The following is a 57671-nucleotide window of genomic DNA, read 5'->3' on the forward strand; positions in this document are numbered from 1 at the left end:
GCCAAGGCGCGGGCGCTGGCCGGGCTGACCACGCCGGCCTTCGTCGAACTGGCGAAGCGCATCGTCGCCGACGCGCAGGCGCTGGCCGATGCCTTCGTGCAGCGCGGCTGGCGCGTGCTGACCGGCGGCACCGACAACCACATGCTGCTGGTCGACGTTGCCGAGCGCGGCCTCACCGGTCGCGTCGCGGAGGCGTCGCTGGAAGCCTGCGGCATCGTCATCAACAAGAACCGCATCCCCAACGACCGCCACGGCCCGCTGGTGAGCAGCGGCGTGCGCTTCGGCACCAACACGCTGGCGCTGCGCGGCCTGCCGCCGTCGGCGATGGCGCGCTGCGCCGAACTGGTCGAGGACGTGCTGCTGCACGTCGAGGTGCAGGGCAACACCCAGTGGGCGCTCGATCCGCAGCGGCTGCGCCGCGTGCGCGAGGAAGTGCAGGCGATCTGCCGCGAGTACCCGCTGCCGGGCATCGCGCCGGGTGCCGCCGATGTGTCCGTTCCTTCTCCCGTGTCCCCGCGCGCGACGGTGCATGCCGATCGCGCCGAGCCTGCCGTGACCGACTGATTGCCCCATGAGCGACCTGCCTTCCATTCAAGCGCCCCGTCCCGCCGAAACCGCGCGCAAGCGGCTGCTGCAGAAGTTGCTGCGCGGCCAGGGCCTGGTCGCCGACGGCATCCCGCGCGCCGACCGTTCGGCGCCGCTGCCGTTGTCGTTCGCGCAGCAGCGGCTGTGGTTCCTGGATCGCCTGGATCCGGGCAGCAACCTCTACAACATCCCGCTGATGCTGGAGCTGGAAGGCGACGTCGACGCGCAGGCGATCCACGACAGCCTGCTGCAACTGGTGGAACGGCACGACGCCCTGCGTACCACGATCGACGCGGCCGGCGGCGAGCCGGCGCAGCGCGTGCATGACGACGCGCGCCTGCCGTGGGCGCTGCACGACCTGCGCGATCGCCCCGACGCCGTGCAGGCCGCGCGTGCGTTGGCCGAGGACATCGCGCTGTCGCCGTTCGACCTGCAAGCCGGTCCGCTGCTGCGCGCCGCGCTGGTGCGCTACACCGACCGGCACGCGATCCTCGTGCTGTCGCTGCACCACATCGTTGCCGACGGCTGGTCGCTGGGCGTGCTGATGCGCGAGTTCGCGATGCACTACGGCGCGCGCACCGGCGGCATCCCCGCGGTGCCGCCGGCGCAGGTGCCGCTGCAGTATCCCGATTACGCCGCGTGGCAGCGCAATCGACTGGACGAGGCGGCGATCGCGCCGCTGCTGGCGTACTGGACGCAGCAGCTGTCGCCGCTGCCCGATCCGCTGGCGATGCCGTCCGACCCCGCGCCGGCCGGTACGCTGGAGCATGCCGGCGGCCGCGTCGCGCTCGCGCTCGATGGCCCGCGCCTGCAGGCGTTGCGCGATCTCGCGCACCGCGAACGCTGCACGCTGTTCGTGGCGCTGCTGGCCGCGTGGGCGGTGGCGCTGCATCGTTTCTCGGGGCAGACCGATCTCGTGATCGGCGCGCCCGTCGCCGGCCGCAACCGCGCCGACATGTCCGGCTGCGTCGGCCTGTTCGTCAACACGCTGGCGCTGCGCTGCGCGGTGGACGGCGATCGCTCGTTCGTGCAGTTGCTCGCCGACCTGCGCCAGTCCACGCAGGACGGCCTCGCGCATGCGGAGCTGCCGTTCGAGCGCCTCGTGCAGACGCTGGCGCCGGATCGCTCCGGCGGCCAAACGCCGCTGTTCCAGGTCGCGTTCGACTACATCAACACCGACCTGCAGGACATCACCCTGCCGGGCCTCAAGCTGCGGCCGCTGGACCTGGAGCGCCCGCCGGCGAAGTTCGACCTCACCCTGGTGATCGGCGAATATCCCGGCGGCGTCAGCGCCGGCATCGAATACGACGCCGGCCGTTTCGGTGCTGCGCGCATGCAGACGCTGGCACGCGCGTTCGAGCGCCTCGTCGACGGTCTCGTCGCGCATCCCGATGCACCGCTCGGCGACGCGCCGCTGATGTCGCCGGCCGAACGCCGTCGCGCACTCGTCGAATGGAACGACACCGCGCGGCCGCCGCTGGGGCAGGACACGCTGGTGTCGATCGTGCAGGCCCACGCCGCGCGCACGCCGGAGGCGCCCGCGCTGGAAGCGCCCGGCCTGTGCCTGAGCTACGGCGAACTGAACAAGCGCGCCAACCGCCTCGCCCACCGCCTGCGTGCGCTGGGCGTGGGTCTGGATGCGACCATCGGCGTGTGCATGCCGCGCAGTGGTGAAGCCATCGTCGCGCTGCTCGCGGCACTGAAGGCCGGTGCGGCGTACATGCCGCTGGATCCCGCGTTCCCTGAAAGCCGTCTCGCGTTCATGTGCGAGGACGCGGCGCCCGCGGCGGTGCTCACCATCGGCCGACTCCGCGACATCCTGCCGCCGCTGGACGTGCCCGTGCTGTGCCTCGACGACGCCGATGCCTTCGACGGCGACGAGGACGGCGACCTGCCGCTCGCGCCGCTGCCGGACAACGTCGCCTACATCGTCTTCACCTCCGGTTCCACCGGCCGCCCAAAGGGCGTGATGGTGACCCACCGCGGCTGTGTGCGCCTCGTGCGCGCGCCCGAGTACATGACGCTGGATGCGCGCAGTCGCGTGTTGCAGCAGTCCACCACCACGTTCGATGCGGCGACCTTCGAGATCTGGTCGGCGCTGGTCGCGGGCGGTTGCCTCGTCGTCGCGCCGCCGCAGAGCCTCGCGCCGCACGAACTGCAGGCGCTGGTGATCGAACAGCGCATCAACGTGCTGTTCCTGACCACGGCGCTGTTCAACCACGTCGTCGATGCCGCGCCCGACCTGCTCGAGCACGTGCCGCACGTGTTGTTCGGCGGCGAGGCCGCATCGGCGCCGCACGTGGCCCAGGCGCTGCGTCGCGTCGTGCCCGGCGGCCTCGTGCAGGCCTACGGCCCCAGCGAAGTCACCAGCTTCACCACCTGCCACGTGGTGCGCGACACCGTCGGCGGCGTGGCGATCGGCAAGCCGGTCGCGCACACGCAGTGCTACGTCCTCGACGCACGCATGCAGCCGGTACCGCCGGGCGTGCCCGGCGAGCTGTACATCGGCGGCGCGGGCCTTGCGCGCGGCTACCTGCGCCGCAGCGCGCTGACCGCCGAACGCTTCCTGCCCGATCCCTTCGGTGCGCCCGGTGCGCGCATGTACCGCAGCGGCGACGTCGTCTGCCAGCGCGCGGACGGCACGCTCGACTTCGTCGGCCGTGTCGACCACCAGGTCAAGATCCGCGGCTTCCGCATCGAGCTGGGCGAGATCGAGGCGGCGCTGCGCGCGCTGCCGGAGGTCGTCGACGCGCGCGTGATCTGCCGCGAGGACGTGCCGGGCGAACGACGCCTGGCCGCCTACGTGGTGCCGCGCGACGCTGCCGTCACGACCGCTGCGCTGCGCGAGACGCTGCGCGCCGACATGCCGGAATTCATGGTGCCCGGTCTGTGGGCACTGCTGCCGGCGCTGCCGATGACGGTGTCGGGCAAGGTCGACCTGCGCGCGTTGCCGGCGATCGATGGCGACGCCGCGGGCGAACACGCCTACGAGGCGCCGCGCGACGACACCGAACGCATGCTCGCCGACATCTGGCGCCAGGTGCTGGGCGTCGAGCGGGTCAGCATCCGCGACAACTTCTTCGACATCGGTGGCCACTCGCTGGCCGCGATGCAGGTCGCGACCCGCGTCACCCAGGTGTTCGCGATCGACCTGCCGCTGCGCACGCTGTTCGATGCGGTGTCGCTGGCCGACCTCGCGCTGTCGATCGGTCGCCTGCGCGCCGTCGGCGCGCCGGTGGATGCGGCCTCGATCCGTCCCGCGCCGGAACGCGAGCATCACCCGCTGTCGCACGCGCAGAAGCGGCTGTGGTTCCTCGCGCAGATGGAACCGGACAACCCGTTCTACAACATTCCCTGGGCGATCGAGCTGGACGGCCGGCTCGACCTGCCTGCGTTCGAGCGCGCGCTCGCCGCCTCGGTGCAGCGCCACGATGCGCTGCGCACGGTGTTCGTCCATCACGACGGCCAGGCGCGCCAGCGCGTGCTGGCCACGCTCGACGTGCCGGTGCGCACCGTCGATCTGTCCGGCTTCTCGCCCGAGGAAGCGCGCGCGCACGGCGAGGCGCTGGCCGCCGCCGAGGCGCGCACCGGCTTCGATCTGGTCGACGGCCCGCTGCTGCGTTGCACGGTGGCGCACCTGCCGGGCGACCGCGACCTGATGCTGCTCACGGTCCACCACATCGTCGCCGACGGCTGGTCGATGGGCGTGATGATGGAGGAAATGAACCGTGTCTACGTCGCCGGCAACGCCGACGTGCTCGGTCCGCCGACGCTGCGCTACATCGACTACACGCAGTGGCAGAACGAATTGCTGGCCGGTGAACCGCACCGCGTGCAGCAGGATTACTGGCTCAACCAGCTCGGCGGCACGCTGCCGCAGCTGGACCTGCCGTCGCGCCGCGTGCGCCCGGCCGTGCAGAGCTACCGCGGCCGCACCCTGCGCCGCCGTTTCGACGCCGCCGAGACCGCGGCGCTGCACCAGCTCGCGCGTCGCCACCAGTCGACGCTGTTCATCACGTTGATGGCGGCATTCAAGTCGCTGCTGTGCCGACTCACCGGCGAGACCGACCTCATCGTCGGCACGCCGATCGCCGGTCGCCGCGATCCCGCGCTGGAGAAGCTGGTCGGCTTCTTCGTCAACACGCTCGCGCTGCGCACCTCGCTGGACGGCGATCCGACCTTCGGCGAAGTGCTGGGCCGCGTGCGCGACACCGCGCTGACGGCGTGGGCGCACCAGGATTATCCGTTCGACCAGTTGGTCGAGAAGCTCAACCCGCCGCGCGACCTCGGTCGCCAACCGATCTTCACCGTGCTGCTGACCGTGCAGAACGAAATCGAGGCGTTGGCGCGCGACGCCCGTTTCGCCGGGATGGCGGCGAAGGCGTGGACCCACGTCACCAACTTCGCCAAGTTCGACCTGTCGGTGTTCGTCACCGAGGATCGCGACGGCCTGTCGGTGCACCTGGAATACGCGACCGACCTGTTCGACGAGGACGAGATCGACGCGCTGTTCGCGCAGCTGCGCCACGTGGTGTCCGCGGTCGCCGCCGACACCCGGCTGCGGCTGAGCGAAGTGCCGCTGCTGAGCGCGGAACAGTCCGCGGCGATGGTGGCGCTGAGCCCGGCGCGGACGTGGCCCGCGATCACGGGCACGCTGCACGGCGAGTTCGAGGCCATCGCCGAGCGTCACGCCGACCGCGTCGCGGTGTGGGACGAGCGCGGCGAATGGACCTATGCCGAGCTGCGCGACCGCTCGCGCCGCGTCGCGAACGCGCTGCGCGCCCGCGGCGTGGGCCCGGAAGTGCCGGTCGCCCTGTGCATGGATCGCAGTGCCGACCTGGTCGCCGCCGTGCTCGGCGTGCTGCAGGCCGGTGGCGTGTACGTGCCGCTGGATCCGGCGTATCCCGACGATCGCCTGGTCTATTCCGTCGAGGACGCGCGGCCGCTGGTCGTGCTTGCCGACGGCGAGCAGACGCAGCGCCTGCAGGCGCTGGTCGACACGCCGGTGCAGGCGCTGGCCGACCTGCTGGCCGATGCGGCCGCGGACGCCGCGTGGATGCCGGTGGCGGGCATGGACCCGGCGCAGGCCGCGTACGTGATCTACACCTCCGGTTCGACCGGCAAGCCCAAGGGCGTCGTGGTGACGCACGGCAACGTGCTGCGCCTGATGCAGGTGACGCGCGAAGGCTTCGACTTCGGCCCGGACGATGCGTGGACGCTGTTCCACTCCTACGCGTTCGACTTCTCGGTGTGGGAAATCTGGGGCGCGCTGCTCTACGGCGGCAAGCTCGTGGTCGTGCCGTACATGGTCTCGCGCAGCCCGCAGGCGTTCCGGCGCCTGCTGATCGACCAGCGCGTGACCGTGCTGAACCAGACACCGTCGGCGTTCCAGCAGCTGGTCGCCGCCGACGCGGAGGAAACCGACGACGCGCTGCACGGCGTGCTGCGCTACGTCGTCTTCGGCGGCGAAGCGCTGAACGTCGGCGCGCTGGCGCCGTGGTGGAACCGCCACGGCCGCACGCGTCCGCAGCTGGTCAACATGTACGGCATCACCGAGACCACGGTGCACGTGACGTACGAAGCGCTGGGCGGCGAGCAGGCCTCGCTGGGCAGCATCGGCCGCGCGCTGGGCGACCTGCGCGTGTACGTGCTCGACGACGCGCTGCAGCCGGTGCCGATGGGCGTGGCCGGTGAACTGTGCGTGTCAGGCGCGGGCCTCGCCCGCGGCTACCTCGGCAAACCGGGTCTGACCGCGAGCCGCTTCGTGCCCGATCCGCATGGCGACGTGCCCGGCGCGCGCATGTACCGCTCCGGCGACCTCGCGCGCTGGAAGCCGGACGGCAGCCTCGAATACCTCGGCCGCATGGACCACCAGGTCAAGGTCCGCGGCTTCCGCATCGAACTCGGCGAAATCGAGGCCGCGCTGCTCACGCACGAGCAGGTGCGCGAGGCCGCGGTGGTGGTGCAGCCGGACGAGTCGGGCGGCCGCCTCGTGGCCTACGTCGCCAGCGCGCAGGAAGCGGTGCAGGACGACGCGCCGAGCGAAGCCGACACCCAGCTCGAACAGTGGCAGGCGGTGTTCGAACACGCCTACGGCCAGGAATCCGAAGCCGCCGAGGCGGCCGAAGGACAGGATGACGGCAGCGATGACGGCGACTTCAACATCGTCGGCTGGACCCGGCGCGTCGACGGCACGCCGATCCCGGCCGAGGAAATGCGGCAGTGGCTGGAAGGCACCGTGCGTCGCCTGCAGGCGATCGGCGCGGGCCGCGTGCTCGAACTCGGCAGTGGCACCGGCATGCTGCTGCTGCGCCTGGCGCCCGGCTGCGAACGCTACGTCGGCCTCGATTTCTCGCAGGAATCGCTGCGCTACGTCGGCACGCAGCTGCGCCGCCGCGGTTTGAACGACGTGCGCCTGCTGCAGCGTGCGGCGCACCAGATCGACGACCTCGAACAGGACTACGAGCTCGTCGTCCTGAACTCGGTGGCGCAGTACTTCCCCAGCCCCGCGTATTTCCGCGACGTGGTGAAGGCGGCGCTGCGCCGCCTGCAGCCGGGCGGGCGCCTGTTCCTCGGCGACCTGCGCAACCTCGCGGTGGAGCCGGCGTTCGCCGCCGGCCTGTCGCTGCAGCGCGCCGGTGCCGGCAGTACCGCGGTCGAACTGCGCCACGCGGCGCAGAGCGAGGAAGCGCTGGACGCCGAGTTGCTGCTCGATCCGGCCGCGATCGTGTGGCAGGTCCGGCGCTGGGCGCAGGACATCGGCCTCGCGGTCGACCTCGTGCAGGTGATGCCGCGCGAAGGCGAGGCGCACAACGAACTCAGCGGCTACCGCTACGACGTCGTGGTGCAGAAGGCCGCGTCGGACGCGGCCGATGCCGCCGTTGAAGCGGCACCTCTCGCGTGGGCGTCGTGGCAGGACGGCTGGACCCTCGATCGCCTGCGTGATGCGCTGCAGGCGCTGGCGCAGGACGACGCGTCGCAGGCCGTGCTCGCACTGGACGGCGTGCCGAACGCGCGCATCAGTGCGGATGCGCACGTTGCGGAATGGCTGCGGGAACTCACCGGCTGGCGTACCGCCGGCGAACTGCGCGCGCGACTCGGGCAGCTCGATCCGCACACCGCCATCGACCCGCATGCGTTGCAGATGCTGGCCGAGGGTGTCGGCCTCGCGTTCGAGATGAGCTGGGCGCAGGGTGCCGCCGACGGTCGCTTGCGCGTGCTGTTCGCGAAGCCGGGTGCCATCGACGCTGCGATGCGCCGTGTGCTGCACGCACCCGCGCCGGAAGGCCGTGAGCGCCCGTGGTCGAGCCAGCCGCCGCAGGCGCAGCGTCGCCGCGAGCTGCCGCAGACCCTGCGCGAACACCTGCAGAAGGCACTGCCGTCGCACATGGTGCCGTCGGCCTACGTGTGGGTGCCGAAACTGCCGCTGACCGGCAACGGCAAGCTCGACCGCAAGGCGCTGCCGCCGGTGCCGGCGTACCGCGTCGAACAGACCGTCGCGTACGAAGCGCCGCAGGACGAGGCGCAGCAGCGCATGGCCGGCATCTGGGCCGAAGTGCTGGGCCTCGCCCGCGTCGGTGCGAAGGACAACTTCTTCGAACTCGGTGGGCACTCGCTGCTCGCCACCCAGGTCGCGTCGCGCGTGCAGAAGACGTTCGGCGTCGAGATGCCGCTGCGCCAGTTGTTCGAGCATCCGACCGTCGCCGGGCTGTGCGAACGCCTGCAGACGCTGCAGGCCACGCAGGGCAGGGCGCAGGCCATCGCGCGCCTGCCCGAGCGCTCGCACTACGCGCTGTCGCACGCGCAGCAGCGCATGTGGCTTCTGGCGCAACTCGAACCGGAAAGCAGCGAATACCACATGGTGGTCACGCTGGCGCTGGAAGGCGCGCTGTGCGTCGACGTGCTGCAGGCCAGCCTCGATGCGCTGCTGCAGCGGCACGAAGCGCTGCGCACCGTGTTCGAGATCGTCGACGGCGAACCGATGCAGCGCATCCTGCCGGCCAGTTCCTGGCCGATCGCGCACGACGACCTGAGCGGTGTCGACGCCGCGGCGCGCGACGCCGCGCTGCTCGCGGCCGCGCGTGCCGAAGCACAGCGTCCGTTCGACCTCGCGACCGATCTGCCCTGCCGCGGCCGCCTGCTGCGGCTCGACGACCGGCACGCGATGCTGGTGCTGGTGCTGCACCACATCGTCTCCGACGGCTGGTCGATGGACCTGCTGTCCACCGAACTGGCGCAGGTCTACCGCGCGCTGGCCGAAGGCCGCGATCCGGCGCTGCCGGCGCCGGTCGTGCGCTACATCGACGTGGCCGCGTGGCAGAACGCGCGCCTCTGCGACGGCCTGCGCGAGCAGCAGCGCTACTGGCTGCAGGCGCTGGCCGAGCTGCCGCCGCCGCTGGACCTGCCGGCCGACCGTGCGCGTCCCGCGCGCCGCAGCGGTCGCGGCGCCACCGTGACCCGCCGCGTCGGCGACGCGCAGGCCGAGGCGCTGCGCGCGCTGGCGAAGGCGCACGACGCCACGCTCTACGCGACGCTGCTGGCCGCGTTCCAGGTGCTGCTGTCGCGCCTGTCGGGCGCGAACGACATCGTGCTGGGCACGCCGATCGCCAACCGCCACCACCTCGACGTCGAAGGCGTGGTCGGTTTCTTCGTCAACACGCTGGTGCTGCGTGCGAAGCCGCAGGCGGACCAGCGCTTCGATGCGTGGCTGCGCCAGGTGCAGGCCGACGTGCTGCGCGCCATCGCCCACCAGGACTATCCGTTCGACCAGTTGGTCGAGCAGTTGCAGCCCGAGCGCGACCTCTCGCGCACGCCGCTGTTCCAGGTGATGTTCGCCGTACGCAACCAGGGCGTCGAGCCGCCGGTCGTCGATCTCGGCGACGTGCGCGCGCGCGGCGTGCCGCTGCTCGACAACGAGCAGGCGCGCTTCGACCTCAGCGCCACCGTCCGCGACGGCGGCGACGCGATGCACGTCGAGTTCGAATACAGCCTCGACCTGTTCGACGCCGCGACCATCGAGGCGTGGCTGGACCTGTACCTGCGCGTGCTCGACCAGGCCGGTGCCGCGCCGCAGCGCGCGCTGGCGGAACTGGTCGCGCCGGTCGATCTCGCCGCATGGCGCGCGTCGGGCGAAGGCCCGGCCGCCGTGCCGCTGGCGCAGCGCACGCTCGACGCGGCGTGGGTGGCGCAGGCATTGCGCACGCCGCAGGCTCCAGCGCTGAGCGACGGCACGATCACGCTGACCTACGCCGACGCCCTGCGTCGCAGCAGCGCGATCGCGCACGGCCTGCGTGCCTCCGGCGCCAAGGCCGGACAGGTCGTCGCCGTCGCCGGTGCGCGTTCGATCGACACCGTGCTGGCCTATCTCGGCGTGCTGCAGTCCGGCGCGTCGTTCGTCTATCTCGATCCGGCGCTGCCGCTGGCGCGCATGCAGCAGATGCTGCACGACACCGCGGCGGTGCAGGTGCTGCTGACCGGCGCGGCGACGCTGCCGGACGACGCGCCGGCGGCGCGATCGCTGGCGGAGGTCGAGGCCGCGGGCGCGGCGCAGGCCGCGACCGGCGATGCGCCGACGCATGCGCTCGCCGAAGGTGTGGCGCACGTGATCTACACCTCCGGTTCCACCGGCCGTCCGAAGGGCGTGCTGGTCGGCCATCGCAACGTGCTGCGCCTCGCCGTGCAGACGCGCGAACTCGAAGTCCGACCGGCGCAGCGCGTGCTGCAGGCGGCGACGCTGTCGTTCGACGCCTCCACCTTCGAGATCTGGAACGCGCTGCTGCGCGGCGCCGAACTCGTGGTCGCGACGGACGATGCGGTCGGCGATCCCGAGCGCCTGGCGGCGTTCATCGCCGAACAGCGCATCGACGTGGCCTGGCTGACGTCGTCGCTGTTCAACGCGATCGTCGATCTCGATCCGTCGAAGCTCTCCGGCCTGTCGCGCCTGCTGGCCGGCGGCGAGGCGCTGTCGGTCGCGCACATCGCCCGCGCGCTCGACGTGCTGGGCCCGGGCCGGCTGGTCAACGGCTACGGCCCGACCGAGAACACCACGTTCTCGACCACGCATCTCATCGACGCGATCATGCCGGGCCAGTCCTCGGTGCCGATCGGTCGGCCTTTGCAGGACAGCAGCGCGCGCGTGCTCGATGCCTTCGGCCAGCCCGTGCCGCCGGGCGTGCCCGGCGAGCTGTACGTCGGCGGCGACGGTGTCGCCTTCGGCTACCTCGGCCAGCCGGCGATGACCGCCGAACGCTTCCTGCCCGATCCGTGGTCCACGCGTCCCGGTGCGCGGCTTTACCGCACCGGCGACCGTGTGCGCCAGCGCGCCGACGGCACCATCGAATACCTCGGCCGCAACGACACGCAGCTGAAGATCCGCGGTTTCCGCATCGAGCCGGGCGAGATCGAGGCCGCGCTCGCGGCGCATCCGCTGGTCGGCGCGGCTGCGGTGATCGCGCCGCGCGGCCCCGACGGCATGCCGCGGCTGGTCGCCTACGCCAGTGCGCCCGACGGCGTCCGCGACGGGCTGTCGCCGCTGCTGCGCGCGCACCTGCGCGAACGTCTGCCGGAGTACATGCTGCCGGCGCAGATCGTCGTGCTCGACGCGCTGCCGCTCACCCGCAACGGCAAGCTCGACGTCGCCGCGCTGCCGGCGCCGGTCGACGAGGCCGCGGGTGCCGACGCGCGGCCGTCCACGCCGCTGCAGCAGGTCGTCGCCGCGGTGTGGTCTGACGTGCTCGGCGTCGCCATCGGCACGCTCGGTCTGCACGACGACTTCTTCGAACGTGGCGGCCATTCGCTGCTCGCCGCGCAGGTGGTGTCGCGCCTGCGCGCCGAACTGGCGGTGGAACTGCCGCTGCGCACGCTGTTCGAGGCGCCGACGATCGCCGAACTGTCCGCCGCGCTCGAACCCGCGCTCGCGCAGGGCGACGCGGCCGCCGTCGCGCCGCCGGTCGTCGCGCAGCATCGCGACGGGCCGGCGCCGCTGTCGCTGTTCCAGCAGCGGTTCTGGTTCCTCGATCGCGCGGGCCAGCCGTATCGCGCCTCGCTGGCGCTGCAGTTGAACGGCGATCTCGACGTCGCCGCATTCGAGCAGGCGCTGGCCGAGGTGGTACGCCGCCACGAAGTGCTGCGCAGCTGCTTCCCGGACGACGACGGCCGGCCGATGCAGCATGTGTTGCCGCTGGACGAAGCGTTGCCGCTGCCGCTCGCGCTGACCGACCTGTCGACGCTGCCGCAGGCGGAGGCCGAGGCCGCATTGCAACGCCTCGTCACCGAGGAAGCGCAGCGGCCGATCGATCTCGCCCGCGGCCCGGTGCTGCGCGCGGTGCTGGTGCGCAGCGCCGCCGATCGCCACACGCTGCTGCTGACGCTGCACCACATCGTCTACGACGCGTGGTCGCTGGGCATCCTGATGCGCGAACTCGACGCCGGCTATCGCGCCGCGCGCCAGGGCCAGCCTTCGCCGTTGGCGCCGCTGCCGGTGCAATACGCCGATTTCGCCGCGTGGCAGCATCAGCGCCTGCAGGGCGCGTCGTTGCAGGGCCTGCTGGCCTGGTGGCGCGACAAGCTGCACGATGTGCCGCAGGCGTTGAATCTGCCGGCCGACCGCCCGCGCCCGACCACGCTGGCGCAGGAAGGCCACACGCTGGAATGCCCGCTGCCCGACGCCCTGACCGACGGGCTGAATGCACTGGCGCGCCGTACCGGCAGCACGCTGTTCATGACGATGCTGGCCGCGTTCGACGCGCTGCTGCATCGCGTCTGCCGCCAGGACGACCTGTGCGTCGGCACGCTGGCCGCGGACCGCAGCCGCATCGAGGTCGAACCGCTGATCGGCATGTTCGTCAACGTGCTGGCGCTGCGCTCGCGGTTCACCGCGGGGCAGAGCTTCGAATCCCTGCTGCGCCAGACCCGGCGCGAGGTGCTGGAGGCGTTCGCGCACCAGGACCTGCCGTTCGAGACGCTGCTGGAGCAGCCGTTCGTGCAGCGAGTGTCCGGCCAGTCGCCGCTGTTCCAGGCGATGTTCGTGCTGGAGAACGAAGGCCTGCTCGGTCTGGGCGAAACCGCATCCGACGGTCTCGACTTCATCCCGGCCGCCGGCGACGTGCACCACGCGCGCTGCGACCTCACGCTCAACGTACGCGAGCGCGACGGCAAGCTGTGCAGCTATTTCGAATACGACACCCGCCTGTTCGACCAGAGCAGCATCGAGCGCCTGATGGCGCAGTGGCTGACGCTGCTGCACGGCATCGTCGCCGCGCCGCAGGCCGCGCTCGACGCGCTGCCGCTGCCGGGCGAGGCCGAACTCGCGCTGCTGCGTGAATTCAGCCCGGCGTACGTCGTCGAGCCGATCACCGGCACGCTGCACGGCCGCTTCGCGCAGGCCGCGCAGGCGTATCCGCAGGCCGTGGCGGTGTGGGACCAGGGTCGCACGCTGACCTACGCCGAACTCGACGCGCAGTCCGACCATCTCGCGCGCCTGCTGCGCACGCACGGCGTCGGTCCGGAAGTGCCGGTCGCGCTGTGCCTGGAACGCAGCCTCGACATGGTCGTGGCGGTGCTCGGCGTGCTGAAGGCCGGCGGCGCCTACGTGCCGCTGGACCCGGCGTATCCGGCCGAACGCCTCGCGTACACCGTCGAGGACGCGCGCCCCGCCGTCGTGATCGCGCACGCCGCGCTCAGTGAGCGCATGCAGGCGTTGACCGACGTGCCGGTGCTGGAGCTCGAAGCGTTGCTTGCGCAGCCGGCGCCCGCCGATGCACCGGCGCTGCCGGTCGACATGCCGTCCGCGCATGCGGCCTACGTGATCTACACCTCCGGCTCCACCGGCAAGCCCAAGGGCGTGACGGTGACGCACGCCAACGTGTTGCGCCTGTTCGACGCGACCCGCAGCGGCTTCGACTTCGACCATCGCGACGTGTGGACGCTGTTCCACTCGTATGCGTTCGACTTCTCCGTGTGGGAAATCTGGGGCCCGCTTCTGTTCGGCGGTCGCCTCGTGGTGGTCCCGTACCTGCTGTCGCGTTCGCCGGACGCCTTCCGCCGGCTGCTGATCGAACAGCGCGTGACCGTGCTGAACCAGACGCCGTCGGCGTTCCAGCAACTGGTCGCGGCCGATGCGCAGGCGAACGACGGCGTCGACGCGCTGGCGCTGCGCTACGTCGTGTTCGGCGGCGAAGCGCTGAACGTCGGCTCGCTGGCGCCGTGGTTCCGCCGCCACGGTCACCGCAAGCCGCTGCTGGTCAACATGTACGGCATCACCGAGACCACGGTGCATGTCACCTACGAAGCGCTGCACGAGGAAGGCGCGTCGCTCGGCACCATCGGCCGCGCGATCGACGACCTGCGCTGCTACGTGCTCGACGCGCACCAGCGTCCGCTGCCGGTCGGCGTGCCGGGCGAACTGTGCGTCGCCGGTGCCGGCCTCGCGCGCGGCTACCTGCGGCGTCCGGGCCTGACCGCGGAACGCTTCGTGCCCGATCCGTTCGCGACGCAGCCCGGCCAGCGCATGTACCGCTCCGGCGACCTTGCGCGCTGGCGCCCGGATGGCAGCCTCGAATACCTCGGTCGCATCGACCATCAGGTGAAGGTGCGCGGTTTCCGCATCGAACTGGGCGAGATCGAGGCGGCGCTGCTCGAACACGCGCAAGTGCACGAAGCCGCGGTGGTGGTGCAGCCGGATGCGTCCGGTGGCCGCCTCGTCGCTTACGTCGCCAGCCCCGATGAGGCGCCGGCGCAGGACAGCGCGCCGGACCTGCAGCAGCAACTGCAGCAGTGGCGCTCGGTGTTCGAACACACCTACGCCGACGAGGAGACGCCGTCGACCGACGCGCCGGACATCGAAGACGCCGGCGACTTCAACATCGTCGGCTGGACCTGTCGTCTCGACGGCTCGCCGATCCCCGCCGACGAGATGCGCGAGTGGGTCGACGGCACCGTCGCCCGCCTGCGCGCGCTGCGTCCGCGCCGCGTGCTGGAACTCGGCAGCGGTACCGGCATGCTGCTGCTGCGGCTGGCGCCGGAATGCGAGCACTACCTCGGCACCGACTTCTCACCGACGTCGCTGGCCTACGTGCGCCGCCAGCTCGATGCGCGCGGCGAGGCATTGCCGGGCGTGGAATTGCTGCAGCGCGCCGCGCACGAGATCGACGATCTCGCGCAGGACTTCGACCTGGTGATCCTCAACTCGGTCGCGCAGTATTTCCCGAGCGCGGACTACTTCCGCCACGTGGTCGCGGTGGCGCTGCGCCGGCTCGCGCCGCGCGGCACGCTGTTCCTCGGTGACCTGCGCAGCCTGCCGCTGCTGCCGGCGTTCGCCGCGGGGCTGGCGATGCAGCGTGCGACGCCGGCAATGCCGGCCTCGGCGCTGCGCCATGCCGCGCACAGCGAGGCCGCGCACGACGGCGAACTGCTGCTCGATCCGGCTGCGCTGACCCGTCAGGTGCATGCGTGGGCGGGCGAACTCGGGCTCGAACTCGCCGCGGTGTCCGCGCTGCCGCGCGATGGTCGCGCGCACAACGAACTGAGCGGTTACCGCTTCGACCTCGTGCTGACGCGCGCGGGCGGCGACACGCTCGCGCCGGCGACGATCGCGTGGCACGACTGGCAGGCCGAAGGCTGGACGCCGGCGCGCCTGCGCGAACGCCTGCAGGCGCTGGCGGCGGGCGAGGGCGTGCTCGCCCTGCGCGACGTGCCGAACGCGCGCACGGCCGCCGATGCGCTCACCGCGCAGTGGCTGCGCCAGCCGCCGTCGGCGGCGTGGCGCACGGCCGGCGAACTGCGGCCGCTGCTCGACGCGGCGCTGCCGGCGGTCGTCGACCCGCACGCGCTGCACACGCTGGCGGAGGAATTCGGCCTGCAATTCGAGATGAGCTGGATCGACGGCGCCGCCGATGGCCGCTTCCGTGCGGTGTTCGCGACCGCGAACCAGCCGATGGCGTCGCTGCGCGCGGCGCTGCATGCGCTGCCTGACGACGCGCCCGCGCAGCCGTGGGCCAGCCATCCGCAGCAGGCCCTGCTGCGGCGTCGCCTGCCGGTGCTGCTGCGCGAACATCTCCAGCAGCATCTGCCCGAGCACATGGTGCCGTCGGCCTACGTGTGGATGCCGCGCCTGCCGCTGACCGGCAACGGCAAGCTCGATCGCCAGGCGCTGCCGCCGCCGCCGACCGAACGCATCGAACTGGCCGATCGCTACGAAGCGCCGCAGACCGAAACGCAGCAGCGCATGGCCGCGATCTGGGCCGAGGTGCTGGGCGTCTCGCGCGTCGGCATCCACGACAACTTCTTCGAACTCGGCGGCCACTCGCTGCTGGCGACGCAGGTCGCGGCCCGCGCGCACAAGGCGTTCGGCGTCGACGTGCCGCTGCGTGCGCTGTTCGAGCATCCGACCATCGCCGCGCTGTGCCAGCACCTGGAATCGTTCCAGGTCGACGACGCTGCTGTGTCGCCGCTGCGTCCGCAGCCGCGCACCGGCGACGAACTGCCGATGTCGTTCGCGCAGCAGCGCCTGTGGTTCCTCGATCGCCTCGACCCGGGCAGCAGCGTCTACAACATCCCGCTGGCCATGCACGTGCGCGGCCATCTGGACGTCGACGCGCTGCAGCGCACGCTCGATGCCATCGTCCGTCGCCACGAAGTGCTGCGCACCTGCTTCGGCGAACGCGACGACCAGCCGGTGCAGCGCGTGCTGCCGGCGGCGCCGGCCGAACTGCGCGTCACGACGCTGCCGCCGGACCAGGCCCGCGCCGCGGCCGAAGCGTTCGCGCAGGAACCGTTCGATCTCTCGCGCGGTCCGCTGCTGCGCACGTTGCTGGTGCGCACCGGCGACGGCGAGGCACTGCTGGCGTTCTCGATGCACCACATCGTCGGCGACGGCTGGTCGATCGGCGTGCTGGTGAAGGAAATGGCCGCGCTGTATCCGGGCTTCCTCGCCGGCCACGAAACCCCGCTGCCGCCGTTGCCGGTGCAATACGCCGACTTCGCGGTGTGGCAGCGCAAGTGGCTGGAAGGCCCGGAACTGCAGCGGCAGCTCGGCTACTGGCGCGATGCCTTGCACGCACCGCTGCCGGTGCTCGATCTGCCGACCGACTTCGCGCGCCCGCCGCGTCCGAGCCATCGCGGCGGCCACGTGCCGATCGTGTTCGGCGCCGACACCATCGCCTCACTGCGCGCACTCGCGCAGCGCGAAGGCTGCACGCCTTACATGGTGCTGTTCGCCGCGTTCTCGGTGCTGCTGGCGCGCCACGCCGGTCAGGACGACCTGGTCATCGGTACGCCGGTGGCGAACCGTCGCCAGGCCGAGGTCGAGCCGCTGGTCGGCTTCTTCGTCAACACGCTGCCGGTGCGCATCGACCTGTCGGGTCGGCCGAGCTTCCGCGACCTGCTGCGCCGCGCCCGCGATGTCAGCCTCGGCGCGCAGGCGCACCAGGACCTGCCGTTCGAGCGCCTGGTCGAGGAACTGCAGCCGGTGCGCGACCCCGGTCGCTCGCCGCTGTTCCAGGCCGGTTTCGACTACATCAATACCGCGCAGCAGGCGCTGGAACTTCCCGGCATCACGCTGTCGGCAGTCGAGACCGAGCACACGACGTCGAAGTTCGACCTCTCGCTGCTGATCGGCGAGCACGCCGACGGACTGTTCTCCGAGCTGGAATACAGCGCCGACCTGTTCCGCCGCGACACCGTCGAACGCATGGGGCAGCGCTTCGTGCGCCTGCTCGACGCCGCGCTGCGCGCGCCGGTGACGGCGATCGACGCACTGCCGCTGTCTTCGGACGACGAGATCGCACTGACGCTCTGCGACTGGAACGATGCCGCCGACGCGCAGCCGGTGCCGAACGTGGTCGAGCGCTTCGAGGCCATCGCCGCGCGCGATCCTGCGCATCCGGCGCTGCGTTTCGGTCGCGACGTCATCGACTACGGCACGCTGAACGCCCGCGCGAATCGCCTCGCGCATGCGCTGATCGCGCTCGGCGTCGGCACCGAGGACCGCGTCGCGCTGTGCCTGGAACGCGGCTTCGACGTCCCGACGGCGATGCTGGCCGTGCTCAAGGCCGGCGCCGCCTACCTGCCGCTGGATCCGGGCTATCCGGCCGAGCGCATCGCGTACATGCTCGATGACGCGCGTCCGCGCGTGGTGCTGGCGCGTCGCGCGCAGGCTGCGCTGCTGGCGCAGGTGCCCGATGGCACGGTCGTGCTGTGGTTGGACGACGCGTCCATCGAAGCGCATGCCGACACGCAGGCCGACGCCAACCCGCAGCGCCGCATCACGCCGCAGGATCTGGCGTACGTCATCTACACGTCGGGGTCGACCGGCAAGCCCAAGGGCACGCTGCTCACGCATGCGGGCCTGGCGAACCTGTCGCAGGCGCAGCAGCGGCTGTTCGGCATCACGCCGCAGGATCGCGTGCTGCAGTTCGCGTCGATCAACTTCGACGCGTCGACCTGGGAAACCGCGATGGCGCTGGCCAACGGCGCGACGCTGTGCCTGGCCACGACCGACGACCTGCGCCCCGGCGCGCCGCTGACCCGCACGTTGCGCGACCACGGCGTCACCGTGGCCACGCTGCCGCCGGTCGCGGTGAACCTGCTGTCGCCCGACGACCTGCCGACGCTGCGCACGCTGGTCGTGGCCGGCGAAGCCTGCCCGCCGGGCATGGCGCAGCGCTGGTCGCAAGGCGGTCGCACGTTCTTCAACGCCTATGGCCCCACCGAGACCACGGTCTGCGCGTCGGCGTACCGCTGCCGCGGCGACGAGCCCGCCTCGCCGCCGATCGGTCGCGCCATCGCCGGCATGCGCCTGTACGTCGTCGATGCAGCACTGCGTCCGCAGCCGCTCGGCGTGCCGGGCGAACTGTGCGTGGCCGGCATCGGCCTGGCGCGCGGTTATGCCGGACGCGCGGGTCTGACCGCCGATCGCTTCGTGCCCGAACCGTTCTCCGGCACGGCCGGCGCGCGCATGTACCGTACCGGCGACCTCGTGCGCTGGACCGCGGACGGGCAGCTGGAATTCCTCGGCCGCATCGACCACCAGGTCAAGATCCGCGGCGCCCGCGTCGAACTGGGCGAAGTGGAAGCCGCGCTGCACGCGCAGCCGGGCGTCCGCGAGGCGCTGGTGCTGGCGCATGGCCGCACCACCGACGAACGCAGCCTCATCGGCTACGTCGTCGCGGCCGCGGACGGCGTCGCGCCGCTGCCGAACGACCTGCGCCAGGCGCTGCGCGCCTCGCTGCCGGAGTTCATGGTGCCGGCGCAGGTCATCGTGCTGGAGGCCTGGCCGCTCACCGCCAACGGCAAGATCGATCGCGCGCGCCTGCCGGTGCCGGGCGACGTCGATACCGGTACGTCGTTCGTCGCCCCGCGCGACGAGCCCGAACGCCTGCTCGCGGCGATCTGGCAGCAGGTGCTGCGTCGCGAACAGGTCGGCGTCGACGACAACTTCTTCGACCTCGGCGGCCACTCGCTGGCGGCGATGCACATGGCGGCGCGCGTGACCCAGGCCTTCGGCGTGGAACTGCCGCTGCGCGAGGTCTTCGAGGCGCCGACGCTGGCCGCGCTCGCGCGCGCCATCGGCACCGCGCGCGGCGATGCCGTGCGTTTCGACGCCGGCAGCCTGCCGCGCGTACCCGACGGCGAGGAGCGCCCGCTGTCGCACGCGCAGCGCCGGCTGTGGTTCCTCACCCGCATGGAGCCGGGCAATCCGTTCTACAACCTGCCGGCGGCGATGCTGCTGGACGGTCGCATCGACACGGATCGCCTGCACGCCGCGCTGCAGACGCTGATCGATCGCCATGCCGCGCTGCGCACGGTGTTCCGCGAAGTCGATGGCCACCCGCGCCAGCGCGTGCTGCCGCAGGCGACGGCCGACCTGCCCGTGGTCGACCTCACGTCGCTGCCGGTCGATCAGGCCGTGGCGCAGGCGCGCGAACTCGCGCGTCGCGAGGCCGAGGCGCCGTTCGACCTCGCGCGCGGGCCGCTGCTGCGCGGCCTGGTCGCGAAGCTGCCGGACGGTCGCGATGCGCTGATGGTGACGATGCACCACATCGTCGCCGATGGCTGGTCGATGAATGCGCTGGTGGGCGAGCTGAGTGCGCTGCTCGCCGGCACGCCGCTGCCGACCGCGGTGCCGCTGAAGTACATCGAGGTCGCGCAGTGGCAGAACGCGCTGCTCGAAGGCGAGGCGCTGCAGCGCCAGCGCGACTACTGGTGCACGCAGCTGGGCGGCGAACTGGTGCCGCTGGAACTGCCCGCCGATCGTGCGCGTCCGCCGGTGCTGAGCTATCGCGGCGACACCCGCGGCCGGCGTCTGCCGCCGGCGCTGGCGACCGCGCTGCGCAGTCTGGCGCGTGCGCACAACGCGACGCTGTTCATGGCGCTGCTGGCCGCGTACAAGGCGCTGCTTGCGCGCCTCGGCGGGCAGGCGGACATCGTGGTCGGCACGCCGATTGCTGGTCGCCGCGATCCGGCGCTGGAAGCGGTGGTCGGCTTCTTCGTCAACACGCTGGTGCTGCGCACGCAGGTGGACCGGGCGTCGGGCTTCGCCGACCTGCTGGGCCGCGTGCGCGAGACGGCGCTCGGTGCGTGGTCGCATGCCGACTATCCGTTTGACATGCTGGTCGAAGACCTGAACCCGCCGCGCGAGATGGGCCGGCATCCGGTGTTCAACGTCTTCTTCACCCTGCAGAACGAGATGGAGCGCGCGGCCGACGGCAGCGGCTTTGCCGGTTACGGCACGCAGGCGCTGTCGGAGGCGCCGCCGTTCGCGAAGTTCGACCTGTCGATGTTCGTCAGCGAAGTCGACGACACCCTGCTGGTGCAACTGGAGTACAGCACCGACCTGTTCGATGCCTCGCGCATCGACCGCATGCTCGCGCAGTTCGAGCGCCTGCTGGAAGCAGCGGTCGCCGATCCGGCACGGTCGCTCGATCGCGTCGGCCTGCTCGGCGCCGACGAATACCGGCGGTGGGTCGGCGAGTTCAACGCGCGCGCCGATCGCGAACCGCCGCTGGGCGGCGTGCACCGGCTGGTCGAGGCGATGGCAGCCCGCGATCCGGACCGCATCGCGGTGATCGACGGCGATGTCGTCGTGACCCGCAGCGATCTCGATGCCCGTGCCGATCGCCTGGCCGCGCAGCTGCGCAGCCGCGGCGTGCGTCGCGAGACCTGCGTCGCGCTGCTGATGGACCGTTCCATCGCCGCGGTCGTGGCGATGCTCGCGGTACTGAAGGCCGGTGCGACCTACGTGCCGCTGGATCCGGACTACCCGGCCGCGCGCCTGGAGCTGATCCTCGGCGATACCGCCGCGCCGTGCCTGCTCACGGTGCATGCGCACGCGGCGCAGGCCTATGCGTTGGCCGAGCAGGTGCCGTCGGTGCGCCAGGTGCTGGAGCTGCACGGCGACGGGCGCTGCGCCGAGACCGTGGAGGCATCCGCCTTCGCGCACGGCCACGACGCGCTGCCGTGCCAGGCGGCCTACGTGATGTACACCTCGGGCTCCACCGGCACGCCGAAGGGCGTGGTGGTGACGCATCGCGGCATCGCGCGCCTCGTGCACGACCCGCACTTCGTCGAACTCGACGACACCGACACGGTGCTGCAACTGGCGCCGCTGGGCTTCGACGCATCGACGCTCGAGATCTGGGGCGCGCTCTGCAACGGCGCGCAACTGGTGCTCGCGCCGGGCGGCACGCTGTCGCTGGAAGCCATCGGCGAGCAGTTGCGCAAACACCGGGTGTCGGTGCTGTGGCTCACCGCGGCGCTGTTCCAGCAAATGGTCGAGCACCGCGTCGGCGACCTCGCCGGCGTGCGCGAACTGCTGGCCGGTGGCGATGCGCTGCCGCTGCGCCAGGTGCGTCGTTTCCTCGAAGCCTGCCCGGGCAATCGCCTGATCAACGGCTACGGCCCGACCGAGAACACCACGTTCTCCACGACGCATCCGCTGACGATGGTCGACGTGCAGGCCGGCGCGGTGCCGATCGGTCGGCCGATCGACGGCTCCAGCGCCTACGTGCTGGACGACGCCGGCCAGCCACAGCCGGTCGGCGTGCCCGGCCAGCTGTACGTCGGCGGCGCCGGTCTCGCGCGCGGCTACCTCGGACGTCCGGGCCTCACTGCCGAACGTTTCGTGCCGCATCCGTATCCGCGCCAGCCGGGCGAGCGCCTGTACGCGACCGGCGACATCGTGCGCCTGCGCGAGGACGGCACGCTCGAGTTCATCGGTCGCGCCGACGGGCAGGTCAAGGTCCGCGGCCATCGCATCGAACTCGGCGAGATCGAAGCGGTGCTCGCGCGGCATCCGGCGGTGCGCGAAACCGCGGTGCTCGCGCGCCGCAGCGGCGAGCAGGGCGAACGCCAGCTCGTGGCCTACGTCGCGGCCGAGCCGCCGCTGTCGGCCGACGCCGTGCGCGAGTTCCTGCGTGCGTCGCTGCCCGATTACCTCGTGCCGACGCGCGTGGTGTCGCTCGAACGGCTGCCGATGACCCGCAACGGCAAGGTCGATCGCAATGCGCTGCCGGCGCCGGACGACGCCGCACCCGCGCGCGATCGGCCGCTCGCCGGCGCGCGCAACGACGCCGAGCGCGCGCTGGTGCAGGCGTGGCAGTCGGCGCTGGGCAAGGCCGAGGTCGGGATCGACGACAACTTCTTTGATCTCGGCGGCGACTCCATCCTCAGCCTGCAGATCGTCGCGCGCCTGCACGACCAGGGCTGGCACGCCAGCCCGCGCCTGCTGTTCCTGCACCAGACCATCGCCGAACTCGCGCCGCACCTGGAGCGTCGCGGCGGTGCCGATCCGGCGCAGCCGGTCAGCGGCGACGTCGCGCTCACGCCGATCCAGCACTGGTTCTTCGGTCACGGCTTCGCCGTGCCCGGCCACTGGAACCACGCGGTGCTGCTGGCGCACGCCGGTGCGTTCGATGCCGACGTCCTGCGCGAGGCGCTGCAGGCGCTGCTCGAACACCACGACGCGCTGCGCCTGGGCTATCGCGCCGAGGGTGGACGCTGGGCGCAGTACAACGCGCCGCCGGGGGCGCCGGTCGCCTTCGAGGTCGTGGACCTGTCGGCGCACGCCGATGCCGCGGCCGCGCTCGCGCAGGGCATCGAACGCATCCAGTCGGCCGACGCTCTCGACGGTCCGCTGATGCGCGTCGGCCTGTTCCGCCTGCCGGACGGCAGCGAGCGCCTGCTGGTGGTGGTGCATCACCTCGCGATCGACGCGGTGTCGTGGCCGATCCTGCTGCAGGATCTCGCGACGGCCTATGCGCAGTTGCAGTCCGGTGCGCCGATGACGCTGCCGTCGCGCACGACGTCGTATCAGGCGTGGGCTGCGCGACTCGTCGAACTGGCCGAGGCCGGGCACTGGGATGCTGAGCGCGAGCACTGGCGTCGCATCGCGATCGCCGCAGCGCAGCCGAAGCCGTTCACCGCGACCGAACTCGACCCGGCGACGTCGGGCGATGCGGTCGAGTGGCACGGCACGCTGTCGGCCGACGTCACCGCCACCCTGCAGGACGCGTCGCGCCAGCAGCGCGGCACGCAGGTGCAGGCGCTGCTGCTCACCGGCCTGATGCGGGCGCTGCGGCGCTGGCGCGGCGCCGATGCGCTGGTGGTCGACATCGAAGGCCACGGTCGCGAAACCGACCTGCCGGGCTTCGAAGGCCTCGACCTTTCGCGCACGGTCGGCTGGTTCACCGCACTGTATCCGGTGGCGCTGGCGTTGCCCGCACACGGCGACACCGGCGACGACCTCGCGCAGGTGAAGACCGCGCTGCGCGACGTGCCGAATCGCGGCCTCGGCTGGGGCGCGCTGCGCCACCTCGCCGCCGATCCGGTCATCGCCAGTGCGCCGACGCCGCTGCTGTGCTTCAACCATCTCGGCCAGCACAACAGTGCGACGGGCGAGGGCGAAGCCGCGCTCGGCCCGGCGCCGGAACCGGTGGGCACGCTGATGGCGGCGCCCAACCGGCGCACGCACGCGCTGACGCTGACCACGCGGATCGAGGACGGCGTGCTGCAACTGCATCTGTCCTACGCGCAGGGTCGCTTCGACGCGGGCGACATCGCCGCGTTCGGCGCGCTGCTGGGTGAGGAACTGCAGCGCGTCGCCGAGCACGCCGCCAACCCGGACAACGCCCGCCTCGACGCGGCCGACATGGACCTCCTGCACCTGTCGCAGGACGAGCTGGACAACCTTTTCGACTGACCATGAACGATCTCCTCACTCCTGCGAACGTCGCCGACGTTTATCCGCTGTCGCCGATGCAGAAGGGCATGCTCTTCCATTCGGTCTACGAACCCGGTTCTTCGGTCTACGTCGAACAGCTGTCGCTGCGGCTCGCCGGTGCGATCGACCACGACGCCATGGCCCAGGCCTGGCAGCACGTGGTCCGCGCGAACGAGCTGCTGCGCACCGTGTTCCGCTGGCGCAAGCTCGCGGAGCCGGCGCAGGTGGTGCTGAAGCAGCGACCGTTCGCGATGGACATCGTCGAACTGGACGCCGCGCCCGGCACGCCGCAGGAAGACGCGGCGCTGGAGGAATTCCTGCGCCGCGACCGGCACACGCCGATGCCGCTGGACACCGGTCCGCTGATGCGGGTGACGCTGCTGCGCGCCGGCGGCGAGGACCGCTGCCTGGTGTGGGCGTTCCACCACATCCTGCTCGACGGCTGGAGCATGCCGCTGCTGCTCGGCGACCTGATGTCCGCCTACGACGCACTGCGTCGCGGCGAGCGTCCGCGCACGCCGCCGCGTGCGCCGTTCCGCGACTACATCGCGTGGCTGCGCAAGCAGGACCCGCAGGCCGCGCAGGACTACTGGCGCGGCCGGCTGCAGGGCCTGCACACGCGTCTGCCGCTGCCGCTGGCGCGTCGCGACGACCTGCGCGAGTTCGCCGACGTCGGTGAAGTGGCGTTGACGCTGGATGCGGATCTCTGCGCCGACATCACCCGCAGCGCGCGCCAGTGGCGCGCCGCGCCGAACGCCGTGTTCCAGGCCGCGTTCGCGGTGCTGCTGTCGCGGCTCGCCGGCACCGGCGACGTGGTCTGGGGCACCACGGTGTCCGGTCGTCCGCACGACCTCGCCGGCGTCGAGCAGATGATCGGCCAGTTCACCAACACCCTGCCGCTGCGCGTGCAGTGCGAGGCCGACACCCCGGCCGAGGCGCTGGTGGCGCAGTTGCAGCAGCGGATCGCCGAGATGTCGCAGCACGCGTGGCTGGAATTGCCGCGCCTGCGCGAGTTCACCGCGCTGCCGGGCAACGAGCCGTTCTTCCAGATCCTGTTCGTGTTCGAGAACTTCCCGGTCAACAGCGCCGCCAGCGACGGCGGCATGCAGCTGGCCGGCGTGCGCTTCGCGGAGATGACCAACTTCCCGCTGACCGTGATCGCCGCGCCCGCGGGCGACGGCTACGTGGTCCGCGCCGAGTACGCGCGAGAAGCCTACGACGAAGCCGCCGCGCAGCAGCTGATGGCGCTGTACGGCCGCGTGCTGCGCGGGCTGGTCCGCGGTGCCGCCGCCTGCGTCGGCGACCTGCCGCTGCTGGAAGACGCGCAGGCCGCCGACATCGCGCGCCGCGACGGCGCCCCGCGCACGACGCTGCCGGTCAGCGACGATCTCGCCAGCCGCATCGCACGGCAGGCCGAGCGCGATCCGCAGCGCGTCGCCGTGACCTGCGGCGACGATGCGATCACCTACGGCGAGTTGCTTGCGCGCGCGCGCCGCCTCGCGCAGCACCTGCGCACGCTGGGCGTCGGCCCCGAAGTGCCGGTGGCGCTGTGCCTGGAGCGTTCGGTCGACGCCATCGTGGCAGTGCTCGCGGTGCTGGAAGCCGGCGGCGCTTATCTGCCGATCGAGCCGCACCTGCCGGACGATCGCGTGCAGTGGATGCTCAGCGACAGCGGCGTGCAGATCGGCATCGGCCACGGCGCGGCCACGCAGCGCCTGCGCGACGCACTGCCGCACGTGGTCTGCCTCAACGCCGACGCACAGGCGATCGCCGCGCAGCCGGCCGCGCCGGTCGTCGTCGCGCGCCACCCGCAGCAACTGGCCTACATCATCTACACCTCGGGCAGCACCGGCCGACCGAAGGGCAGCCTGATCACCCAGGCGAACGCGCTGCGCCTGTTCGATGCGTGCGATGAACAGTTCCGCTTCGACGCGAACGACACCTGGACGATGGTCCATTCGTACGCGTTCGACTTCTCGGTGTGGGAAATCTTCGGCGCGCTGCTGCACGGCGCGCGCCTGGTCGTGGTGCCATCCGTGGTCGCACGCTCGCCGCGGGACCTGCTGACGCTGCTGCACGACACCGGCACGACGGTGCTGTCGCAGACGCCGTCGGCGTTCACCGCGCTGCTGCAGGCCGCCGGCGCCGCCGATGACTGGCGCTGGAGCGGGCCGCTGCGCTACGTGGTGTTCGGCGGCGAAGGCCTCGACACGCGCGCGCTGGCACCGTGGTTCCGCCACCGGCAGCACGGTGCGGGCCGGCTGATCAACATGTACGGCATCACCGAGACCACGGTGCACGTGACGCTCCGCGACGTGCCGGTCGAGGACGCCGGTGATCGTGCCGAACCCGCGGTCGGTCTGCCGCTGTCCGACCTGTCCTGCGTGATCGCCGACGCGCGCGGGCAACTGCTGCCCGACGGCGTGGCCGGCGAGATCCTCGTCGGCGGCGACGGCCTGGCGCGCGGCTATCTCGGTCGCCCGGGGCTCACCGCCGAACGCTTCATCCCCGACCCGTACAGCGGCCGTCCCGGCGCGCGCCTGTACCGCAGCGGTGACCTCGGTCGTCGCAACGCGCGCGGTGAGCTGGAACACCTCGGCCGCATCGACCAGCAGGTGAAGATCCGCGGCTTCCGCATCGAACTGGGCGAAATCTCGACCGTCGCCGCGTCCGCACCGGGCGTGCAGCGCGCGGTCGCGCTGGCGCGTCCGGGCCCCGACGGCGCCAAGCGCCTGGTCGCGTGGGTGCAGCCGGCCGAGGGCCACGTGGTCGACATCGCCGAGGTGCGTCGCCATTTGCAGGATCGCCTGCCGGACTACATGGTGCCGGCCGCGATCGTGGAGGTCGCCGGCTTCTCGCTGACCGCCAACGGCAAGCTCGACACCAGCGCGCTGCCCGATCCCGACGCCGCCGCGCTGGTGCAGCGTCCGTACGAAGCGCCGCTGCCCGGCATCGAGACGCAGATGGCCGCGGTGTGGTCGGAGCTGCTGTCGGTGCCGCGCATCGGTCGCGACGACAATTTCTTCGAGCTCGGCGGCCATTCGCTGCTGGCGCTGTCGCTGTCCGAGCGTCTGCGCAAGGTCGGCATCGCGGTCGACGTGCGCACGCTGTTCGAGCAGCCGACGCTGCGCGAACTCGCCGCCGCCGTGGCGCCCGACGCGCCGGCGGCGCCCGAGGTGCCGCCGAACCGCATCCCCGCCGATTGCACGCGGATCACGCCGGACATGCTGCCGCTGGTGACGCTGTCGCAGGAGGCGATCGATCGCATCGTCGCCACCGTGCCGGGCGGCGCGGCCAACGTGCAGGATCTCTATCCGCTGGCGCCGCTGCAGCAGGGCATGTTCTTCCACCATGTCGGCAGTGCCGAGGGCGACCCGTACCTGCTCGGTGCGCTGCTGTCGCTGGAACAGCGCGAGATGGTCGACGACTACCTGCGTGCCCTGCAGGCGGTGCTGTCGCGGCACGACATCCTGCGCACCTCGGTGCAGTGGGAAGGGCTGGAATCGCCGGTGCAAGTGGTCTGGCGCCACGCCGACCTGCCGGTGCAGGAATACGCGCTCGACCCGGCCGACGGCGACATCGGCGAGCAGCTGTGGGCGCGCGTCGACCCGTTGCACCACCGCATCGACCTGCGCACCGCGCCGCTGATGCGCGTGGCGCTGGCGCACGATGCCGTGCAGGGTCGCTGGCTGCTGGCGATGCAGTATCACCACCTCGCGATCGACCACACCGCGATGGAAGTGCTGCAGCGCGAAGTGCACGCGTACATGGTCGGTCGCGAAGCCGAACTGCCGCCGCCGCAGCCGTTCCGCCAGTTCGTCGCGCAGACGTTGTCGGGCGACGAGACCGCCGAGCACAAGGCCTTCTTCACCAAGCAGCTCGGCGACATCGACGCCCCGACCGCGCCGTTCGACCTGCTCGACGTGCAGGCCGGCGGCATGGACGTGCGCGAAGCGCGGCTGCCGGTCGATCCGGCGCTGACCCGTCGCCTGCGCGAACGCGCGCGCCTGCTCGGCGTGAGCGCGGCCAGCCTGCATCACCTCGCGTGGGCGCTGGTGCTGGCGCGCACGACCGGCCGCCGCGACGTGGTGTTCGCGACCGTGCTGTTCGGTCGCCTGCAGGGCGGCCAGGACGCGCTGCGCTCGCTCGGCATGTTCATCAACACGTTGCCGATCCGCTTCTCGCTGGACGACACCGGCGTACGCGAGGCCGTGCGCCAGGCGCAGGCCACGCTGTCGGAGCTGCTGCGCCACGAGCACGCTTCGCTGGCGCTCGCGCAGCGCTGCAGCGGCGTGGAGCCGCCGGCGCCGCTGTTCACGACGCTGCTGAACTACCGCCACGGCGATCTGCCGCCGGAGACCGAGGACGACGCGTCGGCGCCGGTACGCCTGCTGCGCGCGCACGAGCGCACCAACTACCCGCTGCTGCTGTCGGTCGACGACGGCAGCGAGGGCTTCTCGTTGACCGCGCAGGCGCAGCGGCCGATGGATCCCGCGCGCATCTGCGCCTACATGCACCAGGCGCTGCAGGATCTGGTACAGGCGCTGGAGCAGGAACCGGCGCGCCCGTGGCGCACGCTCGACGCGATGCCGGCCACCGAACGCGCGCAACTGCTGGCTGCGGCCAGCGGCCCGCGCGTCGCCGGCACCGGGCTGGTGCATGCGCGTGTCGACGCGCAGGTCGCGCGCACGCCGGACGCCATCGCGGTGAGCATGGGCGATCGCCACCTGACCTATCGCGAACTCGACACCCGCGCCACGCGTCTCGCCAAGCGCCTGCGTGCGCTGGGCGTCGGCCCGGATGCGCGCGTGGCGATCTGCTGCGAACGTTCGCCGGAACTGGTCGTCGGCGTGCTCGGCATCCTCAAGGCCGGTGCCGCCTACGTGCCGCTGGACGTGGCGCATCCCGCGCAGCGCATCGCGCGCATGCTCGAGGATTCCGCGCCGCTGGCCGTGCTGACCGGCGGGGCAGGGCATGACGCCGTCGCCGCGCTGTCGCCGTCGATGCCGCTGCTCTCGCTCGATGCCGAAGGCGACGAGACCGATGATGGCATCGCGCTGTCCGTGCCGGACCTGCGCGACGATCACCTCGCCTACGTGATCTACACCTCCGGTTCCACCGGCCAGCCCAAGGGCACGGCGATGCCGCATCGCGCGCTCGCCAACCTGCTGGCGTGGCACGAAGGTCGCGAGACCGGCACGCCGCCGGTGACGCTGCAGTTCGCGTCGATCGGCTTCGACGTCGCGTTCCAGGAAATCTTCACCACGCTCGCCGTCGGCGGCCGTCTGGTGATGATCGAGGACACCGCGCGCTTCGATCCCGAACGCCTGCGCGCCGTGCTGTGCGAACAGCAGGTCACGCGCCTGTTCCTGCCGAACGCCGCGCTGCGCATGCTGGCCGAAGCCAGCCAGAACGGCGGCGACGGCGCGTGGCCGGACACCATCCGCGAGATCATCACCGCGGGCGACCAGCTCAAGATCACCCCGGCGGTGCTCCATCTGCTGCGCCGCTTCGACGGCTGCGTGCTCGACAACCATTACGGCCCGACCGAGACCCACGTCGTCACCGCGTACCGCCTCGAAGGCGATCCGGCGACGTGGCCGGCGCTGCCGGCGATCGGCCGCCCGCTGCCGGGCGTGCGCGCCTACGTGCTCGACGGCGAAGGCCGGCCCGCGCCGACCGGCGTGCCCGGCGAACTCGTGATCGGCGGCATCGCGGTCGCACGCGGCTACCTGCACCAGGACGCGCGGACCCGCGAACGCTTCCTCGCCGATCCGTTCGACGCCACGCCCGGCGCGCGCATGTACCGCACCGGCGACCTCGTGCGCTGGCGTGCGGACGGCGAACTGGAATACCTCGGTCGCAACGATTTCCAGATCAAGATCCGCGGCCATCGCGTGGAGCCGGGCGAGATCGAGACCCGCCTCGCCGCGCATCCTGCGATCCGCGAAGCCGCGGTGCTGGCGTTCGAGGACGGCGCCGATCGCCGCCTCGTCTGCTACTTCACCCATGCCGGCGACGCACCGCCCGACGCGGGCACGCTGCGCGACCACGTGGCCGCGACGCTGCCCGAATACATGGTGCCCGCCGCGTTCGTGCCGATGGCGGCGCTGCCGCTGTCGCGCAACGGCAAGCTCGACCGTGCCGCGTTGCCGGCACCCGATGCACAGGCGCTGGCGCAGCGCGCATTCCGTGCGCCCGCGACCGAGGCCGAGAGCCTGCTCGCCGGCATCTGGTCGGAGTTGCTGGTCGTCCCGCGCGTCGGTCGCGACGACAACTTCTTCGAACTCGGCGGCCATTCGCTGCTCGCGATCCGGTTGGTCAACCGCTGGAGCATGCTGACCGGCGGGCAGATGGCGATGCGCGACGTGTTCGAGGCGCGCAATCTGCTCGAACTGGCCGCACGTGCCACCGGCACTACGCACGTGCTGGCGCCGATCGAGCCGCTGCCGCCGTCCGACTGCCATCCGCTGTCGCATGCGCAGCGTCGCATCTGGTTCCAGGTGCAGCTGGAAGGCGCGGAAGAGGCCTACAACATGCCGTCGGCGGTGCGCGTGCGCGGGCCGCTCGACACGGCATCGCTGGCGCGCAACCTCGAACGGCTGGTCGCGCGCCACGCGGCGCTGCGCACCACGTTCATCCCGCTCGATGGCGAGCCGATGCAGTGGGTCGCCGACCACGTCGACGTGCCGCTGCCGCTGCACGATCTGACGACGCTGCCCGCGGATGCGCGTGAACAGTTGGCGCGCGAACAGTTGGCTGCACTCGCGATCGAGCCCTTCAACCTCGAAACCGGCCCGCTGCTGCGCGGCGGCATCTGGCGGCTCGGCGAAGACGACCACGTCGTCGCGCTGGTCGTGCATCACATCGTCAGCGACGGCTGGTCGCTGGAACTGCTGGTTGATGAACTGTGCGAAGGCGAGGGCGATGCGCCCGCGCCGCTGCAGTACGTCGATTACGCCGCCTGGCAGCGCCAGCGCATGGACAGCGGCGAGTTCGAGCCGCAGCGTCGCTACTGGCACGCCGCCGTCGCCGAGCCGCCGGTGCCGCTGTCGCTGCCGCTGGATCGCCCGCGCGGCGCACTGCACGGCTTCCGCGGCTCGCGCACGCGACTCGCGCTGCCGGCCGACACGCACGCCGCGATGCTCGCGTTCGCCGCGCGCCACGGCGCCAGTCCGTTCATGGTGATGCTGGCGGCGTGGAACCTGCTGCTGCATCGCTGGTGCGGGCAGGACGACATCATCGTCGGCGTGCCGGTGGCCGGTCGCCAGCACCCGCAGCTGGAGCGCATGCTCGGCGTGTTCGTCAACACGCTGCCGCTGCGTACGCGGTTGGCGAATGCCGCCGGCTTCGACGCGCTGCTGCAGGGCGTGCGCCAGACCGTGATCCACGGCCTCGCGAACCAGGACTATCCGTTCGAGTCGCTGGTCGGCGAGATCTCGATCGAACGCGACCTCAGTCGCCAGCCGCTGTTCGACACCAGCTTCGCCTGGCAGACCGCGGCGCAGAAGGCGACGACCTCGCGCGACGACGTGCCGGTGCAGGTCGAGAACTTCGATTTCCCGTTCGAACGCAGCAAGTTCGATCTCGCGATCACCGTCGCGCACGACGAGGCCGCGACCCAGGTCGAACTGGAATTCAACACCGACCTGTTCGACATTGACACCGCCGTGCGCATGCTCGACAGCCTGCGCACGCTGCTGTCGGCGGCGCTGGCCGCACCGTCGACGCCGCTGCGCGCGCTGCCGGTGATGGCGGCCGCCAGCGAGCACGAGGTGCTGCATGCGCTGGGCGGTGCGCGCAGCCGCTTCGATGACGTGGGCGATCTGGCCCGCGCGCTCGACGCGGCCGCGGTGCGGCATGCCGCGCGCCCGGCGGTGAGCTTCGGCGGCAGCACGCTCACGTACGCCGAGCTGCATGCACAGGCCAACCGCCTCGCGCAGCACCTGCGTGCGCTGGGTGTCGGTCCCGAACAGCCGGTGGCGATCTGCCTGCCGCGTTCGGCGGAGATGATCGTCGCGATCCTCGGTGTGCTGAAGGCCGGTGGCGCGTACCTGCCGATCGAGCCGGATTATCCGGACGACCGCGCGGCGTTCATGGTGGCCGATGCCGGCGCGCGCGTCGCGATCGGCCGCGGTCCGACCGCGGAGCGCATGCGCGCCTGGGCGTCCGAGGTGGTCTGCCTCGAACGCGATGCCGCGACGCTGGCCGCGCAGCCCGATGCCATGCCCGAGCCGCTGCATGGCCCGGACTCGCTGGCCTACGTGATCTTCACCTCGGGTTCGACCGGCCGTCCGAAGGGCACGCTGCTGACGCACCGCAACGCGATGCGCCTGTTCGCGGCCTGCAACCAGCGTTTCGCATTCGACGAACGCGACGTGTGGACGCTGTTCCACTCGGTCTGCTTCGACTTCTCGGTGTGGGAGATCTTCGGTGCGCTGCTGCACGGTGCCCGCCTCGTGGTGGTGCCGCAGGCGATCGCGCGCTCGCCGATGGAGTTCACCGGTCTGATGCGCCAGCACGGCGTGACGGTGCTGTCGCAGACGCCGTCGGCGTTCGGACGCCTGCTCGACAGCTCCGCGCTGGCCGATGACTGGGCGTGGACGTCGGCGATCCGCTACGTCGTGTTCGGCGGCGAGGCGCTGGAGCACGCCGCGCTGCGGCCGTGGTTCGCGCATCGCGTGAATCCGCAGTCGAAGCTGATCAACATGTATGGCATCACCGAGACCACGGTGCACGTCACCTGGCGCGAGGTGCAGCCGGAAGACGTGACCGCGCCGCCCGCGCGCCGCGTCGGCGGTCCGCTGGCCGATCTCGCGCTGTATGTGCTCGACGCGGATGCGCAGCCGGTGCCGGTGGGCGTGTGCGGCGAGATCTACGTCGGCGGCGCCGGCCTCGCGCGTGGCTACGCCGGACGCCCGGGCCTCACTGCGCAGCGGTTCGTGCCCGATCCCTTCAGTGGCGAACCGGGTGCGCGGCTGTACCGCAGCGGCGATCTCGCGCGCTGGCGTGCCGACGGCGACCTCGAATACATGGGGCGCGCCGACCAGCAGGTGAAGATTCGCGGCCACCGCATCGAACCGGGCGAGATCGAAGCGGCGATGCTGGCGCACGAGACCGTCACCGGCGCCGCGGTGCTGGTGACGAAGGATCGTGCGCAGCGCGACGGCCTGCTGATGTACTACACCGGTCCGGAGCCGATCTCGACCACCGCGCTGCGCGCCTTCCTCGGTCGCACGCTGCCGGAGTACATGTTGCCGCTGGGCTTCGTGCATCTGCACGAGTTCCCGCTGACCAACAACGGCAAGCTCGATCGCGCGAAGCTGCCCTACCTGCAGGCGGTGCGGCCGGAGCTGGACACGCCGTATGTCGCGCCGCGCAACGAGGTGGAAACGCAGCTCGCCGCGATCTGGCGCGAAGTGCTGGGCGTCGATCGCATCGGCATCCACGACAACTTCTTCGATCTCGGTGGCGAATCGTTCAGTGCCTACCGCGTCATGGCGCGCGTTGCGTCGGACATGGGCCAGGATCTGCCGGTGTCGGCGATCTTCCAGGCGCAGACCGTCTCGGAGATGGGCGAGCGCGTGCACGCGGCGATCGATGCGTCCGACGAGCGCATGCTGGTGCAGTTGCAGGCCGGCGCGCCGGGTCGCAGACCGTTCTTCTGCGTGCATCCGGCCGGCGGCGACGTGCTCGGCTTCCAGGACCTCGCGCGTGCGCTGGGCACCGAACAGCCGTTCTACGGGCTGCAATCGCACGGCCGTTTCCTCGATCCGCAGGCGAATGCCAGCATCGAGGCGATGGCCGCGGCCTACGTGCGCGAGGTGCGCACGATGCAGCCGGAAGGTCCGTACCTCCTCGGCGGGCATTCGATGGGCGCCGCGGTGGCGTTCGAGATGGCGCGCCAACTGGATGCCGCGGGCCAGCGCATCGGCGTGCTCGCGCTGATGGATGGCGAGGCGCAGAGCGCGAACGGCCTGCTCGACACGCTGATGCTGGTCTGCGACACGTTCGAGCTGGGCATCGGCCGCGCCGAGCTGGAAGCGGTGCCGGATCACGCGAAGATGGACCACGTCATGCGCAAGAGCAAGAAGCGCTTCGCGCGCGTGCTCGAGATCGCGTACGACCTCGACATCCTGCCGCGCGGTTTCCGCACCCGCGACGCCGAGCAGTTCATGGCGCGCATCGCCAGCAACATCGACTTGGCGCTGCGCTATCGCCTCCAGCCGCTGGCGCAGCCGGCGGTGCTGTTCATCGCCGAGGAAGCCTCGGAGAACACGCCGCCGGTGAACGTCGACCTGTGGCGCGCGTACACGCCGGGCGGTCTGACCGTCATCCCGGTGCCGGGCAACCACCTGACGCTGGTGAAGCGACCGCACGCGACCACGCTGGCGGCGCGCCTCGCCGAACTGTTCTGCGCCGTCGATGCGCAGGAAGGCACCGCCCGCGATGCGCGGGAAGCCGAACTGACGACGCCCTGACCGGCGGTCCGATCACCGACTCCCCAAGCACACACGACAAGCACACACGACTTTCGAGGAACCACCCATGACCCATGACGACATCCGCGCGACCGCCCTGCAGGTGCTGGCGTCGCAGCTCAAGCTCGACGTCGACCCGGCCACGATCACCGACGACCGCAGCACCGACAGCCTCGGCATGAGCTCGCTCAAGCTGATGAACATGATGTACGACCTCGAGGAGGCCTTCGCCATCGAGCTCGATCCCGAGGAAATGCTGGAGCTGTCCACCGTCGGCGAGATCGTGGCGACGCTGTGCCGCAAGCTCGACGCGCGCGACGGCGCCGTCGCCGCCTGAGCCCGGGACACGCGACGATGCGCTGGGCGGTGTTGACCTGGGGAACGCGCGGCGACGTGCAGCCGCTGCTGGCCTTGGCCGGCGGCCTGCGCGCGCGCGGCGACAGCGTGCGTTTCGGCGCACCGGCGGCGCATGCCGATCTGGTGCGTCGCCATGGGTTCGCGTTCCACGCCCTGGGCAGCCCGATGGCCGCGGCCGCCTACCGCGGGATGATGGACGGGATGCACGCGGAGGCGAATCCCCGCAAGCAGAACCGCGCGCTGCTGCAGCAGGTGCTGCTCGGCGATCTCGATCGCCTGTTCGCCGATTGCCGCGACGCCGCGGCCGACTGCGACGTCGTGATCACGCACTGGTTGCAGGTCGGCGGCGGGCTGGCCGCCGAGTCGCTGGGCCTGCCGTGGGCGAGCGTCACGCTGAATGCGGCGGGCATCGGCTGCGAGCAGGCGATGGCCTCGCGCGAGGAACTGCGCGCGCGTCAGGGCTATTCGCGCTGGCTGTGGGGCGATCGCCTGTCCGAATTCCGCGCCGCGCACGGGCTGCGCCCGGTCGACGTGGTGGCCGACAGCGTCTATTCGCTGCGGCTGAACCTGGTCGCGGTCAGTCCGCGCCTCGTGCCCGAGTCGGCGCAGTGGTCGCCGCAGCATCGCGTGGTCGGCTTCCTCCACGGGGCCACGCACGATCCCGACTGGATGCCGGATCCCGCGCTCGCGGCGTTCCTGCAACGCCATCCGAAACCGGTCGTGGTGACGCTGGGCAGCAGCGCGGGCGACCACATCGACGCCAAGCTGCGCGTCGTGCTCGACGCGCTGGATCGCATGGGGCTGCCGGTGGTCGTGCAGGCGTTGATTGCCGATGCGCCGCCACCGTCCGTGCCCGCGCCCGAGCGCATGCACCTCGTCGGCGAACTGCCGCACGGCTGGCTGTTCCCGCAGGCGTCGTGCGTGATCCACCATGGCGGCGCCGGCGGCAGCGCCGCAACGCTGCGCGCGGGCGTGCCGTCGCTGGCGATGGGCAACCTGTTCGACCAGCCCTACTGGGGCCAGCTGCTGGCCGAGCACGGCCTGGCCGCGACGCCCATCGTCGAGACCGACATCGCGGTCGACACCGTGATCGAACGCATCCGCGACGCGCTGGCGCTGGCGCCCCGGTGCCGTGCCTTCGCCGACGATCCCGAGACCGAGCGCGGCGTGCACGACGCCGTGGACTGCCTGCACCGCGAGTACGCCTTCGCGGCGAGTGAGCCCACGCCCGTGGACGTCGTCGCGCCCGCTTCCGAACCCGTTTCCCTGTCCGCATGAACCGACCTCCTTCTCCCTGGATCACCCGGATGCCGGGTCCCGACGATGCGGCCGCGCGCGTGCGGCTGCTGTGCTTTCCCTATGCCGGCGGCGCGGCACACGTCTACGCCGACTGGCGGCAGGCGATCCCGCAGCAGGTGCTGCTGCAGGTGGTGCAATACCCCGGGCGCGGCGCGCGTTTCCGCGATCCGCCGCTGCGCCGCATCGACGAAATGGCGCTGGGCGTGGTCCACGCGCTGCAACGCGATCCCGACCCGCGGCCGCTGGTGTTCTTCGGCCACAGCATGGGCGCGCTGGTCGCGTTCGAGACCACCCGGCTGATGCGCCGCAGCGGCATGCGCCTGCCCGAGCGCCTGCTGCTGTCGGGCTACATCGCGCCGCACAGGCGCCAGCCGCGGCCGCCGATCCACGCCCTGTCCGATGCCGACTTCAGGGCCCGCCTGCGCGAGTACGAAGGCACGCCGTCGGAAGTGCTGGAACATCCGGAGCTGCTGGAACTGCTGATGCCGATGGTGCGCGCGGATTTCGAGGCGGTGGAAACCTACGTGCATGCGCCGGAAGGTCCGCTGCCGTGCCCGATCACCGCGTTCGGTGGACGCAGCGACGGCATGATCCCGGAGGCCGCGATCGAGGCCTGGCGCGACCACACGCGCGGCGAATTCCGCATGCACATGCACGAAGGCGGGCATTTCTTCATCCACACCGCACGCGACGCCGTGCTCGCGCAGGTCGCCGCCGAGCTCGAAGACGTCACTGGAACCCACGACGCGGCACCCGTCGCGTCGCCCTCATCCGCCATGGAGGCACTGCCATGAACACCACCACGCTGGACGCGCTGCCGGCGCTGCCGCGCCGCATCCGTCTGCCCGAACTGGGCGACTCCCTCGGCCATGCCGGCCGCCTCTACCTGCGCTACCTGTGGCGCTGGCTGGTCACCACGATCCTGATGGCGGTGACGATCGAGGTCTTCATACTGGTGCCGCAGGTCGGACTCGCGTTCAAGATCGCGGCCTCGGGCATCCTCGGCGCGCAGATCATGGCGATGTTCCAGGCTGCCGACCGAGGCGAGAAGCCGCGGCCGTGGCGCGTCTGGGCCGCGTTCGCGAAACCGGTGGGCATCACCGCCACGCTCGTGGCCGGCGTGTGGCTGCCGTTGTCCATCGCGTTGGCCTGGACCTTCTTCCAGGACGGCCAGCAGACCGTCGCCACGGTGCTCTCCAACCCCGGGAAGCTGACGCCGGAAGCGCAACTCCACTTCAAGATGGTGCTGTTCGTGGCCGCGATGCCGGTCACCTTCGTGGCCGCCGCGGTCGTGATCGGTCGGCTGCGCGGCTTCGCGGCACTCGCCGGCGCCGTGTCCGCCGCGCTGCGCAATCCGCTGCCGGTGCTGCTGCTGTCGGGCGGCACGATCGGGATGGAAGCGCTGATGGAGCGCCTGTTCCACGCCATCCCCGGTGCCGTCGGCATCGCCCTCGGCACGATCTGCACGCTGCTGCTGGTCACCGCGATGGCGGCATGGAGCTACGCGCTCGGCGCGCGCATCTTCGCGGCCGCGGGCGCTTCCGGCCCGACCGAATCCCGTTGACCGCCGCGGTGTCCGTGCGCGCCCGTCGCACGGATGCCCGACATCAATTTCCCGAAATCATCCTCGAACCGCAGGTGCGGAGAACACACGCATGAACCCCATCCTCCTTCTCGTCGCCGTCGCGCTGTCATTGCTGATGCTGCCCGTGCTCGCGCTGACCGTCCCGCCATTCCGGCGCGTCCTGCTCGGCCCGAAGATGTTCCCCGTCACCGCGGCCTGGGGCATGCGTTTCTCCGGGCACATGCTGCAGCTCGCACGCACGCTGCGCCTCGGTGGCAAGAACGGTGCGGCCGCGCCGGAGCTGATCGAAGCGCTGCGCAGCACCCGCGCCGGCAACCTCGAAGCGTTGCGCGATGCCTACCAGGCGCTGGATGCGCTGCCGACCGTGCAGCGCGGCATGCAGACGCTGGGCATCTCGTCGGTGTTCGACGTGCTGGCCAAGCCCGTGGCGAAGAAACCGTCGCCGTACACGCATCCGCTGCAAACGCCGCCGCTGTTCATCCCGGGCGTGCCTGCGCATGCCTTCTACGACGCCTCGCAGTTCGAATTCACCGAGCGTCTCGAGGCCGCGTATCCGCAGATCCGCGCCGAGCTTGAGAACGTGCTGGCCAACGAGCGCGAGAAGTTCCAGATGTATCGTGGCGGCCAGGGCAAGAAGCACGAAGGCTGGCACAGCTTCTACTTCTACCTGTTCGGCAAGCGCAACGAGGATTTCGCGAAGCTCTGCCCGGTGACGACGGCGGTGCTGGATTCGATCCCGCGCCTCGAGTACACGATGGCGATGTTTTCCGCGCTGAACCCGAAGGCCGGCCTGCCGCCGCACACCGGTCCGTTCAACGGCGTGCTGCGCGTGCACCTGCCGCTGATCGTGCCGCGCGACTGCACCGTCACCTGCGGCGGCGAGACCCGTGCGTGGGAAGAGGGCAAGGTGATGGTGTTCGACGACTCCTACGTGCACTCGGTGCGCAACGACAGCGACAGCGTGCGCGTGGTGCTGTTCTTCACCGTCTACCACCCCGCGTTCAGCGATGCCGAGGTGCCGGTGATCGAGCACTTCAACGATGCCTGGCAGACGCTGCCGGTCACGCGCCTGTGGGAGAAGATGCAGCACGACACCTCGAAGGGGCAGGTCGTGGTGAAGGCGCCGTCCGCGCAGCCGGCGCAGGCCTGATCCCGGAATCGACTGCATGTCCACGCGCATGACCACGCCGCCGAACACCTTCGACGAGATCCTGCGCCACCACGCGCAGGTGCAGCCGGAGCGTATCGCCTACACCTTCCTGCAGGACGGCGAGGAGGAGATCCGCACGCCGATCTCCTACGCCGAACTGGATCGTCGCGCCCGCGCCGTCGGTGCACGGCTGCAATCGCTGGCCGGCCTCGGCGAGCGCGCGCTGCTGCTGTTGCCGCCCGGGATCGACTACATCGTCGCGTTCATGGCCTGCCTGTACGCGGGCATGACCGCGGTGCCGGCGTACCCGCCGCGCAATGCGCGCAACCTGCCGCGGGTGAAGGCGATCGTGCAGGATTCGCAGGCCGTGGTCGTGCTGACCGTGGCGTCCGAGGAAGGACGCCTGCGCGCGCTGACCGCCGAGCTCGACGACATGCCGCCGCTGCACTGGGTGTCGGTGGACAGCGTGCCCGCCGACGACCATGCGCTGTGGCGGCCGTCGGGCTCGGACGGCGAGACGTTGGCGTTCCTGCAGTACACCTCCGGTTCCACCGGCGTGCCCAAGGGCGTGATGGTGTCGCACGCCAATCTGCTGGACAACTCGGAGCGCATCCGCCGGTTCTTCGAACTGGACGATGCGTCGACCTGCGCGTCCTGGCTGCCGCCGTACCACGACATGGGCCTGATCGGCGGCATCCTGCAGCCGCTCTACGTCGGCATCAGCTGCCACCTGATGTCGCCGGCGGCGTTCCTGCAACGGCCGCTGCGCTGGTTCGAGATGATCTCGCGCGAGCGCGCCACGCATTCGGGCGGCCCGGACTTCGCGTTCGACCTGTGCGCGCGCCGCATCTCGCCGGAGCAATGTGCGGGCCTCGATCTGTCGAGCTGGCGCGTTGCCTACAACGGCGCCGAGCCGGTGCGCGTCGGTACGCTCGATCGCTTCGCCACGGCGTTCGGCGGCGTCGGGTTCCGGCGCGAACACTTCCTGCCGTGCTACGGCCTGGCCGAAGCCACGCTGCTCGTCACCGGCGTGCCGGGCGTGGTGACGTACGCGGTCGATCCCGCGGCGCAGGAGCAGGGCCGCCTCGTCGCTTCCACGGCGGAGAACGCACGCACGCTCGTCGCCTGCGGCCCGATGGACGACAGCGTGGCGGTGGTCGACACCGCGACGCTGCAACCCTGCGCCGAAGGCGCGATCGGCGAGATCTGGGTGGACAACGGCGGCGTCGCCTGCGGCTACTGGCAGCGCGCGGAGGAAAGCGCCGCCGCGTTCGGCGCGCACATGGCCGATGGCCGCGGACCGTGGATGCGCACCGGCGATCTCGGCGCGGTGCTCGATGGTCGCCTCTACGTCACCGGCCGCATCAAGGATCTGGTGATCCTCGCCGGCCGCAATCTCTATCCCACCGACATCGAAGGTGTGGTGCAGACCTGCGGCGACGAACTGCGCCCGGGTTTCGGCGTCGCCTTCAGCATCGAGCACGAGGGCCAGGAGCGGCTCGTCGTTTTGCAGGAACTCGATTTCCGCCGCAAGGTCGACGCCGCCGAGATGTCGCAGCGCATCGCCGGCCGCGTCGCCGCGGTGTTCGAGGCGGTGCCGTACACGGTGCGACTGCTCAAGACCGGTTCGTTGCCGGTCACGTCCAGCGGCAAGCTGCGTCGTCGCGATGCGCGTGCGATGTACCTTGCCGGTGCGTTCGACGACGCACCCGGCCTGGTGCCGACGCCGCCCGCAGCTGCCGCGCCGCCCGCTGGCTCGGTCGGCGACTGGCTGGTGCAGCGCATCGCCACGCGGTTGCGCATCGCGCCGTCGGCCGTGGATCTGGATCGTCCGTTCGTCGAATTCGGCCTCGGTTCGGTCGAAGCGGTGGAACTGTGTGCCGCGCTGGAAACCTGGCTCGGTCGGCCGCAGCCGCCGACGCTGCTGTGGGATTATCCGAACATCCGCCTGCTGACGCAGCACCTGGAACCCGGCACTGTCGTGGCGCAACCCGAAGCGCGCGCAGTGGCGACGGGCGACCGCATCGCGATCGTCGGCATGGCCTGCCGCTTCCCGGGCGCTGACGACAAGGTCGCGTTCTGGCGATTGCTGCGCGACGGCGTCGACGCGATCACCGAAGTGCCGGCCTCGCGTTGGGACGCCGACGCACTCTTCAATGCGACGCCCGGCATGCGCGGCAAGTCGTGCACGCGCTGGGGCGGGTTCGTCGATGACGTCGAGCGCTTCGATGCGGCGTTCTTCGGCATCCCCGAAGCCGAAGCGCGCGAGATGGATCCGCAGCAGCGGATGCTGTTGCAGACCGCGTGGCATGCGCTGGAAGACGCGGCGATCCCGCCCGACACGCTGGCCGGCAGCGCCACCGGCGTGTACGTCGGCATCGGCAGCAACGACTTCGGTCGTCGACTGCACGGCAGGCTCGACGCGCTGACCGCGCTCAGCGGTACCGGCAACGCCGGCAGCATCGCCGCCAACCGCATCTCGTATCAGCTCGACCTGCTCGGCCCCAGCATGGCGGTGGACACCGCGTGCTCGGCGTCGCTGGTGTCGGTGCACCTCGCCTGCCAGGCGCTGCGCACGGGCGAGGTCGATCTCGCGATCGCCGGCGGCGTGAACGTCATGCTCGACGCGGACATGAGCGTGATCTTCTCGCAGGCCGGGATGATGGCCGCCGACGGCCGCTGCAAGACTTTCGACGCGCGCGCAGACGGTTACGTGCGCGGCGAAGGTTGCGGACTGGTCGTGTTGAAGCGGTTGTCCGATGCGCAGCAGGACGGCGATCCGGTGCAGGCGGTCATCGCCGGTTCGGCGGTGAGCCAGAGCGGGCGCAGTAACGGCCTGACTGCGCCGAGTCGCGTCGCGCAGATCGCGGTCGTGCGTCGCGCGCTGGCGCAGGCGGGCATCGCGCCGACACAGGTCGGCTACATCGAAGCGCACGGCACCGGCACCGCGCTGGGCGATCCGATCGAGATCCAGGGCCTCGCCGAAGCGCTGGGCAGCGAATCGCGCAGCGCGCCGTGCGCGGTGGGCTCGGTGAAGACCAACATCGGCCATCTCGAAGCCGCGGCGGGCATCGCCGGCCTGATCAAGACCGCGCTGATGGTGCGCCACGGCGAACTCGTGCCGCACCTGCATCTGCAGACGCTCAATCCGCGACTGCGCAAGACCGGCTTGCCCCTCGTCGTGGCGACGGAGCGTGCGCCGTGGTCGGGCGAGGGCGCGCCGGGCCGGATCGCCGGCGTCAGTTCGTTCGGCTTCGGGGGTTCCAATGCGCACGTGGTGCTGCACGAGGCGCCGACGGTCGAGGCAGGCGCGCGCGGCGAGGGGCCGCACCTGCTGGTGCTGTCCGCGCGCGACGACGCGGCGCTGCGCGCTTCGGCATCGCAGTGGCGCGACGCGCTGGGCGTGCTTGCCGAAGCAGACGTCGCCGACGCCTGCCGCGTCTCGCGCATCGGCCGCAGCGCACTGCCGGAACGTCTGGCGGTGTGGGGCGCCGACGCTGCCGCGTTGCAGGCCGCGCTCGCCGCGTTCCTCGACGGCGACGCGACCGCGGCGTGGACGCGCGGCAGCGTCGCACCGTCGGGAAATGCAGCCGATGCGATGGGGGATGCTCCGTCCGAGCCGTTCGCGAAGCTCGCACGCGACTGGGCGAACGGCGCGGCGGTGGACTGGTCGGCGCTGGACCCGCAGCGCGCACGGCGCGGGCTGGATCTGCCGTTGTATCCGTTCCGGTCGATCTGACCGCGCGATCGATGCCCGGGTCACCGCGATGGTGGCCCGGGCCGTTCAGCGGCGATACGCTGCCGTGAGCATCGTCAGTGGCCGCACCACTGGTCTTCGCAGGGAATGCCGTCGTTGTCGCCGTCGCTGAGCGTCCCCGCGCAATGGTGCAGGAACCATTGCGCCTCTTCGCACGAGGTCATTTCCTGGCAGCGGCTCCGGCCATCGCAGCGGAAGGCCGGTTGCGGGTTCACGATCGAAGGCGCGGACGACGGCGCCTGCGCTGGTGACGAAATCGCTTCGGGTGCAGCGGCCGGCACCTCGCTGCGTCCGAAGTACCAGCCGAGTGCGGCGCACACCGTCAGCACGAGGATCGCCGGCATGGCGCTGCGGCTTTTCCGCGATGTGCGCGTGCGGTCGCGCGTGTAGGCCTGTGCATGCGGGCGCGTGCTCGTGCGTGCAGGCGCGTACGCCGGCCGCTGCGCCTGCGCATGCGCCGAGGACGCGCGCGGCGTTGCGGGCGGTGGTGGGCGCATGAAATCCGTCGGCGGCACCGGCACGTCCCAGGTGATCGCGTGGCCCTGCTTGCGGCCGTCGCTGCCGGTGCGGATCTCGAACGACAGCGGGTCGCCCATCTGCGGGCGGCGGCCGCTGCGCGGGAATTCCGAGATATGCACGAACACCTCGACACCGCTCTCGCGCGTGCGCGCGAAACCGAAGCCGCGGTCGTCGTTCCATTTCACGAGCGTGCCCTGGGTGCGCATCGTGGTCGTCGTCCTTCCGTGGGTCAGTGATCCGCGAGGTCCTTCGCGTAGAAGGTATTGCAGCCGCCGTGGCCGGTGGCGCCGAGCGCCGCGTCGATGCGGCGGAAGCCGCTGCGCTCGTACAACCGCATCGCCGCGTCCATGCCGGTGAGCGTTTCGAGGTAGCAGCGGCGGAAGCCGAAATCGCGCGCAGCGTCGAGGCAGCGCGCCATCAGTGCCGCGCCCGCGCCGAGCCCGCGCAGCGTCGGCAGGAAGTACATCTTGCGCAGTTCGCAGGTGTCGGCGTCGCCGCCGGTGAGCGGCGCGACGCCGCCGCCGCCTTCGACCGTCCCGTCGCGCTCGACCACGAAATAGGCCGAACGCGGCGCGGCGTAGGCGCGCGTCATCCAGTCGACTTCCGGATCGCTGATCGCGAACCCGCAACCGGTGGCGCCGAACTCGGGCATGACCGTGCGGATGATCGCGGCGATGGCCGCGTCGTCGCGGGTTTCGATGGGGCGGATGACCAGGGTCGTCATGGGGCGGGCGGTTCGGCGGAAGGAGTGGGTGAAGCGGATGTGGGGAAGGTCGCGGCGGCATCCCGTGCGAACGCATACAGGCCCATCACCCAGGTCGTAGTGAGGACCAAGCGCCTGCTCCATGTCGCGATCGGCGAGCCGGCGGCGCGGTGCAGGGCGTAGGCGATTCCGATCAGCGCCACGAGAAGCACGAGGGCGGGCAGAATCCGAGGCAGCGACCACTCGGCCTTGGGCATGGGAGGTGCGGGGTGGATCCAGATCGAGAGCAGGAAGGGCACGGACCACAGCGACGGGATGTCGCTCAGCATTGCGACCGCGTACCACACGCACCAAGCGACCACCGCGATCGCGAAACGCAACTGGTGCCGGATCACCGGCGTCAGGGTGATACGCATCAATGCGGCTCCGGCCGCAGCATCCCCGTCTGCGCCAGCCGACGCGCGAATTCCTCGGGCATCAGGCCGGGGGCGAACAGGAAGCCCTGCGCGATCGGCACGCCGAGTCGCAGCAGGAACTGGCGCTGGGCCTCGGATTCCACGCCCTCGGCGACGAGGCCGAGGTTGAGACTGCGGGCGATGCCGACCACCGCCTGGCAGACGGCGACGTCCGACGGGTTGGTCGGCACGCCGCCGACGAACAGCTGGCTGAGCTTGAGCCCGTGGATCGGCAGCCGGCGCAGGTAGTTCAGCGCGCTGTAGCCTTCGCCGAAGTCGTCGATGGTCAGCATCACGCCCATCTCGCGCAGGTCGGCGAAGGTGCGCAGCGTGTCGGGTGCGTCCTCGATCAGCACGCGCTCGGTGAACTCCAGCTCGATCGCGGCGCCGGGCAGGTCGAATTCGTCGAGCAGCTTGCGCACGGTCTCGGCGAGATCCTCGCCGACGAACTGGCGGTACGACACGTTGACCGCCACGCGCACGATGCCGAGGCCGGCGTCGCGCCACGCGGCGACCTGGCGGCAGGCTTCGCGCAGCACCCAGTGGCCGATGCGCACGATGTCGCCGGTGGTCTCGGCGTGGCTGATGAAACGGTCGGGGCGCAACTCGCCGAGCAGGTGGTTCTGCCAGCGGATCAGCGCCTCGGCGGCGACGATGCGCCCGCTGAGCAGGTCGACCTGCGGCTGGTAGGCGAGGCGGAATTCGCCGTTGTCCGCGGCGCGGCGCAGGTGCGTCTCCATCCACAGCCGGTCGGCCTGGCTCTGCGCCAGCGCGGGCGTGAACGCCTGCCACGCGTTGTGCGAGCGGCGCTTGCTGTCGTACATCGCGGCGTCGGCGTTCTGGATCAGCGCCTGCGGGCGCTCGCCGTCGGCGGGCGCGCGGGCGATGCCGATGCTCGCGGTGATCGCGAACTCCTCGTTGTCGAAGCGGAAGGTGTCCGACAGTTCGCGCAGGATCGCCTCGGCGATGCGTTCGGGGCGTTTGGCGTCGTCGGACAGGCCGCAGACCACGAGGAATTCGTCGCCGCCGAAACGCGCGACCAGGCCTTCGCCGGCGACCGCGCGCGAGATGCGCAGCGCGGCCGAGGCCAGCAACTCGTCCCCGGCGGCGTGGCCCAGCACGTCGTTGATGACCTTGAAACGGTCGAGGTCGACGTACAGCACCGCGACCTCGGCGAGCGCCGGGTCCTGCATGCGCAGGTCGAGTTCGCCCAGGATCGCGTCGCGGTTGAGCAGGCCGGTGAGCGGGTCGGTGCGCGCCTGCACGCGCAGGGTTTCCTCGGCGTGCTTGCGTTCGGTGATGTCCTGCAGGGTGCCGACGATGCGCGAGGTGCCCGGGTCGCCGCTGTCGGCTTCGCCGATCACGCGCACCCAGCCGCCGCGGTGGTCGCTGCGCAGGCATTGCAGTTCGAGATCGAAGCTGCCGCCGTTTTCGATCAGGCGGTCGACCGCGATGCGCAGGCGCCCGCGGTCGGCGGGCACCATGCCGGCGATCATGTCGCCGATGGTCTGCGGCACCGGGCTGCGCCCGAGGATGCGCTGTGCTTCCTGGGTGAGGTACAGCCGCTGGCGGCCGCGATCCCACTCCCAGCCGCCGATGTGGGCCAGGCCTTGCGCGCGGTCGAACAGCACGTTGTCGCGCTTGAGCGTGGTGACGTCGCTGAACACCGCGAACACGTACTGCGGCGTGGTGCTGTCGGCCTCGAACACCGGCACGGTGGTCACCGAGATCCACGACATGCGCTGGTGGGTCACGTTGAACAGGCCGACCACGCTGTTGCTGATGACCTGCGCCTGTTCCAGCGCGCGGGTGGTGGGCCAGTCGTGGAAGCCCAGCGGCTGGCCGCGGGCGTCGACCACCTTCCAGTGCTCGGGCAGCAGCAGCGTCTGCAGGCTCTGGCCCACGTCGGCGCCGATCGCGCGGTGCGCGGCCGGGTTGGCCGAGATCACGTGCATCTCGCGATCGAACAGGATCACGCCGACGTCGATCGATTCCAGCAGCAGCCGGTAGCGGCCTTCCGCCTGCCAGCGCGCGCTGAGGTCGCGGGCGACCGCGACCATGTGCGTCTCGCCCTTGTACTCGAAACCGGCGGTGTGCACTTCGACCGGGAAGCGGCTGCCGTCGCCGCGCATGTTCGCGACCTCGACCACGTAGGTCTCGCCGCGGCGCAGTGCGGCCCACACCGGCTCCAGGTGACCCTTCGGCAGGTCCGGGTTGAGCACTTCGATCGGCTGGCCGACGATCTCCTCGCGCTTGCGGCGGTACGCCGCCATGCCGGCCTTGTTGAGGTCGAGCACGGTGCCGTTCCAGTCGAGGATGCTGACCGGGTCGGGCACGGCGTCGAACAGCGCGGTGTAGCGCAGGCGTTCGGATTCGGTTTCGTCGATCGCGCTGCGCAGCGCGGCGTGCGCGCGCTCGATCAGCGCGCGGGTGTCGGCGTCGAGTGTCTCGTCCCGGCGGGCGCGGTCCAGCGCGGCCAGCGTGTCCGCCTGGTCGGCGGAGACGGGGGGCGGCGCGGACGTGGGCCGGGCGTCGTTCACGGAGCCGGGTCCTGCGTCGACGCCTGCAGCGCCCGGCCGACCTTGCTGCCGCTGTCGCGCCCCAGCAGCCGCGACAGCCAGCGTCCGGTGTCGGCGAGGGCGGGCAGGTCGACGCCGGTGGCGAAGCCCATGCCGTGCAGCAGGTAGACCACGTCCTCGGTGGCGACGTTGCCGCTGGCGCCCTTCGCATACGGGCAGCCGCCGGTGCCGGACACCGCGGCGTCGACCACGCGCACGCCGGTTTCGAGGCAGGCATGCAGGTTCGCCAGCGCCTGGCCGTAGGTGTCGTGGAAGTGCACGGCGAGCGCGGCCATCGGCACTTCGCCGGCCACCGCGCGCAGCATCGCCGCGGCCTTGCCCGGCGTGCCAATGCCGATCGTGTCGCCGAGGGAAATCTCGTAGCAGCCCATCGCGTGCAGTTCACGTGCGACGCGGACCACGTCGGCCAGCGGCACCTCGCCCTGGTACGGGCAACCGAGCACGGTGGAGACGTAGCCGCGCACGGCGACGCCATCGGCGCGGGCCCGCTCGATCACCGGTGCGAAGCGCGCCAGCGACTCGGCGATGCTCGCGTTGATGTTGCGCTGGTTGAAGGCTTCCGACGCCGCGGTGAACACCGCGATCTCGTCCACGCCCACGGCGCGGGCGCGTTCGTAGCCCTGTTCGTTGGGCACCAGCACCGGATAGCGCACGCCCGGGCGCTTGGCGATGCCGACGTAGACCTCCGCGGCGTCGGCCAGTTGCGGCACCCATTTCGGGCTGACGAAGCTGGTCGCCTCGATGCTGGACAGGCCGGTGGCGGAGAGGCGGTCGATCAGTTCGATCTTGGCCGACGCCGGAATCAGGGTCTTCTCGTTCTGCAGCCCGTCGCGCGGGCCGACCTCGACGATGCGGACTGCGTCGGTCATGGCGTGGTTCCCTCGGTGCGGACGAGCTGCATCGTGCCCATGCCGTCGTCCTTCCCGGCGAAAATGCGGGTGCCGCGCGCCTGCAGCAGTCGCCGGATCGCGGCGCGGTGGCCGCGGACACGCACCAGGTCGTCGCCGGTCGTGCGGCCCTGCGCCATCCCCGCGTCGGCCGGCCGTGCCGCCTCGCGGGCATCCGCCAGCCAGACCGTCGCGCGGTCGCCTTCGATGCGATAGCGCACCAGCAGCACATCGTGCTTCGGTGCCTTGTGTTCGAGCTGGCCGTGTTCGTTGATCAGCCGGTCCGCGGCCGCCGGCGAGAACACGAGGTAATGCTCGCCGTCCAGCGCGAAACCCGCGAGCGTCGTGACGAAGGTTCCGCCGTCGTCTTCGGGCCAGCGCATCGTGCAATCCGCCGCGATCTCGACGGGGCGGTCGGGCGCGCCGTCCGCGACCGGGCGCCAGGCGCCGGCCAGCGCCGGATCGCAATCCAGCGTCGCCACCGGCGAGCGCTCGAAGGTGACGCAGGCAGCGAGCGCCAGCATGCCCGGGACGAGGAACGCGACGCGCAGGTTCATGACGCCAGCACCACCAGCGCCGCGTCGGCCTCGACGAAATCGCCGGCAGCGACGCGGATCTCGGCGATGTCGCCATCGCGCGGCGCGCGCAGCGTCAGTTCCATCTTCATCGCTTCCATCACCAGCAGTTCCTGGCCTTCCACGACACGGTCCCCCACCTGCGTCTTGATCAGGACGATGCGCCCGGGCATCGGCGCCACGGCGCGATCGCCGGCCCCCGTGGCCTCGGCATCGGCCGGGCGGTACGCCGGCACCCGCACGAAGCGCCAGCGGCGTTCCCCGTCGTGCACGTCCATCCGGGAGGATGCGACGGAACCGGCGTCGGCGTCCAGCCGCAGCCGGAGGCCTTCTCCGTCGAAACGTGCGGAGAGCGCGCCGTCGGCCTCGATCCGCGCGCCGCGCACCTCGATGCGGCCCTCGGCGTCGTCGATCGCGTAGTCGCCGGCGCTGCCGCGCACGGTCAGCGTGTGCGCCTGCACGCCGTCGTCCAGCACCAGCCGGCGCTGCCCGGCATGGCCCAGGCGCCAGCCGTCGGCCAGCGCCCACGGCGAGGTGGGATCGCCGCTTCCGGCGGCCTGCGCGCGGGTCGACGCTTCCTCGCGCAGCAGCAGTGCGGTCGCGGCGGCGGCGCGCGCACGGCGCGCCTGCGCCGGCGGCGCGGGCGTCGGCATGAAATCGTCCAGCGCGCGATCGAGCGTGCCGGTGTCGATGGTCGCGTCGACCACCGCGGGATGGCGGATCAGCCGTTCGAGGAAGGCGACGTTCGACTTCGGTCCGTCGATCGCGCACTGCGCCAGCGCCTCGCGCAGGCGGGCGAGGGCGCGCGGGCGGTCCTCGTCCCACACGATCAGCTTGGCGATCATCGGGTCGTAGAAGATCGTGACCGTGTCGCCTTCGATCACGCCGCCGTCCAGCCGCACGTGTGCCGACGGCGCGGGCAGGCGCAGCCGCGTCAGCTTGCCGGAGCCCGGCAGGAAGCCGGCTTCGGGGTCTTCGGCGTACAGCCGCACTTCGATCGCATGGCCGTGGCGGGCGATGGCGCCCTGCGCGAGCGGCAGCGGTTCGCCGGCGGCGACGCGCAGCTGCCATTCGACGAGATCGAGCCCGGTGACGTACTCGGTGACGGGATGTTCGACCTGCAGGCGGGTGTTGATCTCCATGAAGTAGAAGCCACCGTCTTGCCCGACGATGAACTCCACCGTGCCTGCGTTCTGGTAATCGATCGCGCGGCCGGCCTGCACGGCGGCCGCGCCCATCGCCGCACGCAGTTCCGGCGTGAGGAAGGGCGAGGGCGATTCCTCCAGCACCTTTTGGTAGCGGCGCTGCGCCGAGCATTCGCGCTCGTTGAGGTGGATCACCTCGCCGTGCGCATCGCCGAAGATCTGGATCTCGATGTGCCGCGGCTTCTCGACGTAGCGCTCCAGCAGCACGCGGTCGCGGCCGAAGGCGTTGCGCGCCTCGCGCTGGCAGCTTTCGAGGTTGGGCAGGAACTCGACGCTGGCGCGCACGATGCGCATGCCCTTGCCGCCGCCGCCGTGCGCGGCCTTGATCATCAGCGGATAGCCGATCGCGTCGGCCTCGCGCTGCAGCAGGTCGGGCGACTGGTCCTCGCCGGTGTAGCCCGGCACCACCGGCACGCCGGCGGCCTGCATCAGCTGCTTCGCGCCGGCCTTGCTGCCCATCTTGCGCATCGAGCCCGCCTTCGGGCCGATGAAGACCACGCCCGCGGCTTCCACCGCGTCGGCGAAATCCGCGTTCTCGCTGAGGAAGCCGTAGCCGGGATGGATCGCCTGCGCGCCGGTGCGCAGCGCCGCGTCGAGGATGACGTCGCCGCGCAGATAGCTCTCCTGCGGACGCGCGCCGCCGATGTGCACGGCCTCGTCGGCTTGGCGCACGTGCTGCGCGTCGGCGTCGGCATCGGAATACACCGCTACCGTGCGGATGCCGAGCCGGCGACAGGTGCGGATCACGCGGCAGGCGATTTCGCCGCGGTTGGCGATGAGGATCTTGGAGAACATCAGGTCCCGCTCTTGCTTTGGGCGTTGTCGATGCGAACGCATGGATGGAGGGCGCCGGTGTCGTCTCCCTCCCCTTCAAGGGGAGGGCTGGGGTGGGGATGGGTTTGCTTCAGGCGCGTGATCGTTCGTGCGATGTCGTCGCCGACGGCGGTCACTTCCGTGAGGACATCGTGGTTCCAGAATCGCAGGACGGTGAAGCCGGCGTCGCGCAGGAACGCATCGCGCGCGGCATCGCCTGCTGAATTGGCATGCTGGCCGCCATCGACTTCGATCACGAGCCGGGACTCGAGGCAGACGAAGTCGAGGATGTAGTCGCCATACGGATGCTGCCGGCGGAACTTGCAGCCTTCGAGTTGCCTGCCGCGCAGCACGCGCCACAGTGCGTTTTCGGCGTCCGTCATGCGCTTGCGCAGCGTGCGCTGCAGCTTCGGAATGCGGATGCGGTCGTTGGTCTGGCCTTCCATGTCGCTGCGAATGCTCCATCCCCGTGCAGGTTCGGTGTGCAGGATGCAACCTCGTCGCGTGGTCCAACCCATCCCCACCCAAACCCTCCCCTTGAAGGGGAGGGCTTTCAAAGCCGGGGCGAGGTTCGCGGCCGGGCTCACTCGCCGTCCCAGTAGTCGAGGCCGTCGGTGGTGCGGCCGATGGTACGGAAGGCGCCGGGCGGCATGCCGGTCATGGCGAGGAACTTGCCGGAGTCCGGGTATTCGCAGATTTCCGGGAAATCCATGGTGCTGACCGCGAGGTAGCGCAGGTCGACGCTGCCGGTGTTGAACAACTGGTGCGCGGTCTCGGGGCCGCCGGGCGGGCAGGCGATGACGTCGCCGGCGCGCACCGGATGCACCGCGTCGCCGAGGCGCAGTTCGCCGGTGCCGTCGAGGATGAAGAACATCTCCTCGTTGACGTGGTGCGAGTGCTTCGGAAACGCGGCCTTGCCTGGTGCGACGATGGTGAGGTTGTAGCCCAGCCGGCGCGCGCCGACCTTCGGTCCGATCGGTCCGATGCGGCCGCCGAAGCGCTCGGTGGGCATGCGGTCGCTGCCGCGCTGGCGGGAGCGTTCGGCCAGGTCGATGGTCTCGACGTCGGCGATGTTGAGGATGGGCGCGGTCATGGTCACTCCGGGGCGTGGCACACGGCTTCGATGTTGTGGCCGTCCGGGTCCAGCACGAACGCGCCGTAGTAGTGCGGGTGGTAGTGCGGGCGCAGGCCCGGCGCGCCGTTGTCGGTGCCGCCGGCGGCGAGCGCCGCGGCGTGGAAGGCGTCGACCTCGGCGCGGGTCTTCGCGGTGAAGGCGATGTGCATGCCGTGGCCGCTGCCGCCGTTGCCCGTGCCGACCCAGAACTGCGGGCGGCCGCCTTCCGGGCCGAAGCCGCAGCCTGCGTAGCCGCCGCTCATCTCCCGCGTCACGTCCATGCGCACACCGATGCCCAGCGGGGCGAGCGCGCGTTCGTAGAAGGCGCGGCTGCGCGGGTAGTCGGCGACGGCGAACCCGAGGTGGTCGAGCATGGCGAGGCTCCGGTCGAAGGGCGCGGCGGGGTCAGGGCGCCCAGGCCGGCTTGCGCTTCTCCAGGAAGGCACCGATGCCTTCCTGGCCTTCGCGCGAGACCCGCAGGCGCGCGATCAGGTCAGCGTTGTCCTTGCCGAGCTTGTCGCGGTCGTGGCTGGCGACGACCCGGCGCACCAGCGCCTTGGCCTCGCTGGCGGCATGCGGGCCGGCGCGCAGCAGCAGGTCGAGCTGGCGGTTCACGGCGTCGTCCAGCGCATCGGCGGGCACGACTGCGTGCAGCAGGCCGATGCGCAGGGCCTCGGCGGCGTCGAAGGTCTCGGCGGTGGCGAACCAGCGCCGCGCCTGGCGCGCGCCGATGGCGTCGATCACGTAGGGCGAGATGACCGCCGGCAGCAGGCCGAGGCGGCTTTCGGTCAGGCCGAACTTCGCCTCGGGTACGCCGATGGCGATGTCGCAGCAGGCGATCAGCCCCACGCCGCCACCGAACGCGGCGCCCTGCACGCGGGCGAGGGTCGGGTGGGGCAGTTCGTCGAGCACCCGCATCAGCCGGGCGAGGGCCAGCGCATCGGTGCGGTTCTCGGCCTCGGTGGCGGTGGCCATCGACCGCATCCAGTTCAGGTCGGCGCCGGCGGAGAAGCTGGCGCCGGCGGCTTCCAGCACCACGGCGCGGACCGTGCGGTCCTCGCCGAGGGCGATCAGCGCCGTGGTCAGGGCGCCGATGAGGTCGGCATCGAAGGCGTTGTGCAGGTCCGGGCGGTGCAGGCGGAGCCGGACGACCGGGCCATTGCGGTGGTGTTGCAGCGAATCGGACATGCGTCGCGGCTCTCCTTGGCGATGCGCCGCATGATATCCGCTGACCCGGCGGGGGCGGTCATCCACGGCGCAGGCCGCGGCGACGGCAGGCGTGGCCGCCGCGGGTCCTACATGTCCGGAATTTGACCCGGATCGGTTTGCAGACAGGGACGCTGGTATAGAATGAGAACAATTCCTATTTGGGGGCGGGCGTGACGCTGACCGAACTGCAGCCCCGGACCGTCGCGGTGATCGACGCCGTGCAGGACCAGGGCCCGAACGACGCCATCGCGCGCCGCCTGCGCGAGCTGGGCTTCGTCGCGGGCGAGCCGGTGTCGGTGGTCGCGGCCGGGCCGTTCGGCGCCGAGCCGCTGCTGGTGCAGATCGGCTTCACCCGCTTCGCCCTGCGCCGCGCCGAGGCCGCGCGCGTCCAGCTGCGCAAGGCCACGACGCCATGAACGCCGCCGCGTCGACGCTGCGCCTGGCGCTGGTCGGGAATCCCAATTGCGGCAAGACCGCGCTGTTCAACTTGCTGACCGGCAGCCGGCAGAAGGTGGCGAACTACGCCGGCGTCACCGTCGAGCGCAAGGAAGGGCGGATGCAGTCGCCGTCGGGCCGCAGCTTCGTGCTGCTGGACCTGCCGGGCGCCTACAGCCTGAACGCCGCCAGCCTCGACGAAGCCGTCACCCGCGACATCTGCCGCGGCTTCTATCCCGGCGAACCGGCGCCGGACGTGCTGGTCTGCGTGGTCGACGCCACCAACCTGCGCCTGCACCTGCGTTTCGCGCTGGAAGTGCGCGAGCTGGGCCGGCCGATGGTGCTGGCGGTGAACATGATGGACGCCGCGCGGCGTCGCGGCATCGATGTCGACCTCGACGTGCTGCGTCGCGAACTGGGCGTGCCGGTGGTCGAGACCATCGCCGTGCATCGCGACGGCGGCCGCGCGCTGGTCGCGCAGCTCGACGCGATGGCCGAACACCCGCATCCGCCGGAGCAGCGCCTGGCCGCGGACACCGATCCGCACGCCGAAACGCGCCGCCTGCTGGAACTCGCGGTGCGCATGCCCACCCGCACCGCCCGCATCGACGACGCGCTGGACCGCTGGCTGCTGCATCCGGTGTTCGGGCTGCTGGCGCTGGCGGCGGTGATGTTCCTGATCTTCCAGGCGGTGTACGCCTGGGCGACGCCGCTGATGGACGGCATCGACGCCGGCATCGCCTGGCTGGGCGCGCAGGTCGGCGCGGCGATGCCGGCCGGGCCGCTGAAGAGTCTCGTCGTCGACGGCGTGATCGCCGGCCTCGGCGGCGTGATCGTGTTCCTGCCGCAGATCCTCATCCTGTTCGCCTTCATCCTGGCGCTGGAGGAATCCGGCTACCTGCCGCGTGCGGCGTTCCTGCTCGACCGCATGATGTTCAAGGCCGGCCTGTCCGGGCGCAGCTTCATCCCGCTGCTGTCCAGCTTCGCCTGCGCGGTGCCGGGGATCATGGCAACGCGCAGCATCCAGGACCCGCGCGACCGGCTGGCGACCATCCTCGTCGCGCCGCTGATGACCTGCTCGGCGCGGCTGCCGGTGTATGCGCTGCTGATCGGCGCGTTCATCCCGCGGCGCGAAGTCGCCGGCGTGCTCAACCTGCAGGGGCTGGTGCTGTTCGGTCTGTACGCGGCGGGCGTCGGCAGTGCGCTGCTGGTCACCTGGATGATGAAGCGCTGGCGGCGCGACCGTGGCGAGCACGCGCTGCTGCTGGAACTGCCGTCGTACCGCGTGCCGCAGTTGCGCGACCTCGCGATCGGCCTGTGGGAGCGCGCGGCGATCTTCCTCAAGCGCGTCGGCGGCATCATCCTCGCGCTGACCATCCTGCTGTGGTGCCTGCTGTCGTTCCCGGCGGCGCCGGCGGGCGCGCTCGGCCCGGCGATCGACTACAGCTTCGCCGGCCGCATCGGCCACGCGATGACCGTGGTGTTCGCGCCGCTGGGCTTCGACTGGCGCATCTGCATCGCGCTGATCCCCGGCCTCGCCGCGCGCGAAGTCGCGGTGTCCTCGCTCGCCACCGTCTACGCGCTGTCCGCCAGCGACGACACCGCGGCCGCGCAGGCGCTGTCGCCGCTGATCGCGCAGGACTGGTCGCTGGCGACCGCGCTGTCGCTGCTGGTCTGGTACATCTACGCGCCGATGTGCGTGTCGACGCTGGCGACGATCAAGCGCGAGACGCATTCGTGGAAGCAGATGGCCATCGCCGCGGGCTACCTGTTCGGCTTGGCGTACGTCATGTCGCTGCTGACGTACCAGATCGCCGTCGCGCTCGGCGCGGGGTGAATGCGATGACCGCCTCGCTCGCCGTGCAGTACGCGATCATCGCGATCGCCGTGCTGGTCAGCGCGTGGGTGGTGTTCCGCAAGCAGGCGCCGGGCGCCGCGCGCCGCCTGCGCATCGCGCTGGCGCTGCCGCTGGTGCGCGAAGGCCGGCCCGCGTGGCTGCGCGCGCTGGGCAAGCGGATCGCGCCCGCGCCGAAGGCCGCCGCCGGTTGCGCCGGTTGCGACGCCTGCGATGACGGCAAGGCCTGACGGCTGCCGTAGAGCGGAGCACAGCTCCGCTGCCCATCGTTTCCCCAGACGATCTGTCACTGCTGCCCCGCGCGGCACGTGCCACGTGGCAACATGACGCATCGATCTTGGAGGAGCTCCGATGTCGATTCGTCTGGCGTGGTGCCTGATGTCGGTCCTGTGCATTGCCACTGGTGACACAATGGCGACACGATTGAGGATGCCCTTGGAATGCTACGAGCGCGACGCGCTGCGCTACATCGATCATCGCGGGCATCACGCTGTAGTGCTTGCACCCGACGGTCGTCGGGTTGCGGTGAAGCCGGGCATGTATCTGGGGATGCGCGATGGCCGCGTGATCCGGGTCACGCGCGACGCGATCTTCATCGTCGAATTGGTTTCGGATGGAGAGCGCGACTGGCTGGAAGAACCGGTGACGATCATGCGTGAACCGGCCGGCGCCATCCGCCCGGTTCCGCCCGAGTTGGCGCGGAACGATTGTCTGCGTGACGATGGAATTTCCGGCCCTTGAGCGAACATCCTCGTCGCGCGTGCGGCGCGGTTCGGCGCGCGTGTCGTGGCGGCATGGCCCGGAAAAGGGTCATCGCAACTCGGTGTGGTCGCCGGTCGTGCCCCGCATCTTCCGGAACGGCCGCAGCAGCGCGCGCCGCAGCGCGGACACCGAATGGATGGTGGCGAGCAGGAAGTACAGCCACGCCTTCTGTCCGCGTCGCCGGATCACGAACACGTGCATGTGCAGGTTCGGCCGCTTGCGTACCAGCCCGCCGCTGTGGATGACCACGAACGAATGCGGATTGCCGGTGATGCCGCGCGACAGCGCGTGCGCCTCGCCCATGAAGAAGTCCATCACCGTGTAGTCGATGGCGGGATGGGCGGGGTTCGCCGGTTCGTGGCACAGCACGAAACAGTGGCGGCAGAACGGCATGGCGTACGACACGAGCCGGCATTCACGTTCGGCATAGCCCGGCGGGACAGTGATGCGGCGATGGCGGACCAGCGGATTGCGCATCTGCGGATCATGCCAGCGGGATCGCGCCATCGGCACTGCAGGGTGTCAAGCGAAGCGCGCCGCGCTCAGTGCTTCCGCGCCTTTGCGCCCTTCGCCTCGAACACTTCCACCGCGAGGCTGAAGCTGCGTTCGTCGCCGGCGTGCATCGCGCCGACGCCGACGACTTTGCGCGCGACCTCCTGGCCGCGGGCGTCGCGGATCACCACGACGACCGAGTACTCCCAGGCGTCGCCGTCGGCGGGGTGGCGGATGGTGCCTTCGACGTGCAGCGGCACCTGCGCCGGCGCCGCCGGGCCGGCGTCGCCGTCGTAGCGCAGGTAGTGCTTGCACGCGGGACAGACGACCGCACTTTCGAGGATCGTCGTCTTGCAGTGCGGGCACTCGCGGGTGGCGCCCGCGGTGCCGGGTCGGTGGGGCTGGCTCACGGCCGGGCCGCTCAGCCTTCGGTGGCGTCGGCCTTGGCGTCCGGCTTCGCGCCGCCGGTGGCTTCCCAGCCGCAGTCGACGTGGCCGCGGATCTTCGCGCCGGCGGCGACGGTCAGCGTGCCGGCCTTGATGTCGCCGATCAGCACCGCCGTTTCCAGCAGCTCGACGCGGGCGGCGGATTCGATGTTGCCTTCCAGCTCGCCCGCGACGACGACCTTCTTCGCGCGCACGCCGCCGTTGAGCTTGGCGCCGCGTTCCAGCGACAGGTCGCCCTGCACGTTGACCTCGCCCTTGAAGCGGCCGGCGATACGCACGTGGCCGGAGCCTTCGATCTTGCCTTCGATGGTCAGGTCGGCGGCGATCAGCGACTCCTTGGTGGCCGGGGCCGGCGCCGCGGCGGTCGCACCGGCGCGCGGGAAGGTGGCCGGCGCGAAATCGGTGTTGGCGGGGGGCGGGGTCGCGGCTTCGCGCGCGGCGAAGCTGGGCGTCTCGGCGTCCTTCTTGCTCGAGCCGGACTGGAAGATGGCCATGGGGGTGGTTCCGGTGATGCCGACGGCGCGCGGCGGGGGCCTCACCATAGCCGCCGCGAAGCTGTACCGCTGTGACTGGCGCAGCAGAACGATAGGCGGCGTCGTTCAGCGTGGCGCGCGTCGGCGCTGGCGGACGCGGTCGATGCCCCAGAACAGCAGCGCGACCGCGGCCAGCGCGGAACAGAACCACGGGCCGCCGGCATCGGAGATCGCCAGGTGGAACAGCGTGCCCACCATCAGCAGCAACAGCACGATCCGCAGCAGGCCCCAGCCGGCGTGCGCGTCCCAGTCGATGTGCGGCAGGAACGAACCGTTGCGCTGCGACTGGCGCAGGATCGACACGACCGCCGCGAACAGCGCGACCACGATCGCAAGCGCATTCACCGCCCCGGTCAGGCTGATGCCGACCCCCAGCAGCGCCAGCAGCGGCACCGCGGCGCGATGCAGCAGGCGCATCGCGCCCGCGGGCGGATCGTCTTCCGTCTGCCAGCGCACGAAATGGCGGATCGAGGCGTAGCCCAGCCACGCACCGAAGGTCGTGGCCAGCACGCCGCCGCCGATGCCGAAGTACAGGCCCCAGCCGCCTTCGTCGATCACGATCGGCAGGCTGATCACCAGCAACAGCGCGACCACGCCCAGCGCCGCCGCGAGGCAGCGCGAGAATGCCAGCAACGTGTGCGGCCACGACCAGCGCGTGTC

The 57671-nt window shown here is 71.3% G+C and carries 28 protein-coding genes (2 of these 28 running past the window's edge); 13 read left to right on the forward strand and 15 right to left on the reverse strand.

Annotated features, from left to right (window positions below; all coding sequences use genetic code 11):
* From ACT53R_RS10720 to ACT53R_RS10760, 9 genes are all read left to right on the forward strand, one after another.
* A protein-coding gene (locus ACT53R_RS10720) for a serine hydroxymethyltransferase (RefSeq protein ID WP_476171863.1) crosses the window boundary here: on the forward strand, positions 1–564 show its 3' portion. The gene continues 894 nt to the left of window position 1, outside the view; the window shows 564 of its 1458 coding nt (coding positions 895–1458); its start codon lies beyond the left edge, outside the window; its stop codon occupies positions 562–564.
* A gap of 7 nt (positions 565–571) precedes the next feature.
* A complete protein-coding gene (locus ACT53R_RS10725; RefSeq protein ID WP_476171864.1) occupies positions 572–23779 on the forward strand; it encodes a non-ribosomal peptide synthase/polyketide synthase in 23208 nt (7735 codons plus the stop codon).
* Positions 23780–23781: 2 nt separating this feature from the next.
* Entirely contained in the window at positions 23782–34281 is a 10500-nt protein-coding gene (locus ACT53R_RS10730) for a non-ribosomal peptide synthetase (protein WP_476171865.1), read from the forward strand.
* A 67-nt stretch (positions 34282–34348) separates the two neighbouring features.
* Positions 34349–34618: an acyl carrier protein gene (locus ACT53R_RS10735; protein ID WP_476171866.1), complete on the forward strand. Its 270-nt coding sequence runs from the start codon at positions 34349–34351 to the stop codon at positions 34616–34618.
* Between the two features lie 29 nt (positions 34619–34647).
* Positions 34648–35916 carry a glycosyltransferase gene (locus ACT53R_RS10740; RefSeq protein WP_476171867.1) on the forward strand — a complete coding sequence of 423 codons (1269 nt, stop codon included), beginning with the start codon at positions 34648–34650 and terminating at the stop codon, positions 35914–35916.
* Between the two features lie 29 nt (positions 35917–35945).
* Positions 35946–36731 carry a thioesterase II family protein gene (locus ACT53R_RS10745; protein WP_476171868.1) on the forward strand — a complete coding sequence of 262 codons (786 nt, stop codon included), beginning with the start codon at positions 35946–35948 and terminating at the stop codon, positions 36729–36731.
* Positions 36728–37501 carry a hypothetical protein gene (locus ACT53R_RS10750; RefSeq protein ID WP_476171869.1) on the forward strand — a complete coding sequence of 258 codons (774 nt, stop codon included), beginning with the start codon at positions 36728–36730 and terminating at the stop codon, positions 37499–37501. Before ACT53R_RS10745 ends, ACT53R_RS10750 begins: the two co-directional genes overlap by 4 nt.
* A gap of 91 nt (positions 37502–37592) precedes the next feature.
* Complete coding sequence (locus ACT53R_RS10755; protein ID WP_476171870.1) at positions 37593–38672, forward strand: aspartyl/asparaginyl beta-hydroxylase domain-containing protein; 1080 nt, start codon at positions 37593–37595, stop codon at positions 38670–38672.
* A gap of 16 nt (positions 38673–38688) precedes the next feature.
* Positions 38689–42411, forward strand: a complete 3723-nt coding sequence (locus tag ACT53R_RS10760; protein ID WP_476171871.1) for a beta-ketoacyl synthase N-terminal-like domain-containing protein — start codon at positions 38689–38691, stop codon at positions 42409–42411.
* Positions 42412–42485: 74 nt separating this feature from the next.
* On the opposite strand, the gene ACT53R_RS10765 is transcribed toward ACT53R_RS10760, so the two are convergent.
* The 11 genes from ACT53R_RS10765 to ACT53R_RS10815 form a co-directional block, all read right to left on the reverse strand.
* Positions 42486–43154 (reverse strand): cold shock domain-containing protein, encoded by a 669-nt coding sequence (locus ACT53R_RS10765; protein ID WP_476171872.1) that lies wholly within the window; start codon positions 43152–43154, stop codon positions 42486–42488.
* Positions 43155–43177: 23 nt separating this feature from the next.
* The gene (locus ACT53R_RS10770; RefSeq protein ID WP_476171873.1) at positions 43178–43672 is read right to left on the reverse strand and encodes a GNAT family N-acetyltransferase; all 495 of its coding nucleotides are present in this window, start codon (positions 43670–43672) and stop codon (positions 43178–43180) included.
* The gene (locus ACT53R_RS10775; protein WP_476171874.1) at positions 43669–44067 is read right to left on the reverse strand and encodes a hypothetical protein; all 399 of its coding nucleotides are present in this window, start codon (positions 44065–44067) and stop codon (positions 43669–43671) included. Before ACT53R_RS10775 ends, ACT53R_RS10770 begins: the two co-directional genes overlap by 4 nt.
* Complete coding sequence (locus ACT53R_RS10780) at positions 44067–46646, reverse strand: sensor domain-containing protein (protein ID WP_476171875.1); 2580 nt, start codon at positions 46644–46646, stop codon at positions 44067–44069. Before ACT53R_RS10780 ends, ACT53R_RS10775 begins: the two co-directional genes overlap by 1 nt.
* Positions 46643–47554, reverse strand: a complete 912-nt coding sequence (locus ACT53R_RS10785; RefSeq protein WP_476171876.1) for a hydroxymethylglutaryl-CoA lyase — start codon at positions 47552–47554, stop codon at positions 46643–46645. The genes ACT53R_RS10780 and ACT53R_RS10785 overlap by 4 nt, the downstream gene beginning before the upstream one ends.
* Complete coding sequence (locus ACT53R_RS10790) at positions 47551–48129, reverse strand: hypothetical protein (RefSeq protein WP_476171877.1); 579 nt, start codon at positions 48127–48129, stop codon at positions 47551–47553. Before ACT53R_RS10790 ends, ACT53R_RS10785 begins: the two co-directional genes overlap by 4 nt.
* Positions 48126–50147, reverse strand: a complete 2022-nt coding sequence (locus ACT53R_RS10795; protein ID WP_476171878.1) for an acetyl/propionyl/methylcrotonyl-CoA carboxylase subunit alpha — start codon at positions 50145–50147, stop codon at positions 48126–48128. The genes ACT53R_RS10790 and ACT53R_RS10795 overlap by 4 nt, the downstream gene beginning before the upstream one ends.
* Positions 50147–50611: an endonuclease domain-containing protein gene (locus ACT53R_RS10800; RefSeq protein ID WP_476171879.1), complete on the reverse strand. Its 465-nt coding sequence runs from the start codon at positions 50609–50611 to the stop codon at positions 50147–50149. Before ACT53R_RS10800 ends, ACT53R_RS10795 begins: the two co-directional genes overlap by 1 nt.
* A 137-nt stretch (positions 50612–50748) precedes the next feature.
* A complete protein-coding gene (locus tag ACT53R_RS10805; RefSeq protein WP_476171880.1) occupies positions 50749–51258 on the reverse strand; it encodes a cupin domain-containing protein in 510 nt (169 codons plus the stop codon).
* 2 nt (positions 51259–51260) lie between these two features.
* Positions 51261–51653 carry a VOC family protein gene (locus tag ACT53R_RS10810; protein WP_476171881.1) on the reverse strand — a complete coding sequence of 131 codons (393 nt, stop codon included), beginning with the start codon at positions 51651–51653 and terminating at the stop codon, positions 51261–51263.
* Positions 51654–51684: 31 nt separating this feature from the next.
* Positions 51685–52467, reverse strand: coding sequence for an enoyl-CoA hydratase-related protein (locus ACT53R_RS10815; RefSeq protein WP_476171882.1), 783 nt, complete (start codon positions 52465–52467; stop codon positions 51685–51687).
* 191 nt (positions 52468–52658) lie between these two features.
* On the opposite strand from ACT53R_RS10815, the gene ACT53R_RS10820 reads away from it, so the two are divergent.
* The 4 genes from ACT53R_RS10820 (at position 52659) to ACT53R_RS10835 (ending at position 55519) form a co-directional block, all read left to right on the forward strand.
* Positions 52659–52904 (forward strand): FeoA family protein, encoded by a 246-nt coding sequence (locus tag ACT53R_RS10820; protein WP_476171883.1) that lies wholly within the window; start codon positions 52659–52661, stop codon positions 52902–52904.
* Positions 52901–54760, forward strand: coding sequence for a ferrous iron transporter B (gene feoB, locus ACT53R_RS10825; RefSeq protein WP_476171884.1), 1860 nt, complete (start codon positions 52901–52903; stop codon positions 54758–54760). Before ACT53R_RS10820 ends, feoB begins: the two co-directional genes overlap by 4 nt.
* Positions 54761–54765: 5 nt before the next feature.
* Positions 54766–55008 (forward strand): DUF6587 family protein, encoded by a 243-nt coding sequence (locus tag ACT53R_RS10830; protein ID WP_476171885.1) that lies wholly within the window; start codon positions 54766–54768, stop codon positions 55006–55008.
* Positions 55009–55129: 121 nt separating this feature from the next.
* On the forward strand, positions 55130–55519 hold the full coding sequence (locus ACT53R_RS10835) for a pilus assembly protein PilP (protein WP_476171886.1): 390 nt from the start codon (positions 55130–55132) through the stop codon (positions 55517–55519).
* Between the two features lie 69 nt (positions 55520–55588).
* On the opposite strand, the gene ACT53R_RS10840 is transcribed toward ACT53R_RS10835, so the two are convergent.
* From ACT53R_RS10840 to ACT53R_RS10855, 4 genes are all read right to left on the reverse strand, one after another.
* Positions 55589–56017, reverse strand: a complete 429-nt coding sequence (locus tag ACT53R_RS10840) for a hypothetical protein (protein ID WP_476171887.1) — start codon at positions 56015–56017, stop codon at positions 55589–55591.
* 65 nt (positions 56018–56082) lie between these two features.
* Positions 56083–56442: a hypothetical protein gene (locus ACT53R_RS10845; RefSeq protein ID WP_476171888.1), complete on the reverse strand. Its 360-nt coding sequence runs from the start codon at positions 56440–56442 to the stop codon at positions 56083–56085.
* 11 nt (positions 56443–56453) lie between these two features.
* Positions 56454–56972, reverse strand: a complete 519-nt coding sequence (locus tag ACT53R_RS10850; protein WP_476171889.1) for a bactofilin family protein — start codon at positions 56970–56972, stop codon at positions 56454–56456.
* Positions 56973–57077: 105 nt separating this feature from the next.
* Positions 57078–57671 carry the final stretch of a hypothetical protein gene (locus ACT53R_RS10855; protein ID WP_476171890.1) on the reverse strand. 1251 nt of this gene lie beyond the right edge of the window, so 594 of the gene's 1845 nt are visible here — the last part of the coding sequence; its start codon lies off the right edge, out of view; its stop codon occupies positions 57078–57080.

It is taken from the genome of Lysobacter sp. DMC104 (assembly GCF_056313665.1).

What these genes read in the sequence shown, in the direction of transcription:
- ACT53R_RS10800 (WP_476171879.1), bottom strand. Translation starts at nt 50,611, where the DNA reads ATGGAAGGCCAGACCAACGACCGCATCCGCATTCCGAAGCTGCAGCGC.
- ACT53R_RS10785 (WP_476171876.1), bottom strand. Translation starts at nt 47,554, where the DNA reads ATGACCGACGCAGTCCGCATCGTCGAGGTCGGCCCGCGCGACGGGCTG.
- ACT53R_RS10735 (WP_476171866.1), top strand. Translation starts at nt 34,349, where the DNA reads ATGACCCATGACGACATCCGCGCGACCGCCCTGCAGGTGCTGGCGTCG.
- ACT53R_RS10830 (WP_476171885.1), top strand. Translation starts at nt 54,766, where the DNA reads ATGACCGCCTCGCTCGCCGTGCAGTACGCGATCATCGCGATCGCCGTG.
- ACT53R_RS10750 (WP_476171869.1), top strand. Translation starts at nt 36,728, where the DNA reads ATGAACACCACCACGCTGGACGCGCTGCCGGCGCTGCCGCGCCGCATC.
- ACT53R_RS10795 (WP_476171878.1), bottom strand. Translation starts at nt 50,147, where the DNA reads ATGTTCTCCAAGATCCTCATCGCCAACCGCGGCGAAATCGCCTGCCGC.
- ACT53R_RS10835 (WP_476171886.1), top strand. Translation starts at nt 55,130, where the DNA reads ATGTCGATTCGTCTGGCGTGGTGCCTGATGTCGGTCCTGTGCATTGCC.
- ACT53R_RS10755 (WP_476171870.1), top strand. Translation starts at nt 37,593, where the DNA reads ATGAACCCCATCCTCCTTCTCGTCGCCGTCGCGCTGTCATTGCTGATG.
- ACT53R_RS10745 (WP_476171868.1), top strand. Translation starts at nt 35,946, where the DNA reads ATGCCGGGTCCCGACGATGCGGCCGCGCGCGTGCGGCTGCTGTGCTTT.
- ACT53R_RS10810 (WP_476171881.1), bottom strand. Translation starts at nt 51,653, where the DNA reads ATGCTCGACCACCTCGGGTTCGCCGTCGCCGACTACCCGCGCAGCCGC.
- ACT53R_RS10760 (WP_476171871.1), top strand. Translation starts at nt 38,689, where the DNA reads ATGTCCACGCGCATGACCACGCCGCCGAACACCTTCGACGAGATCCTG.
- ACT53R_RS10805 (WP_476171880.1), bottom strand. Translation starts at nt 51,258, where the DNA reads ATGACCGCGCCCATCCTCAACATCGCCGACGTCGAGACCATCGACCTG.
- ACT53R_RS10840 (WP_476171887.1), bottom strand. Translation starts at nt 56,017, where the DNA reads ATGCGCAATCCGCTGGTCCGCCATCGCCGCATCACTGTCCCGCCGGGC.
- ACT53R_RS10730 (WP_476171865.1), top strand. Translation starts at nt 23,782, where the DNA reads ATGAACGATCTCCTCACTCCTGCGAACGTCGCCGACGTTTATCCGCTG.
- feoB (WP_476171884.1), top strand. Translation starts at nt 52,901, where the DNA reads ATGAACGCCGCCGCGTCGACGCTGCGCCTGGCGCTGGTCGGGAATCCC.
- ACT53R_RS10775 (WP_476171874.1), bottom strand. Translation starts at nt 44,067, where the DNA reads ATGCGTATCACCCTGACGCCGGTGATCCGGCACCAGTTGCGTTTCGCG.
- ACT53R_RS10765 (WP_476171872.1), bottom strand. Translation starts at nt 43,154, where the DNA reads ATGCGCACCCAGGGCACGCTCGTGAAATGGAACGACGACCGCGGCTTC.
- ACT53R_RS10725 (WP_476171864.1), top strand. Translation starts at nt 572, where the DNA reads ATGAGCGACCTGCCTTCCATTCAAGCGCCCCGTCCCGCCGAAACCGCG.
- ACT53R_RS10815 (WP_476171882.1), bottom strand. Translation starts at nt 52,467, where the DNA reads ATGTCCGATTCGCTGCAACACCACCGCAATGGCCCGGTCGTCCGGCTC.
- ACT53R_RS10770 (WP_476171873.1), bottom strand. Translation starts at nt 43,672, where the DNA reads ATGACGACCCTGGTCATCCGCCCCATCGAAACCCGCGACGACGCGGCC.
- ACT53R_RS10850 (WP_476171889.1), bottom strand. Translation starts at nt 56,972, where the DNA reads ATGGCCATCTTCCAGTCCGGCTCGAGCAAGAAGGACGCCGAGACGCCC.
- ACT53R_RS10790 (WP_476171877.1), bottom strand. Translation starts at nt 48,129, where the DNA reads ATGAACCTGCGCGTCGCGTTCCTCGTCCCGGGCATGCTGGCGCTCGCT.